Below are 57,671 nucleotides of genomic sequence, written 5' to 3'. Positions count from 1 at the left end.
ATGCTACAATGGCCGGTACAAAGGGCTGCAATACCGTGAGGTGGAGCGAATCCCAAAAAGCCGGTCCCAGTTCGGATTGAGGTCTGCAACTCGACCTCATGAAGTCGGAGTCGCTAGTAATCGCAGATCAGCAACGCTGCGGTGAATACGTTCCCGGGTCTTGTACACACCGCCCGTCAAGTCATGAAAGTCGGTAACACCTGAAGCCGGTGGCCTAACCCTTGTGGAGGGAGCCGTCGAAGGTGGGATCGGTAATTAGGACTAAGTCGTAACAAGGTAGCCGTACCGGAAGGTGCGGCTGGATCACCTCCTTTCTAAGGAGCATCTGACGCCCTGTAATGGGGTTGTTCAGGCGCCGGATCAGACCGAATGTGTCTGCCGGTTAGCTCATGGGTGGAACGTTTGACGAGGTGCTCATGCCGGTGGTTCGGGTCTAGTACGCAGCTTGCTGCAGGAACGGTTCGTGTCATGGGGGTGGGTACGTGCACGCTGTTGGGTCCTGAGGGGCCGGGCGCTGATCGTGGGGTTTTCGGATCCTGGTGGTTGGTGGCTGTTCCTCGAGGGCCTTTTCTGGTGTCACGGTTGTGGCATGCGGGAGAGGTACCGCCCGTACTTTGAGAACTACACAGTGGACGCGAGCATCTTCCATGCAACCTTCGGGTTGTGTGGTGTAGATGATCTTAAAGATCATTAGTCAATTTTTTGACGATTCAACTCATGTGATTTCAAGTCTTTAAGAGCAAACGGTGGATGCCTTGGCATCTGGAGCCGAAGAAGGACGTAGCAATCTGCGATAAGCCTCGGGGAACTGATAAGCGAGTTTTGATCCGAGGGTGTCCGAATGGGGAAACCCCGCCAGGGCGCGTGCGTACCTGGTGACTCCCGCCTGAATATATAGGGCGGGTAGAGGGAACGTGGGGAAGTGAAACATCTCAGTACCCACAGGAAGAGAAAGCAACAGCGATTCCGTGAGTAGTGGCGAGCGAAACCGGAAGAGGCTAAACCTAGCGTGTGTGATAGCCGGCAGGCGTTGCATGTTGGGGGTTGTGGGACTTTTCTGATTGTTCTGCCGAGCAGTCGACGTGACAAGAGGGTATAGACGAACGGTTTTGAATGGCCGGTCATAGAGGGTGCGAACCCCGTAGTCGAAATGCCTGTTCTTGGCGTGAAGAGTATCCCAAGTAGCACGGGGCCCGAGAAATCCCGTGTGAATCTGTCAGGACCACCTGATAAGCCTAAATACTCCCAGATGACCGATAGCGGACAAGTACCGTGAGGGAAAGGTGAAAAGTACCCCGGGAGGGGAGTGAAATAGTACCTGAAACCGTTTGCTTACAAACCGTTGGAGCACCCCTGGTAGGTGTGACAGCGTGCCTTTTGAAGAATGAGCCTGCGAGTTAGCGATACGTGGCGAGGTTAACCCGTGTGGGGTAGCCGTAGCGAAAGCGAGTCTGAATAGGGCGATTCAGTCGCGTGTCCTAGACCCGAAGCGAAGTGATCTATCCATGGCCAGGTTGAAGCGACGGTAAGACGTCGTGGAGGACCGAACCCACTTAGGTTGAAAACTGAGGGGATGAGCTGTGGATAGGGGTGAAAGGCCAATCAAACTTCGTGATAGCTGGTTCTCTCCGAAATGCATTTAGGTGCAGCGTTGCGTGTTTCTTGCCGGAGGTAGAGCTACTGGATGGCCGATGGGCCCTACAAGGTTACTGACGTCAGCCAAACTCCGAATGCCGGTAAGTGAGAGCGCAGCAGTGAGACTGTGGGGGATAAGCTTCATAGTCGAGAGGGAAACAACCCAGACCACCATCTAAGGTCCCTAAGCGCGTGCTAAGTGGGAAAGGATGTGGAGTTGCTTAGACAACCAGGAGGTTGGCTTAGAAGCAGCCACCCTTGAAAGAGTGCGTAATAGCTCACTGGTCAAGTGATTCCGCGCCGACAATGTAACGGGGCTCAAGCACGCCACCGAAGTTGTGGCATTGACATTTTTGGTAGGCCTTCGTGGTCCAGCCGTGTTGATGGGTAGGAGAGCGTCGTGTCGCGAGTGAAGCGGCGGGGTGACCCAGCCGTGGACGCGACACGAGTGAGAATGCAGGCATGAGTAGCGAAAGACGTGTGAGAAACACGTCCTCCGAAAGACCAAGGGTTCCAGGGTCAAGCTAATCTTCCCTGGGTAAGTCGGGACCTAAGGCGAGGCCGACAGGCGTAGTCGATGGACAACGGGTTGATATTCCCGTACCGGCGAAGAACCGCCCAAGCTAATCCAGTGGTGCTAAGAGTCCTAGCACGGAATTTTCCGGATCCCTTCGGGGTGATGGTTGTCTGTGTGAACGCTCGACCCCATGCTGGTGCGGCTAGCGTATTAACAGGTGTGACGCAGGAAGGTAGCCCAAGCCAGGCGATGGTTGTCCTGGTGCAAGTGCGTAGGCCGAGTGATAGGCAAATCCGTCACTCATTGAGGCTGAGACACGATGCGGATAAAAAGTGGGTGATCCTATGCTGCCGAGAAAAGCATCGACGCGAGGTTCTAGCTGCCCGTACCCCAAACCGACTCAGGTGGTCAGGTAGAGAATACCAAGGAGATCGAGAGAATCGTGGTTAAGGAACTCGGCAAAATGCCCCCGTAACTTCGGGAGAAGGGGGGCCATCCACTTATTAGGACTTGCTCCGAAAGGGTGTGGTGGCCGCAGAGACTAGTGGGTAGCGACTGTTTACTAAAAACACAGGTCCGTGCCAAGTCGCAAGACGATGTATACGGACTGACGCCTGCCCGGTGCTGGAAGGTTAAGAGGACCGGTTAGCCGCAAGGCGAAGCTGAGAATTTAAGCCCCAGTAAACGGCGGTGGTAACTATAACCATCCTAAGGTAGCGAAATTCCTTGTCGGGTAAGTTCCGACCTGCACGAATGGCGTAACGACTTCCCAACTGTCTCAACCGCGAACTCGGCGAAATTGCATTACGAGTAAAGATGCTCGTTACGCGCAGCAGGACGGAAAGACCCCGTGACCTTTACTACAGCTTGGTATTGGTGTTCGGTGTGGCTTGTGTAGGATAGGTGGGAGACTGTGAAGCGGACACGCCAGTGTTCGTGGAGTCATTGTTGAAATACCACTCTGGTCACTCTGGATATCTAACTTAGGACCGTGATCCGGTTCAGGGACAGTGCCTGGTGGGTAGTTTAACTGGGGCGGTTGCCTCCCAAAATGTAACGGAGGCGCCCAAAGGTTCCCTCAACCTGGTTGGCAATCAGGTGGCGAGTGTAAGTGCACAAGGGAGCTTGACTGTGAGACTGACAGGTCGAGCAGGGACGAAAGTCGGGACTAGTGATCCGGCAGTGGCTTGTGGAAGCGCTGTCGCTCAACGGATAAAAGGTACCTCGGGGATAACAGGCTGATCTTGCCCAAGAGTCCATATCGACGGCATGGTTTGGCACCTCGATGTCGGCTCGTCGCATCCTGGGGCTGGAGTAGGTCCCAAGGGTTGGGCTGTTCGCCCATTAAAGCGGTACGCGAGCTGGGTTTAGAACGTCGTGAGACAGTTCGGTCCCTATCCGCTGCGCGCGTAGGAAGTTTGAGAGGATCTGACCCTAGTACGAGAGGACCGGGTTGGACGAACCTCTGGTGTGTCAGTTGTTCCGCCAGGAGCACCGCTGATTAGCTACGTTCGGGATGGATAACCGCTGAAAGCATCTAAGCGGGAAGCCGGCCTCAAGATGAGACTTCCATACCATTTATGGTGAGAGGCTCCCAGCCAGACTACTGGGTTGATAGGCCGGATGTGGAAGCGTAGTAATACGTGAAGCTGACCGGTACTAATAAGCCGATGACTTGATAACACACCGTTTTTGGTGCTTGCGTCCACTGAGTGGTTCTCGATGTACGGTCGGGAACACAACAATGACATTCGTTGTTGGTTTTTGAAACATCAATAGTGTTTCGGCGGCCATAGCGAGAGGGAAACGCCCGGTTACATTCCGAACCCGGAAGCTAAGCCTCTCAGCGCCGATGGTACTGCAGGGGGGACCCTGTGGGAGAGTAGGACACCGCCGGACTTCCTTTACACGAAATGGCCACCCAACGCTGGGTGGCCATTTCGCATATACAGACACATTCGTCGATCGGCGTCGGCCGATCTCTGTTCGCAGGGATCGGCCGACGCCTTTTGCATTTATCGGGACAGGCAACGCAGCGGGTAGTGTCGACACACGTGAGCGGCTTCTCTGGACACGTGCCGGGGAGTCGCGAGTACCGGCGGCTCCTCATCGGTCTGTTCTTCGGGGGAGTCGCGACGTTCGCGCAGCTGTATGCGACGCAAGCCCTGCTACCGCAGATCGCGTCGGCGACGGGTACGCAGCCGGCGCAGGCGGCGTTGACCGTGTCAGCATCCACGCTCGGACTGGCGGTGGCTGTGCTGCCGTGGTCGGTCGTCGCGGACCGGATCGGGCGCGTCGCGGCGATGGCGATCGGGGTCGTGACCGCGACCGTGCTGGGCGCGCTGTCGCCGCTCGCGCAGGACCTCGGAGTGCTCCTGGCGCTTCGGATCGTGGAGGGCGTCGCGCTCGGCGCGGTCCCCGCGGTGGCGCTGGCCTACCTCAGCGAGGAGGTGGATCCCCGCCATGTCGCCGCTGCCGCCGGCTCATACATCGCCGGGACCACCGTCGGTGGGTTGACCGGCCGCGTGGTGTCGGGGTTCTTCGGCGATCTGGCGGGGTGGCGGTGGGGGGTGGCATCCGTCATCGGTGTGTGCGTCGTGGCATCCGCGATCTTCTTGGCACTCGTCCCGCGGGCTCGAGGGTTCGTGCCGGGCCGAACGCGGGCGATCGCCGGGCCCACGGTGGTGGCCCGGCTCCTGGTGAACCTTCGCTCGGGGCGCCAGCTGGCGCTGTACGCGCAGGGGTTCCTGCTCATGGGGGCGTTCGTCGCGGTCTACAACTACCTCGGCTTCCACCTGGCGGCGCCGCCGTTCCTGCTCGCGCCGGGCGTCGTCACGCTCCTGTTCCTCGCCTACCTCGCCGGGACGATCTCGTCGCCGCGAGCAGGGGCTCTGGCCGTGCGACGCGGGCGATTTCTCGTGCTCGCGGCATCCATCGGGGTGATGGCGGCAGGGGCGGCGCTGATGGCGGTGCCGGTGATCCTCGTCGTCATCGCGGGACTCGTTGTGTTCACCGCCGGCTTCTTCGCCGCGCACGCAGTGGCGTCGGGCTGGACCCCAGTCGCGGCGGTGCCGGAGGCCCGGGCGCAGGCCTCGTCGCTGTACTACCTGGGCTACTACGGCGGCTCGAGCCTGTTCGGGTGGCTCCTCGGCGTGGTCTTCGTCCAGAGCGGCTGGTCGTGGTTCGTGGGCGTCGTCATCGCGATGTGCGCGGTGTCCGCGGGGCTGGCGCTCCTCGCGCTGCGGCCCCGACGCGCGGCCTGAGCGGAGCTCCCGACGCGCCGGGTCAATCCCTCACCACGATGTCGTCGATCACGACTAGCGTCGGTACGACGACATGAGGAGGTCGCGAGTGGACGACGCCGACGAGCTGCTGACGGCACGGACGCCGGAGGACGGGATCGACGAGGGCGCGGCAGAGGACGCCGCCGAGAATCTCGTCGAGATCAGTTACGACGAGCAGCGGTATCCGGCACGTCCGCGACGTCTGCGTCCGCGTGATCAGTTCCGCGGCGGCACGCTTCGGCGATTCCTCACCGACCCGCGGAACGCCAACGGCGGCAACCCCTCCTACGTCGAATGGCTCGTGCGTCAATCGATGCTGAAGGACGCCGACGTGCTGAGCCGTCAGCTGTCCGGCCAGCCGTCGATGTGGCGGAACCCCTACGCGCGCCCGGATGCGCGCCGCGCGATCGAGTCCACCGACGTCTGGTTCACGGCGTACCCCATCTCCCTCATGGCGCGTCCGGGGGAGTCCTTCCTCGATGCGCTGGGCGACGAGGCGTTGTGGGAAGCCTTCGAGTGGGTCGGGATCAATGGCATCCATACCGGTCCCGTGAAGCGCGCCGGCGGGATCAGCGGCTGGCAGGAGACGCCCAGCGTCGACGGGCACTTCGACCGCATCAGCACGCAGATCGATCCCGAGTTCGGTGACGAGAACGCGTTCCGTCGGATGGCCGACGTGGCCGACGCCCACGGCGGCAGCGTCATCGACGACATCGTGCCCGGCCACACGGGCAAGGGCGCCGACTTCCGCCTCGCGGAGATGGCGTACAAGGACTATCCCGGGATCTACCACATGGTCGAGATCCCCCGCGAGGACTGGGGGATGCTGCCGGAGGTTCCGGCCGGGCGCGACTCGGTCAATCTCGACGCCGAGACCGAGCGCGAGCTCAGCGCCCGCGGCTACATCATCGGCGAGCTGCAGCGTGTGATCTTCTACACCCCCGGGGTGAAGGAGACGAACTGGAGCGCGACGGCTCCGGTCGTGGGTACCGACGGACTCGAGCGGCGCTGGGTCTACCTGCATTACTTCAAGGAGGGGCAGCCCTCGATCAACTGGCTCGACCCGACCTTCGCCGGAATGCGGCTGGTCATCGGCGACGCGTTGCACTCCCTCGGCGACCTCGGGACGAGCGCGCTGCGCCCTGGATGCCAACGGCTTCCTCGGCGTCGAGAAGAGTGCGGAGGGGCTTCCGGCGTGGTCGGAGGGCCACCCGCTCTCGCACGCGGCGAACCACATCATCGCGGGGATGGTGCGCAAGGTCGGGGGCTTCACGTTCCAGGAGCTCAACCTCACGATGGAGGACATCCGCGACACCGGCGCGGTGGGAGCCGACCTGTCGTACGACTTCGTGACGCGCCCCGGATACCATCACGCGCTGGCGACGGCGAACACCGAGTTCCTGCGGCTGGCGCTCACGACCGCGCTCGAGACCGGTGTGGAGCCGGTGCAGCTCGTGCACGGGATGCAGAACCACGACGAGCTGACCTACGAACTCGTGCACTGGGCCACGACGCACCGGGACACGCTCTACCCGTTCCGCCACGGCGAGTCGACCGGCGCCGAGATCGCGGAGACCGTCCGCGCCGAGCTCACGCAGGCCCTCACGGTGGACGCGGACTACAACCTCGTGTTCACGCAGAACGGCATCGCGTGCACGACGACGTCGCTCATCGCGGCCACGCAGGGCAAGGCGACGCTGGGCGACATCACCGAGGCCGACGTCCCCGCGATCCGCGACGCGCATCTGCTGCTGGCCAAGTACAACTCCTGGCAGCCGGGCGTCTTCGCCCTCTCCGGATGGGACCTCACCGGCTCCCTCACGCTTCCGGCAGATGAGGTGCGTCATCTCATCTCGTCCGGCGACACGCGGTGGATCGAGCGCGGTGCCCACGATCTCCTCGACGTGGCCCCCGACGCCGCCACGTCGGCATCCGGGATGCCGCGTGCTCGATCGCTCTACGGATCGCTCGCGCAGCAGCAGGCCGACCCCGATTCGTTCCTGTCGGGGCTGCGGGAGATCCTGCGGATCCGCAGCGAGAACGAGATCGCCGTGGCCTCCCAGGTCGACATCCCCCAGGTCGGGCACCCCAGCATGCTGGTGATGGTCCACCGGCTGGACGGGGGCGACCGCCGCCGAGACGATGCTCCGCTGCAGATCACCGTCCTGAACTTCTCGGGCGAGAGCATCGAGGGCACCGTGCGTTCCGAGTGGCTCGTTCCGCAGAGCACCGCGGTGGATGCCGCTACTGGCGACGTCGTGGGCCGGGTCGACGAGCTTCAGAGCTTCGCGCTCGAGCTCGGCCCGTACGCGGGGCTCTTCCTGCGGATGCAGGCACCGGAGGCCGCCGAGGACTGACCGGCGGCGGTGTCGGAGGCCGCGCGTACGGTCCTGCGTATGAGTGACTCCTCGCGGTGTCTGGTGCCCGGCTGCGGTGGCGCGGCGGCTGCGGGTGCGCCGGTCGAGCTGTGCGATCCGCATCTCGGGGCCGCCGCCGAATGGGTCGGGCGCCGCGACGGGGTCACCGACGTGCTGCCGACACCGTGCCTGCTGTGCGGCTCGCGGCTCGGTGTGCGCTGGCCGAGCGGGTGGCTGTGCGCGGTGTGCGAGTGGCGGCACGGTGAGCCCGTGGATGCCGAGCTGCCCCCGCCGCGCGTCGACGTCGTGTACTACCTGCGATTCCGCGACCGCGTGAAGATCGGGACGAGTGCGCAGCCGCGGCAGAGGCTCCGAGCGATCCGTCACGACGAGCTGCTGGCGTTCGAGCGCGGGGACCGGACGGTCGAGCGCCGACGGCACACGCAGTTCGCGGCCGATCGTCTCGGCGGGTCGGAGTGGTTCGACCGCAGCGAGGCGCTCGACGCGCACATCGCCGCGCTCGCTCACGGCGTCGACGACCCGTGGGACCTGTTCGCGCGCTGGACGAGTGAGGCGTTCGCGCGGCAGGGATGACGGATGCCGACGGCACAGGCGACTCCAAGGCATTCGCCCTAGCGTGAGAGCCCCGACCACCAGGAGGGCGTTCTTGGGCTTCCTCGATCGACTGTTCGGCTCGGGCGGCGACGACCGTCGTGTGCCCCCGCCGCCATCCGCCCACGTTCCGGCGAGCGGATCCCGAGACGCCGAGGGGCGGTACGCCCCACCCCCGCCCCCGGCCGCGGGTGGGACGGCATCCGATCCCTCGTCCGACGACGCCCGGGCGCTCGAGCGGTACCGCTACCTGTTGCGGACCGCGCCGACGGAGACCGTCGAGCAGGTGCACGCCGAGGCCTTCGCGCGGCTCACCCCGAGCCAGCGACAGCAGGTCCTGCGGGAGCTGTCGTCGGGGCTGCCGGCGGCCGAGAGACCGTCCGGAGACGATCCGGCGTCGCTCGCGCGCGCGGCCACCCGCGCCGAGTACAGCCGCCCGGGATTCATGGAACGCACGTTCGGCGGACGATCCTTCGGCGGCGGCATGGGCGGTCCGAGCTTCGGGTCGATGCTCGGCGCGTCGATGCTCGGCACGATCGGCGGGTACGTCGTCGGGTCCGCGCTCGTCGGCTCGCTCTTCGACCCCGGCTACGCCGCCGGGTACGAGGACGGCCTCACAGCGGACGGCGGGGACGCGGCATCCTTCGACGATCCGGGTGTCGCCGACGCCGGCCGGCGGGTTCGACGACTTCGGCGGGGATTTCGGGGGCGACTTCGGCGGCGACTTCGGATTCTGACCCGTCGCGCGGCCGCCCTGGACGCGCCCGACCCGGGTGTCTGGCGCGGAAAACCGGCCCGCGCGGCGGTCTCGCGCTAGGGTCGAGGCCATGTCCGGCCCGTCGCCGAGCGAGCGGCTCGGTCTTCACCGCAGCCTGCTGACCAGCCAACTGCTGCAGGCTTCGGCGACCGTGCTCGCCGCGGCGGTGACGCTGGTGCTCGGGCAGATCCGGGATGTGACGCTGTTCCTGACGGGCGCGGGGATCATCTTCGCCTGCGCCGCGCTCGTCGTGCTGACCGCCCGCGAAGCCCTGCCGTCCTGGCTCGTGATCGCCGCGCCGGCAATCGACATCGTCGCGATCGGCGTGATGCGCGAGAGCGCGCCCGTGGCCGGCATCGGCCTCTTGTGGGCCTTCCCGGCGATGTGGCTCGGTTCGGTCTCCGGAATCGCCGGGGTCGTCGGGGTCACCGCGGCCGCCTCGGCGATCATCACCTACCAGGCATTCGACGAGGCCCAGCGGATCGCCGCATCCACGTTCGTGCTGCCGTTCACGCTCGCCGCCCTCGCGACGATGTCGCATTTCGCGGCACGCCGTACGCGCGCCCAGAGATCCTTGTTGGAGGACCAGTCCGCGGAATTGCGGCGCTCGCTCGAACGCACCCGGCGCCAGGGCGACCTGGTCACGGAGGTCCTGGATGCCGTGGACTTCGGCGTCATCCGGATCACCGCGGAGGGGGAGTACGCGGTCAGCAACGAGGCGCACGCCCGTCTCCAGGCGAGCGCCGATCCGCTCGCGCCGTCGTCGGCGGCGTTCAGCGCCGACGGCATCACGCCCCTCGAGCCGGACAAGACGCCCCTCGCGCGTGCGCGGTCCGGCGAGGTCTTCGAGGGGGAGCTGGTCTGGTACGGGGTACCGGGGGAGGACCGGCGCGCGCTCAACGTGACGGCTCGAAGACTGCCCTCGCACGACGGCGTCGACAGCGGCAGCGTCGTCGTCTCGCGCGACGTCACGGCGGAGGAGTTGGCGCTCCGGGCGCGGGAGGACCTCGTCGCGAGCGTCTCCCACGAGCTCCGCACCCCGCTCACCTCGATCATCGGTTACCTCGAACTGGCCCTGGACGATGACGACCTCGCGCCGGCCACGCGCGAGCAGCTCGAGATCGCGGAACGCAACGCCACGCGATTGCGCGAGCTCGTGGCCGACATCCTGGCCATGTCCGCGGCCTCCCGCCACGGTGTCGGCTTCGCGCTGAATCCTGCCGTGGCGGACGTCGCGGAGATCGTCGAGAGCGCGGTGACCTCGGCCGCTCCGCGCGCGGCGGCGCATGGCATCCGGATCGACGCGACGGACGTCCGCGCCTGCCCGGCCGTGGTCGACGCGCATCGGCTGCGTCAGGTCGTTGACAATCTGCTGTCCAACGCTGTGAAGTACAACCACCGTGACGGCGTCGTCACGGTGTCCGTCGGACGAGAGGACGACACCGTCGTGATCAGCGTCGCCGACGATGGCCAGGGCATCTCCGCCAACGAGCAGGGGCGCATCTTCGAGCGCTTCTTCCGCGCCGACGAGGTCCGCAACTCCAGCGTCCACGGCAGCGGCCTGGGACTCGCCATCAGCCGCGACATCGTTCGCGCCCACGGCGGCGACATCACGGTGCGCAGCGAGCCCGGGGCGGGTTCGGTCTTCACCGTGCGACTGCCCCAGAAGGGAGGCGCGGCACCATGGTCTTCGACCCGCTGAGCCTGCAGACGGCCGCCGCCCTCGTGATCCTGGTGTCGGCGGTCATGTACCTGCTCGACACCCTCATGCTCCGCGACGCGCTACCGGGGCGGTTATGGGCGGCGGCGTTCCTCTCCGGGCTCTTCTCCGCGGTCAGCTACCTCGTATGGTTCGCTGTCCCGGGCTCGTTCATCGCGATCGTCCTGGGCAACGGGTCCTTCGTTGCCGCGACCGCCTTCATCTGGCTCGGGAGCGTGGCGTTCAACGGACGTCGGCTGCGCGTCCCCGTCATCGTGACCGCGGTGGCGCTTCTCGTCGTCATGGTGGCAGCGCTCATCGACGGGGCGCAGGGCGACTGGGCGGGGGCGGTTCCGCTCTTCGCGGGCAACGCCCTGTTCGCCGTCCTCGGTGCGATCGAGACGCGCCGCGGGGCCATCGGTCGACGGTGGAGCGCTGCGGGTCTCACCGTCGTGTTGACCATCGAGGCCGTGTGGTTCACCCTGCGCGTCATCGTCTTCCTCGCGGAGGGGCCGGACAGCGAGGTCTTCCGCACCTACTTCGGAACCGAGATGTCGGCGCTCCTCACGATGACGCTCGTGGTGGCCGCGGTGGTGGTCACCGCGGTCCTGCGTTCGAGCGAATCGACGCTACGCGGCAATCCCGAGACGCGGCACCTCATCGTCGATCGCAACGGCGTGCTGCTGAGGGAGTCGTTCGGCACGGTGCTCACGATCCTCGTGTCTCGCGCGCGCGCCGCCGGAGAGGACCTCTGCGTCATCGGCATCCGCGTCGATGATCTGCGACGGGTGGCGACGGCCTTCGGGCCGGAGGAAGCCGAGGAGATGGCGCAGGCGTTCCGTTCTTCCGTCCGCCGGCACGCCCCCACCATGGCTCTCGTCGGCGAGACGGATGCCACGGGGCTGTCCGTCGCCTTCTCCACCGCGCTCGCCACCGACCACCGCCGGCTGGTGCGCATCATGCACGAACGCATCGTGACGGACCTGTCCGCGCTGGGCACGTCCGTCGTCCCGGTGGTGGGGATCGGAGTGGCCCTGGCCTCCGTGGACGGTTCGGACGGCCCGACCCTGGTGGACCGCGCAGACGCGAAGGCGGGCCTCGCCGCGTCGACGGGCGAACAGCCCTTCGGCCTCACGACCGAATGACGTCAGTCGATGAGGGGTGAGTCGGAGGACCCCGCGGCGAGCGCCTGCACGCGCGCCCGCAACTCGCGGGGGCGGAACGGCTTCGTCAAGTAGTCGTCGGCACCGGCCTCGCGGGCGAGGCGCTCCTCGGTGGCATCCACTCGGGCGCTCACCATCAGGATGCGGGTGTCGCTGAACTCGCGGATGCGGCGGGCCGTTTCGAAACCGTCCAGCCCCGGCATGCTCACGTCGAGCGTCGTCACCAGGGGGTTGCTGCGTCGGACGGTCTCGATCCCGGAGAGGCCGTCGACCGCCGTGTGGACGACGAAGCCCACCGGCTCGAGGACCGCGGTGATCAGGGAGCGGATATCGACGTCGTCCTCGATGACGACCACGACGTTCGGATTCGGCATGATGACACTCCGCCAACCTGTCGGGAGGCGCGAATGTCGCCCGGGGAAAGCGTAGTCCACCCCGCGCGATCCGGGTCCGCGGACGGGGTGGCTGTGGCATCCTCGAGGGGTGACCCTCCTCGCGCTGACCGGCGGAATCGCGTCGGGCAAGTCCACGATCTCGCGGATGCTCGCCGAACACGGGGCGGTGGTGGTCGATGCCGACGCGATCGTGCACGACGTGCAGTCGCCCGGCTCGCCGGTGCTCGCGGCGATCGTCGACGAATTCGGGTCGGACGTCGTGCGGCCGGACGGCACGCTCGACCGGCCGGCGCTCGGGGCGCGGGTGTTCGGTCATCCCGAGCGGCTCGCCGCGCTCAACGCCCTCGTCCACCCGGCGGTGCGCGAGGAATCGCAGCGGCGGTTCCGGGACGCGCTGGCCGGTGACCCGCAGGCCGTCGTCGTGTACGACGTGCCGCTGCTCGCCGAGGCGCGCGGAACGGGGGAGTGGGACCTGGTCGTCGTGGCGCACGCCCCTGCGGAGCAGCGCGTGCAGCGACTCGTCGCGCAGCGGGGGCTGTCGGAAGCCGACGCGCGCGCCCGCATCGCCTCGCAGGCCAGTGACGACGAACGACTCGCGCTCGCCGACGTCGTGATCGACACGACCGGCGATCTGGACGACACCCGTCGGCAGGTCGACGAACTGTGGGGGCGGATCGCCGGGCGCTGACGTCCCGGCCGCGCTCGCGCACGCCTGCGCTCGCGCACGGCGAACGCCCGACGACCCCGATGTCGGAGGCCCCGCCTACGCTGGAATCATGCAGGCCACGCGTTCCGTCCGCCCCTTCGAGGTCGTCAGCGAATACTCCCCGTCCGGCGATCAGCCGCAGGCGATCGCCGATCTGGCCGCGCGCATCAACGCCGGTGAAACCGACGTCGTGCTGCTCGGCGCCACCGGTACCGGCAAGTCCGCGACGACGGCGTGGCTCGTGGAGGCCGTGCAGCGGCCCACCCTGGTGCTCGCGCACAACAAGACCCTCGCGGCGCAGCTGGCGAACGAGTTCCGCGAGCTGATGCCGAACAACGCGGTCGAGTACTTCGTCTCGTACTACGACTACTACCAGCCCGAGGCGTACGTCCCGCAGACGGACACCTTCATCGAGAAGGACTCGTCGATCAACGCGGAGGTCGAGCGGCTGCGGCACTCCACGACCAACTCGCTGCTGTCGCGTCGCGACGTCGTCGTGGTGTCGACGGTGTCGTGCATCTACGGCCTCGGTGCGCCCGAGGAGTACCTGCGCGCCATGGTCGCGCTGCAGGTCGGGGAGCGGTACGACCGCGACGCCCTCATCCGCAAGTTCATCGCGATGCAGTACAACCGCAACGACGTCGACTTCTCGCGCGGCAACTTCCGCGTCCGCGGCGACACGATCGAGATCATCCCGGTGTACGAGGAGTACGCGATCCGCATCGAGATGTTCGGCGACGAGATCGAAGCGCTGTACATGCTGCATCCCCTGACGGGCGATGTCGTCCAGAAGATGGACTCCGTGCCGATCTTCCCCGCCTCGCACTACGTCGCCGGGACCGATACGGTGCAGCGCGCGATCGGCACGATCGAGCACGAGCTGGGCGAGCGGCTGAAGGAACTGGAGTCGCAGAACAAGCTGCTCGAGGCGCAGCGGCTCCGGATGCGCACGACGTTCGACCTCGAGATGCTGCAGCAGCTCGGATTCTGCTCGGGCATCGAGAACTACTCGCGCCACCTCGACGGGCGCAACGCCGGCGACCCACCCCACACCTTGCTCGACTTCTTCCCCGACGACTTCCTCCTCGTCATCGACGAGTCGCACGTGACGGTGCCGCAGATCGGCGCGATGTACGAGGGCGACGCCTCGCGCAAGCGCACGCTCGTCGAGCACGGCTTCCGGCTCCCGAGCGCGATGGACAACCGCCCGCTGCGCTGGGACGAGTTCAAGAACCGCATCGGTCAGACGGTGTACCTGTCGGCGACCCCCGGGCGCTACGAGATGGGCATCGCCGACGGTGTGGTCGAGCAGATCATCCGCCCGACCGGCCTGGTCGACCCCGAGATCGTGGTGAAGCCCTCGAAGGGACAGATCGACGACCTGCTCGAGCAGATCCGTCTGCGCGTCGAGCGCGACGAGCGCGTGCTGGTCACCACCCTCACCAAGAAGATGGCGGAGGAGCTCACCGACTTCCTCGGTGAGCACGGGGTCCGCGTGCGGTACCTCCACTCCGACGTCGATACTCTCCGCCGCGTCGAGCTGCTCACCGAGCTGCGCGCGGGGGTGTACGACGTCCTCGTCGGCATCAACCTCCTGCGCGAAGGTCTCGACCTTCCCGAGGTGTCGCTCGTCGCGATCCTGGATGCCGACAAGGAGGGGTTCCTGCGCAGCGGAACGTCTCTCATCCAGACGATCGGTCGTGCCGCCCGCAACGTGTCGGGCGAGGTGCACATGTACGCCGACAAGATGACCGACTCGATGCAGAACGCCATCGAAGAGACCGAGCGGCGCCGGGAGAAGCAGATCGCCTACAACAAGGCGAACGGCATCGACCCGCAGCCGCTCCGCAAGAAGATCGCGGACATCACCGAGGTGCTCGCGCGCGAGGCCTCCGACACCCGGAGCCTGCTCTCCCGCAACGACAAGGCAGGCAAGGGCAAGTCGCCCACGCCGCAGCTGCGACGGACCGGGATCGCGGCCGAAGGCGCCGATCAGCTGGAGTCCACGATCGCCGACCTCACGCAGCAGATGCTGGCGGCGGCGAGCGAGTTGAAGTTCGAGCTCGCGGGCCGCCTGCGCGACGAGGTTCAGGACCTCAAGAAGGAACTCCGGGCGATGGAGCGCGCCGGCCACGCCTGAGCGGGGGAGTCCGATGGACCAGAGAGTCTCGCTGATCACGCTCGGAGTGGCGGACCTGGAGCGGTCGCTGCGGTTCTACGAGCGTCTCGGTTGGCGTCGGCACGCCGATTCGGTCGACGGCGAGGTCGCGTTCTTCGACGTCGGCGGCATGGTCGTCGCGCTGTGGGGCCGCGAGAAGCTCGCCGCCGACTCGGCGGTCTCCGACGGTGGCGGGTGGGGTGGTGTCACGCTCGCGCACAACGTCCGCACGCCGCGCGAGGTCGACAGCATCCTCGCCGACGCGGTGGCGGCCGGCGCGACGCTGGGGCGCTCGGGCGCACCGACCCCGTGGGGCGGCTACTCGGGGGTGTTCGTGGATCCGGACGGCCATCCGTGGGAGGTCGCGGTCAACCCCGGTTGGCCTCTGGATGCCGACGGGCGGCCGCAGCTTGCCTGACGGGCGGCCCTGATGCCGTTCGGGGGCCTCGGCCGCGTGCAGGCCTCGGGTGCTCCAGCCTCGGGCCTCGTCTCAGGGGCAGTGCAGCAGCGGCTTCGGTCCGGAACGGTCGACGCTGTGCTCCGACATAGGGTGCCCGCACAGCGGGCACGGTCGCACGGTGCGCACCGGCTCGGGCGTCGTCTCGTAGGGGCCGACCGACGCCGGCCCGGCGAGGCGGATGAGTCGCGTGTTGATGTACTGGTACCACCCGCCGGCGGCCCGGACGCGTGTGCGCAGCGGGGGTCGGTCGGCATCCTTTTGTGCCATGATTATTAGTGTACTAACTAATAGAGGAGGCGGGCGCGTGGACGATCCGTTGCGGTTGGAGAACCAGGTCTGCTTCGCCCTGGTCACGGCGGCCCGCAACATCGTGTCGATCTACCGACCCTTGCTCGAGCCGCTCGGTCTGACCCACCCGCAGTACCTCGTGATGCTCGCTCTGTGGGAAAACGCGCCGCGGTCGCTCGGCGGGCTCGCGGCCGAGCTGGCCATGGAGCCGGCGACGCTCTCGCCGCTGGTCAAACGTCTCGAGGCCCAGGGGCGCGTGCAGCGCACGCGGCGCGCGGACGACGAGCGGGTCCTCGACATCGACCTCACCGCCGAGGGGCGCGCGCTGCGCGAACGCGCCCTCGAGGTGCCCGCGCAGATCATGGCGCGCGTCGGTGTCGACGAGACCGCGCTCGTCGCGCTGCGCGACGGACTGGCGCCGTTCGCGGGGCGCTTCGATCCCGCCGAGTGAGGCTGCGACCGCGCGGCGCGGGGCCGCGCACTCTCGCACATCCGTGCGCCGGGGGCGAACCCGGGGCCGATGTCGGAGGGGCAACCTAGACTTGACGGGTGCCCATCGTTCCTGTCTCGTCTCCCGGAAACACCAGCGGAAAGCTCAGTGTTCGCGGTGCCCGCGTCCACAATCTGAAGAACGTCGACCTCGACATTCCGCGCGACTCGCTCGTGGTGTTCACAGGCCTCTCGGGGTCGGGAAAGTCGAGCCTCGCGTTCGACACGATCTTCGCCGAAGGGCAGCGTCGGTACGTCGAATCGCTGAGCGCGTACGCCCGCCAGTTCCTCGGCCAGGTCGACCGTCCCGACGTCGATTTCATCGAGGGACTGAGCCCCGCGGTGTCGATCGACCAGAAGTCGACGAACCGCAACCCGCGGTCGACGGTCGGCACGATCACCGAGATCCACGACTACATGCGTCTGCTGTGGGCACGCATCGGCGTGCCGCACTGCCCCGACTGCGGAGCCCGGATCCAGCGCCAGACGGTGCAGCAGATCGCCGACCAGCTCATGGAGCTCCCCGATCGCACGCGGTACCAGATCGTGGCGCCGGTCGTGACGCAGAAGAAGGGCGAATTCGTCGACCTCTTCAAGGAGCTCAGCGCCAAGGGTTACGCGCGCGCCGTGGTCGACGGTGAGCTCGTGCAGCTCGCCGAGCCGCCGACACTGAAGAAGAGCTACAAGCACGACATCGCGGTCGTCGTCGACCGACTCGTGGCATCCGGAGACATCCTGAGCCGCGTCACCGACTCCGTCGAGACCGCGCTCGGACTCGCCGGCGGCATCATGCAGGTGAACTTCGTCGATGAGGAGGGGGATGCCGCCTGGCAGTCGTTCTCCGAGAAGCTCGCATGCCCCAACGGCCACCCGCTCCAGCTCACCGAGATCGAGCCGCGCACGTTCTCGTTCAACGCGCCTTTCGGTGCCTGCCCCGTGTGCTCGGGCCTCGGCACCCGCATGTCCGTCGACGTCGACCTGATGCTCGGCGACGAGGAGCTGTCGATCCGCGACGGCGCGATCCTGCCGTGGACCACGCAGGGCAAGGGCCTGTTCCAGTACTACGAGCGCCTGCTCGAAGGACTCGCGCGCGACCTCGACTTCTCGCTCGACACCCCGTGGCGCGAGCTGTCGACCGACGTGCAGAACGCCGTCCTGCGCGGCGAGAACTACAAGGTCACCGTCAAGTGGAAGAACCGCTACGGGCGTGAGATGCGGTACTCCTCGGGCTTCGAGGGCGTCGTGCCCTACATCGAGCGGCAGTACCTGCAGGCCGAGTCCGACGCGCAGCGGCAGCGCTGGTCGGAGTACCTGCGTGAAGTTCCCTGTGCGGTCTGCGACGGCGACCGGCTCAAGCCCGAGGTGCTCGCGGTGCTGGTCGACGGCACCTCGATCGCCGCGGCATCCCGCATGAGCCTGTCCGACGCGCGGGAGTTCTTCTCGAAGCTCACGCTCACCGAGCGAGAGGCGACGATCGCCGCCGCGGTGCTCCGCGAGATCCGTGCGCGCCTCGACTTCCTGCTGCAGGTCGGACTCAACTACCTCAGCCTCGGCCGCGCCGCCGGCACGCTCTCGGGCGGCGAGGCGCAGCGCATCCGCCTGGCGACGCAGATCGGGTCCGGGCTGACCGGTGTGCTCTACGTTCTCGACGAGCCGTCGATCGGCCTGCACCAGCGCGACAACCGCCGCCTGATCCAGACGCTCGAGACGCTCCGCGACCTCGGCAACACGCTCATCGTTGTCGAGCACGACGAAGAGACCATCCACGCGGCCGACTGGGTCGTCGACATCGGCCCGCGCGCCGGCGTCGACGGCGGCAACGTCGTGCACTCGGGACCGCTCGCCGAACTCCTCGACGACGACCGCTCGCTGACGGGTGCGTACCTGTCGGGGCGCCGGTCGATCGAGGCGCCGAAGAAGCGCCGCAAGATCGACAAGAAGCGCCAGATCACCGTCGTCGGTGCCCGCGAGAACAACCTGCAGAACGTGACCGTGGACTTCCCGCTCGGCGTGCTGACCTCCGTGACCGGGGTGAGCGGTTCGGGCAAGTCGACGCTGGTCAACGGCATCCTGTACGAAGTCCTCGCCTCGAAGCTCAACGGTGCGCGCCGCGTGCCCGGCAAGCACACGCGCGTCACGGGCCTCGACAACCTCGACAAGGTCGTGCACGTCGACCAGGCGCCGATCGGCCGCACCCCGCGCTCGAACCCGGCGACCTACACCGGTGTGTTCGACCGCATCCGCACGCTGTTCAGCGAGACGCCCGAGGCGAAGGTGCGCGGCTACCAGGCCGGGCGCTTCAGCTTCAACGTCAAGGGCGGTCGCTGCGAGGCGTGCTCGGGCGACGGCACGCTCAAGATCGAGATGAACTTCCTGCCCGACGTGTACGTCGACTGCGAGGTGTGCCACGGCAAGCGGTACAACCGCGACACGCTGTCCGTGCACTACAAGGGCAAGAACATCGCCGAGGTGCTCGAGATGCCGATCTCGGAGGCCGCGGAGTTCTTCGAGCCGATCCAGGCGATCCACCGGTACCTCAAAACCCTCGTCGACGTGGGCCTCGGGTACGTGCGTCTGGGGCAGTCCGCGACAACGCTCTCGGGCGGCGAGGCGCAGCGCGTCAAGCTCGCGACCGAGCTCCAGCGTCGCAGCAACGGCCGCTCGATCTACGTGCTCGACGAGCCGACGACGGGTCTGCACTTCGAGGACGTCTCGCTGCTGCTCAAGGTGCTGAACGGCCTGGTCGACAAGGGCAACACCGTGATCGTCATCGAGCACAACCTCGACGTGATCAAGAGCTCGGACTGGGTCATCGACCTCGGCCCCGAGGGCGGTGCCGGCGGCGGGACGATCGTCGCGACCGGGACGCCCGAGCAGGTGGCGACGGTCCCCGAAAGCCACACCGGCGCGTTCCTGGCCGAACTCCTCGAGACGGGTCGCACCGGCACGCAGCGCAACACCGCCGAGCGCGAGCCGGAACTGGCCCGCGCGGGGGCCTGAGCCGTGGCATCCCGGGAACGGGTGTCGCAGCTGCCCTACCGTCCGAAAGCGGGGGAGATCCCCACCAACCCGGGGGTCTACCGCTTCCGGGATGCTGAGGGGCGCGTGCTCTACGTCGGCAAGGCGAAGAACCTCAGGGCGCGGCTGTCGAACTACTTCGCGCCGCTGTACTCGCTGCACGAGCGCACGCGGCGCATGGTCACGACCGCGGCGTCGGTGGAGTGGACCGTCGTACCGAGCGACGTCGACTCGCTGCAGCTCGAGTACATGTGGATCAAGGAGTTCGATCCGCCCTTCAACGTCCGGTACCGCGACGACAAGTCGTACCCGTTCATGGCGATCACCCTCGCCGATGAGGCACCGCGGGTGATCGTCACGCGCAACCCCAAGATCCGCGGAGCCAAGTACTTCGGGCCGTACCCGAAGGTGTGGGCCGTCCACGACACGATCGACCTGATGATCAAGGTCTTCCCGATCCGCACGTGCAGCGACTCGTCGTACAAGAAGGCGATGCAGTCGGGCCGGCCGTGCTTTCCGGGGCAGATCGGGCGCTGCGGCGGACCGTGCTCGATGAAGGTGACGATCGAGGAGCACCGCGCGATCGTCGACGACTTCGTGGCCTTCATGTCCGGTGGCGACCAGAGGTTCACCAAGGCGCTCACGGCTCGCATGATGGAGGCTTCGGCCGCCATGGACTACGAGGCCGCGGCCCGCTACCGCGACAAGCTGCAGGCCATCGACGCGGTGCTCGGCAAGAGCGCGCTCGTCCTGCCTGCCGACACGGATGCCGATCTCTTCGGTATCGCCGAGGACGAGCTCGCGGCGACCGTGCAGCACTTCGTCGTCCGCGGCGGCCGCGTCCGCGGTGTGCGCGCGACCACGATCGAGAAGGAGATCGACATCTCCGGCGCCGACCTCGTCGACCAGGTGCTGCAGCGCACGTACGGCGACGCCACGGCCGCCGACATCCCGCGGCAGGTGCTCGTGCCCGAGCTGCCGGACGACGCGGAACAGCTCGAGGCGTGGCTCCGCGATCGGCGCGGCCGCCCGGTGTCGTTGCAGGTCGCGCAGCGCGGACCCAAGGCCGACCTGCTCAAGACTGCGACGCTCAACGCGCAGCAGGCGCTCATGCTCCACAAGACGCGCCGAACCAGCGACTACGTCGCCCGCTCGCAGGCGCTCACCGACCTCCAGGAGGCCCTGGGGTTGGCGGAGGCGCCCCTGCGCATCGAGTGCTACGACGTCTCGCACCTCGCGGGCACCAACGTCGTGGCATCCATGGTCGTGTTCGAGGACGGTCTGCCGCGCAAGGACCAGTACCGCTCGTTCGGCGTCGCCGAGACGACGGACGACACCGACTCGCTGTACCAGGTGCTCACTCGGCGGCTGGCGTACGTCGACCGCCCCGAGGACGACGAGCGCGAGACTCTCGGCGGAGCGATCGTCGCGGATGCCGAGAGCCCCGAGGCGACCGCCGACGGCGAGGTCGTCACGACGCGCAAACGCCCGCGGTTCGCCTACCGGCCCCAGCTGCTCGTGGTCGACGGCGGGCAGCCGCAGGTCGCGGCCGCTGCGCGCGCCCTCGCGGACGCGGGCCACGAGGAGATCGCGCTGTGCGGCATCGCCAAGCGGCTCGAGGAGGTGTGGCTGCCGGGGGAGGACTATCCCGTGATCCTTCCGCGCACGTCCGAGGCGCTCTACCTGCTGCAGCGCCTGCGCGACGAGGCGCACCGTTTCGCGATCACGCACCAGCGCAAGCGCCGCAAGCGCGACATCTCCAGCGTGCTCACCGAGGTGCCCGGGCTGGGCGACGCCCGCATCAAGGCGCTGTTGCGGCACTTCGGTTCCGTCACCGCGTTGAAGAACGCCTCGCCCGAGGAGATCATGGAGCTGCCGGGGATCGGACCGACCCTCGCCGAGGCCATTCACGCGCGGCTGTCTCGGTAGGCTGGGAACCCGACGAAAGGGCGCATCATGCAGGCGGGACCGGACACGCCCGGCGAGATCCTCATCGTCACGGGAATGTCGGGCGCGGGTCGTTCCACGGTCGCCAACGCCCTGGAGGACCTCGACTGGTACGTCGTCGACAACCTCCCGCCGCGGATGCTGCGTCCGCTGCTCGATCTGACCGAGCGCGCCGCGGGCGCGGTGCCCCGCGTGGCCGTCGTCGTCGACGTCCGCGGGCGTTCGCTCTTCGGCGACCTCCCCGAGGCGATGCGCGCGCTGCAGGCCGACGGTCAGGTGCGCGTGGTGTTCCTGGATGCCTCGGACGCGGTGCTCGTGCGCCGGTTCGAGGCCGTGCGGCGACCGCATCCGCTGCAGGGCGACGGCACGATCCTCGACGGCATCCGGCGGGAGCGGGAACGTCTGACGCCCATCCGGGAGACGGCCGACGTCGTCATAGACACGTCGGCGTACAACGTGCACCAGCTGTCCCTCCGCACCGTCGAACTGTTCGGCGAGGAGGGCGCGGCACGGCACACGGTGACGCTCATGAGCTTCGGGTTCAAGTACGGTCTGCCCACCGACGTCGACCTCGTCGCCGACATGCGGTTCCTGCCGAACCCGTTCTGGAACGAGGAGCTCCGCCCCCTCACCGGCGAGGATCCGGCGGTGCGCGAGTACGTCCTCGCCCAGGAGGGCGCGCGGGAGTTCCTCGACGCCTACTCCGCGGTCCTGCGCCCCGTGCTGGCGGGCTACGAGCGCGAGAACAAGCGGCATTCGGTCGTCGCGATCGGCTGCACCGGCGGCAAGCACCGGTCCGTCGTGATGGTCCGCGAGCTCGCGGCCCGCATCGGCGAGCTGCCCGGCGTCGCGGTGAGAGTGACTCACCGTGACCTCGGCCGCGAGTAGGCTGTACCCTCGTCCCCGCCGCCTCTGCAGCCTCACCCGTGCTGCTGGCGAGCGTTGCCCCATCGTCCTGAACCGAGGAGAACCGTGCCGCTGACCGCCGACGTGAAGGCCGAGCTGATCACCGTACGCGACCCGCGTCCGACGGCGCGTGTCGCCGAGCTCACGGCGATCCTCCGCTTCTCCGGCGGCCTGCACTCGATCGCCAACCGTGTGGCCGTCGAGGCCGAGCTCGACTCCGACATCCTGGCCCGCCGCGTGGCCCGCGACCTGATGGAGCTCTACGGCGTGCGCCCCGAGCTGCACCACGTGCAGGGCTCCGGCAGCCGCACGGGCGGCCAGTTCGCCGTCCGGGTCATCGAGGCGGGCGAGACGCTCGCGCGCCAGACCGGTCTGCTCGACCAGCGCCGCCGCCCCGTGCGCGGCCTCCCCAACAAGCTCACGACCGGATCGCGCCCCGACCTCAGCGCCGTCTGGCGCGGCGCGTTCCTCGCCAGCGGTTCGCTCAGCGACCCGGGCCGTTCCGCGGCCCTCGAGATCGCGTGCCCGTCGTCCGAGGCGGCCATGGCGCTCGTGGGCGCGGGCCACCGCATCGGCATCCCGGCCAAGGCGCGCGAGGTGCGCGGTGTTCCCCGTGTCGTCGTGCGCGACGGCGAGGCGATCCGTAGCGCCCTGTTCGAGATGGGCGCCCGCCGCACGGCGGGGGAGTGGGACCAGATGCGTCAGCGCCGCGAGGTGCGCGCCGGCGTGAACCGCCTCGTCAACTTCGACGACGCCAACCTCCGCCGGTCCGCCCAGGCGGCGGTCGCGGCGTGCGCCCGCGTGGAGCGCGCGCTCGAGATCCTCGGCGACGAGGTGCCGGCGCACCTGCAGCAGGCCGGCGAGCTGCGCCTGGCGCACCGCGACGCGAGCCTCGACGAGCTCGGGCACCACGCCGACCCGCCCCTCACCAAGGACGCGGTGGCCGGTCGCATCCGTCGCCTGCTCGCGATGGCCGACAAGAAGGCCGAGGCCGGGGGCATCCCCGGCACCGAGGCCGCGGTGCCCGTCGGCGCCGACGACTGACTCACGCGCTGCACACGAACGGATGCCGGAGACCTGGCATCCGTTCTCCGTTTCTGCGCCACGGCCGCTGGCGACGCGCCGGGGCGGATACTCCGCGTCATTCGGGGAAGCAACCCCGTCGTCGCTGCGTTGCTCCTCACTAGGATGAAGACGTCACCCTCGCTGCGCCGAGGCTTCGGTGCAGCGCCGATTCGGAAGTAGAGAACATGGCGAAGTACACGCTGCCCGAACTGCCCTACGACTACGCCGCGCTGGAGCCGCACATCAGCGCGACCATCATGGAGCTGCACCACAGCAAGCACCACCAGACGTACGTCAACGGCGCGAACACCACGCTCGACCTCCTCGCCGAGGCGCGCGAGAAGGGCGATTTCGCGAACATCAACCGCCTCCAGAAGGACCTCGCGTTCAACCTGGGCGGTCACACCAACCACTCGATCTTCTGGACGAACCTCTCGCCCAACGGCGGCGACAAGCCGACCGGCGACCTCGAGGCCGCCATCGACGACCAGTTCGGTTCGTTCGACGCGTTCCGCGGCCAGTTCACCGCGGCCGCTCTGGGCGTCCAGGGCTCCGGCTGGGCGGGTCTGTTCTGGGACTCGATCGGTGAGAACCTCGTCATCCAGCAGTTCTTCGACCAGCAGGGCCAGATCGTGGCCGGCACGGTTCCGCTGCTGCTCCTCGACGTGTGGGAGCACGCGTACTACCTCGACTACAAGAACGTCCGTGCCGACTACGTGAAGGCGTTCTGGAACATCGCCAACTGGGCCGATGCGCAGGAGCGCTTCGCGGCCGCCCGTGAGAAGACCGCGGGTCTGCTGGTACTGTCGTAAACGGCGTGGGCGTCCCGACGGGACACCCCGTCGGGACGCCGTTGTCCGCCAGCGAACACCGCAATCACGCGCATCTCGCGCACAACTGATTCAGGAGATATTCCGTGACCGTCAAGATCGGAATCAACGGCTTCGGCCGAATCGGACGCAACTACCTCCGCGCGGCTCTCGCGCAGGGTGCTGACCTGGAAATCGTGGCGGTGAACGACCTCACCGACAACAAGACCCTGGCCCACCTCCTCAAGTACGACTCCGTCGGAGGCGTACTGGCCGAAGAGGTCTCGTACACCGAAGACTCCATCACCGTCGGCGGCAAGACCATCAAGGTCTTCGAAGAGCGCGACCCCGCCAACCTCCCCTGGGGCGAGCTCGGCGTCGACATCGTCATCGAGTCGACCGGCCGTTTCACCAAGGCCGAGGATGCCAAGAAGCACGTCGCCGGCGGCGCGAAGAAGGTCCTCATCTCGGCGCCCGCCACGGGTGACGACGCGACCATCGTCATGGGCGTGAACGAAGAGACCTACAACCCCGAGACCGACGTCATCATCTCGAACGCGTCGTGCACCACGAACTGCCTCGCCCCGCTGGCGAAGGTGTTCAACGACGCCTTCGGCATCGAGCGCGGCTTCATGATGACCGCTCACGCCTACACGGCCGACCAGAACCTGCAGGACGGTCCGCACAGCGACCTCCGTCGTGCGCGTGGTGCCGCGATCAACATCGTGCCCGCCTCGACCGGTGCCGCCAAGGCCATCGGCCTGGTTCTGCCCGAGCTGAACGGCAAGCTCAGCGGCTCGTCGTACCGCGTGCCGGTCCCCACCGGCTCGATCGTCGACCTCACGATCGTCACGCCCACCGAGGGCCTCACGGTCGACCAGGTCAACGAGGTCTACAAGAAGGCTGCGGCCGAGGGCCGTCTCGCGGGCTACCTCGCCTACACCGAGGACCCGATCGTCTCGAGCGACATCCAGGGCAACCCGCACTCCTCGATCTTCGACGCCGAGCTGACCAACGTGTCCGGCAACCTCGTCAAGGTCTCGTCCTGGTACGACAACGAGTGGGGTTACTCCAACCGCCTCGTCGACCTGACCGAGTACGTCGCCGAGCGTCTCTGACCCTCCATGGCTCTGCGCACCCTCGAATCGCTGGGGTCGCTGGCCGGCACGCGCGTCATCGTCCGTTGTGACCTGAACGTCCCCCTCAAGGACGGCGTCATCACGGACGATGGCCGCGTGCGCGCGTCGCTGCCGACCCTCAACGCCCTGATCAACGCCGGCGCTCGCGTCGTCGTCTGCTCGCACCTGGGGCGCCCCGACGGGTCGCCCGACCCGAAGTACTCGCTCGAGCCGGTCGCGCAGCGCCTGTCCGAGCTCCTCGGCCAGCCGGTCGCGTTCGCGCGCGACACGGTCGGCGAGTCCGCGCGCGAGGCCGTCGCCTCGCTCGAGGACGGGGACGTCGCCGTCATCGAGAACCTCCGCTTCAATCCGGGGGAGACCTCGAAGGATGAGGCCGAGCGCCAGGCGTTCGCGCGTGAGCTCGCCGATCTCGGCGATGCGCTCGTGTCGGACGGCTTCGGCGTCGTGCACCGCAAGCAGGCCAGCGTCTACGACCTCGCGCAGATCGTGCCGTCCGCGGCGGGTCTGCTCATCCAGAAGGAGCTCGAGGTCCTCGACCGCCTGACGGAGAACCCCGAGCGCCCGTACACGGTCGTGCTCGGCGGCTCGAAGGTCAGCGACAAGCTCGGCGTCATCGAGCACCTGCTGCCGCGCGTCGACAAGCTGCTCGTGGGCGGCGGGATGATGTTCACGTTCCTCGCGGCCGAGGGCAACAAGGTCGGTTCGAGCCTGCTCGAGCAGGACCAGATCGACACGGTGAAGGGCTACCTCGCCACGGCGAAGGAGCGCGGCGTCGAGATCGTCCTCCCCGTGGATGCCGTCGTCGCGGCGTCCTTCTCGGCCGACGCCGAGCACGTGGTGGCGGATGCCGTGGCACTCGAGGACACCCCGTTCGGTGCCTCGGGGCTGGGCCTCGACATCGGTCCCCGCACGGCGGACCTGTTCGCCGAGGCGATCCGCGACTCCCGCACGGTGTTCTGGAACGGCCCGATGGGCGTGTTCGAGATGGCCGCGTTCGCCGCGGGCACCAAGACCGTCGCGAAGGCGCTGACCGAGGTCGACGGCCTGAGCGTCGTCGGCGGGGGCGACTCGGCCGCGGCCGTGCGTCAGCTCGGCTTCGCCGATGACCAGTTCGGTCACATCTCCACCGGTGGCGGTGCCAGCCTGGAGTTCCTCGAAGGCAAGAAGCTCCCCGGACTGGAGGTCCTCGGATGGGTGTGACCAGAACCCCCCTCATCGCCGGCAACTGGAAGATGAACCTCGACCACCTGCAGGCGGTCGCGTTCGTCCAGAAGCTGCACTGGACGCTGAAGGAAGCCAAGCACGAGAACGGCAGCGTCGAGGTGGCGGTCTTCCCGCCGTTCACCGACCTGCGCACCGTGCAGACGCTCCTCGACGCCGACAAGATCGCGTTCGCGCTCGGCGGGCAGGACCTGTCCGCGCACGACTCGGGTGCGTACACCGGCGAGATCTCGGGGCAGTTCCTCGCGAAGCTCGATGCGAAGTACGTCATCATCGGGCACTCCGAGCGTCGGCAGTTCCACCACGAGACCGACGAGATCATCGCGGCCAAGACCCAGGCGGCGCTCCGCCACGGTCTGGTGCCCGTGATCTGCGTGGGCGAGACCTCGGAAGACCTCGAGAAGTTCGGCGCCAGCGCCGTGCCCGTGGGTCAGCTCGAGGTCGCGCTCGAGGGCGTGGCATCCGATGCCGACATCGTCGTGGCGTACGAGCCGGTCTGGGCCATCGGCTCGGGCCAAGCGGCGACGCCCGACCAGGCGCAGGAGGTCGCGGCGAAGCTCCGCGCCGTCGTGGCCGACAAGCTCGGTGCCGACGCCGCCGCGCGCACGCGCATCCTCTACGGCGGGTCGGTGAAGTCGGGCAACATCGCCGGCTTCATGCGCGAGCCCGACGTGGACGGTGCCCTGGTGGGTGGCGCGAGCCTCGTCGTCGACGAGTTCGCGGCCATCATCCGCTACCAGAAGCACGTCGGAGTCTGACCTCCCCGGATGCCCGCGGCCCCGTGCCGCGGGCATCCGTGTGTCCGCTCCGGCTCCCCGTATACTTGACGCTTGTGCGGTCGGTTCCGACCGCCGCGAAAGGCTTTCGACAGTGCAGATTCTCGAGTTCGTCCTGCAGGTTCTCCTGGGCGTGACCAGCCTCCTGCTGACCCTGCTCATCCTGCTCCACAAAGGACGCGGTGGCGGTCTGTCCGACATGTTCGGCGGCGGCATGAGCTCGGCACTGGGCTCGTCGGGCCTGGCCGAACGCAACCTCAACCGATTCACGATCGTGCTGGCGCTGGTGTGGTTCATCACCATCGTCGGTCTCGGTCTCCTCACCAAGTTCGCGGAGCTCTGACATGGCCACTGGCGGCAACGCCATCCGCGGCACGCGCGTCGGCGCGGGCCCGATGGGCGAACAGGATCACGGTTTCCACGCCGATCGCGTCGCGGTCTCGTACTGGGACGCGCTCGGCAACGAGACCGTCCGGTATTTCGCGGCGGGCATCCCCGACGACGAGATCCCCGAGACGATCGACTCCCCGCACTCCGGCCTTCCCGCCGGACGCGACAAGAACAACCCGCCGGCCCTCGCGAAGACCGAGCCGTACAAGACGCACCTCGCCTACGTGAAGGAGCGTCGCACCGACGAGGAAGCGGCGTCGCTCCTCGACGACGCGCTCCAGCAGCTGCGCGAACGCCGGGGTCAGTAAGCCCTGATACGAGAAGAGACCGGATGCCATGGCATCCGGTCTCTTCTCGTATGTGCGTGCTCAGTACTCGCGGTCGATGAGCTGCGGCGGAACCTGGTCGGCCGCGGCCACGTCGACGAAGAACGCCGTGCGCCGACGGCCCTTCGCGCCGGCGGCCGGGACGCTCTGGTAGCTCGCGCCCGCGAGGGCGAGGCCCAGGGCGGCGGCCTTGTCGGCCCCCGCGATGACCATCCACACGCGCTTCGACGAGTTGATGACCGGGCGGGTGAGCGAGATACGCTCCGGCGGCGGCTTGGGGGAGTCGCGCACCGGCACCGTGGCCCGGTCGGTCACCGAGATCTCGGGCCGGTCGGGGAACAGCGAGGCGATGTGCGCGTCGGGGCCGACGCCCAGGAAGCAGATGTCGAACGCCGGCCACGGGCCCGTCTCGCTGCGGTCGGAGGGCGCGAACTGCGCCAGCTCGTCCGCGTACGCGATCGCCGCGGCATCCAGGTCGAGACCGTCGTCCGTGGACGCGGCGGCGTGGATGTTCTCGGCCGGGATGTCCAGACCGTCGAGGAACGCGACGCGTGCCTGCTTCTCGTTGCGGTCGTCCGAGTCGCGCGCAACGAAGCGCTCGTCGCCGAACCAGAAGTGCACCAGCGACCAGTCGATCTCGGCGATGCGCGGGTCACGGGCGGCCGAGCGCAGGACCGCGCCACCCATCGTTCCGCCGGTCAGGCACACGTGCATGCGCTTGCCCTCGGCGACGCGCTTCACGATGCGGTTGACGAACCGCGTCGCGACGTAGTCGGCGAGGGTGTCGGCATCCTTCTTGATGATGACCTGTTTGATCGAGCCGTTCTCGGTCATCGGGCGCTCTGGTCGTCGAGGGTGTGCAGCAGCTCGGTGCACTGCGTCAGGACGCGCCCGTACAGCACGTCCGGGTCGAGCCGCCGCAGTTCCTCGGCGAGGCATTCGCGCAGGGTGCGCCGCGGGAAGTCGAGCTCGTGCGTCGGCTGTCCCGGCTGCGTGAGGACCGCGACGCCCGGCGTCGGACGCTCCAGCAGCGTGTCGCCGCTCGCGCGGCTGAGGCGCACCGACTTGATGCCGCCGGCCCACTCCTCCTCGGGGAGGTAGGTGTAGGTCACGGGAGCTTCGAGCTTGAGGCCGAGCCAGGCCGCGAGCAGCGCCGTCGACGGGGAGTCGCTCGAACCCGAGACCTCGATCGAGGTGACCGGCTCGTAGGGCGGCTGGTCGAGCACGGCCGCGAGCTGCTCGCGCCAGCGCGTGACGCGGGTCCACGCGAAGTCGGTGTCGCCCGGGGCGTAGTGCTCGCCGAGGTGCGCGACCCACGAGGTGGGGTCGGGCTGCGACTTGGCGTCGGTGATGCGACGCTGCGCGATACGGCCGATCTCCGACAGCGAGGGGTCGGTGGGAGCCTCCGCGGGCCACCACGCCACGACGGGAGCGTCGGGGAGGAGGAGGCCCGTCACGAGGCTCTCGGCGTTCGAGGCGGCCGCGCCGTGGGCGCGGAGCACCACGACCTCGCTCGCGCCGGCGTCGCCGCCGACGCGGATCTCGGCGTCGAGGCGGGGCTCCTCGTCGTCATCGCCGAACAGGACGGCGATCACGCGCATCGGGTGCTCGCGCGACGCGTCGTTGGCGGCTTCGATGACCTCTTCCTCGGCGCCGTGGTGCGTCACGATGATGAGGGTGAGCACGCGCCCGAGGGCGACGGCGCCGCCCTCCTCGCGGACGCTGACGAGCTTCTTCGAGATCGCGCTGACGGTGGTGTCGGGCAGGTCGATGATCACGGACGCCTCCAGGTGCGGCCATCGCGGGCGAGGAGTTCGTCGGCGGATGCCGGCCCCCACGACCCGGGAGAGTACTGTTCGAGCGGTCCGCCCTGGGCGGCCCAGAACTCCTCGATCGGGTCGAGGATCTTCCAGCTGAGTTCGACCTCTTCGTGCCGCGGGAAGAGCGGCGGGTCGCCGAGCAGGACGTCGAGGATGAGTCGTTCGTACGCCTCGGGGCTCGCCTCGGTGAAGGCGTGGCCGTAACCGAAGTCCATCGTCACGTCGCGCACCTGCGTGCCGTCGCCGGGGACCTTGGAGCCGAAGCGGATCGTCACGCCCTCGTCGGGCTGCACGCGGATGACCAGGGCGTTCTGCCCCAGCTCCTGCGTCTGGCTGCGCGAGAACAGCTGCTGCGGGGCGCGCTTGAACACCACGGCCACCTCGGTGACGCGGCGTCCGAGACGCTTGCCGCTGCGGACGTAGAACGGCACGCCCGACCACCGGCGCGTGTTGATCTCGAGCTTCACCGCGGCGTAGGTCTCGGTGACCGACTCGGGGTTCATGCCGTCTTCCTCAAGGAAGCCGAGCACCTTCTCGCCGCCCTGCCACCCACCGGCGTACTGACCGCGCGCGGTCGCCTCGGCGAGGTTCTCGGGCAGGCGCACCGCCGCGAGGACCTTCTCCTTCTCGGCACGCAGGTCGGCGGCGTTGAAGCTGATCGGCTCTTCCATCGCGGTGAGCGCGAGCAGCTGGAGGAGGTGGTTCTGGATGACATCGCGTGCCGCGCCGATACCGTCGTAGTAGCCGGCGCGACCGCCGACACCGATGTCCTCGGCCATCGTGATCTGCACGTGGTCGACGTAGTTGCGGTTCCAGATCGGCTCGTACAGCTCGTTCGCGAAGCGCAGCGCGAGGATGTTCTGCACCGTCTCCTTGCCGAGGTAGTGGTCGATGCGGAAGATCGAGTCGGCCGGGAACGCGCTCTCGACGACCTCGTTCAGCTCGCGCGCCGAGGCGAGGTCGTGACCGAACGGCTTCTCGATGACGACGCGCCGCCAGCCGGTGGTGTCGTCGGCGGTCTCGCCGACGAGCCCCGAGGCCTTGAGCTGGGTCGTGACCAGCGGGAAGGCCTTCGGCGGGATCGACAGGTAGTACGCGTGGTTGCCCATGGTTCCGCGCTCGACGTCGAGCTTGTCGACCGTCTCCCGCAGGCGCGCGAACGCCTCGGGATCGTCGAACTCGCCCTGGACGAAGCGGATGCCTTCCAACAGCTCCTGCCACGTCTCCTCGCGGAACTCGGTGCGCGCGTACTGCTTGACCGACTCGTGGACGACCTTGGCGAAGTCCTGGTCCTCCCAGTCACGACGGGCGAAGCCCACGAGCGCGAAGCCGGGCGGGAGCAGGCCGCGGTTGGCGAGGTCGTACACCGCAGGCATGAGCTTCTTGCGCGACAGGTCACCCGTCACGCCGAAGATCACCAGGGCACTGGGCCCGGCGATGCGATTGAGTCGGCGATCCTCGGGATCGCGAAGGGGATTGTGACCGGGTGTGATCTCTACGACCATGCTTTTACTGCGCCGCCTCGAAGAGTGAGAGCACCTCGACCTGCGGGTCGGTGAGCGTGAGAGTGACGACGGGGCGGCCGTGGCCGTCCGCCAGCACGCTCGCGTCGCCCGCGGCCTGTGCGTGGATAAGTTCCCCGAACGTGAACGGTCGCCCGGGTATTTCCAGGTCGACGTCGGTGCGTTCGGTGATCTGCAGGAAGACGCCGTTCGCGGGTCCTCCCTTGTGGTACTGACCGGTCGAGTGGAGGAACCGGGGTCCCCACCCGAAGGTCGTGGGTCGACCGGCATCCGCCGCCACGAGCTCGCGGAGTCCCGCGAGCTGGGGGAGCTCGACGCGGTTCACGTAGGCCTGGATGCTGACGTAGCCGTCCGCGGGGACGGCCGCCCACAGGGCGTCCAGCACGCTCGCGAGCGTTCCACCGGCGGCCAGCGCCGGGTCGGAGACGCGGACCTCGACGCCGTCGAGCACGAGAGCGGGTTCCGTCGGCTCGGGACGCGCGTCGAGGAGACCGCGCGCGGCGACCTTCGCCGACTCCACGTCGGGCTGGTCGAACGGGTCGATCCCGAGCAGGCGACCCGCGATCGCGGTCGCGTACTCCCACACGACGAACTGCGCGCCGAGCGATCCACTCACGAGGATCTCGCCCTCGTGACGGTCGAACAGGTGGAACGCGTCCGCGTGGTCGACGAACCGCACGACCTGCAGGTCGGCGGGCTTGGACTCGAGTTCGGGGGAGACCGGGAGCAGGACGACGGGCAGGATGCCGGTGCCCTCCTTGCCGGTGGACTCGGCAATCAGCTGCTCGATCCAGTCCGGCAGACCGGGGAGGTGGCTGCCGTCGGTGACCAGGCCGAGTTTGTCGCGGCGGAGGTCGCCGCCGCCGGCGATGGCCGCCGCCAGGACGAGGGCCGGGTTCTCGGGCGAGTCGATCGCGACCTCGAGCAGCGTGGCATCCGCTTCGTCGAGGAGGTCGTCGATGTCGACGCCGGCGAGACCGGCGGGGACGAGTCCGAACGCCGTCAGCGCCGAGTACCGGCCGCCCACGGTGGGGTCGGCGGGGAACACGCGATAACCGTCGGCGCGAGCCGACTGCTCGAGCGGAGAGCCCGGGTCGGTCACCACGACGATGCGCTCGGCGGGGTCGATGCCCAGGTCGCGGAAAGCGGCCTCGAAGGCGCGCTTCGCGGAATCGGTCTCGATCGTGGAACCCGACTTGCTCGAGACCACGAGCACGGTCTCGCGCAGGCCGCCGGACTCGGCGTCGCCGTCGATCGCGGCGAGAACCTGCCCGGGGGCGGTGGAGTCGAGGATCACGAGCGGAACGCCCGCGGACCGGGCGATGACCTCGGGGGCGAGCGACGAGCCGCCCATCCCCGCGAGGACGACCCGGGTCACGCCCTGCGCGACGAGGGCGTCGCGCAGGGCCGTGATCTCCGGCACGAGCGGGCGCGAGACGGAGACCGCCTGCACCCACCCGAGTCGTCGGGATGCCTCGTCCTCGGCCGCGGGACCCCACAGCGTGGGGTCACCCGCCGTCAGAGCGGACGCGACCAGCGAGCCGACCAGACCGGGCAGCTCGGAGTCGACGACCGCCTTGGCGTGGCCGGTGGCCTTGACGGCGAAGGTCACTTCGCGGCCTGGGCGCTTCCGGCCTCGAGCGCGGTGGCGACCGTCTCCTGCAGTTCGTGCCAGGAGGCGATGAACTTCTCCACGCCCTCGTCCTCGAGCACCTGCGTCACGTCGGCGAAGTCGACGCCGGCCGCGGCGAGCTGGTCGAAGACCTCGTGCGCCTCGGCGTACGCGCCGGTGATGGTGTCGCCGGTGATGACGCCGTGGTCGAAGGTGGCCTCGAGCGTCTTCTCGGGCATCGTGTTCACGGTGCCGGGGGCGACGAGCTCGGTGACGTACAGCGTGTCGGGGAGCGCCGGGTCCTTGACTCCCGTCGACGCCCAGAGCGGGCGCTGCACGGTCGCGCCGGCGGCGAGCAGCTCCTTCGCGCGGTCCTCGGCGAACTTCTGCTCGAAGAGCTCGTACGCGAGGCGCGCGTTGGCGAGGCCCGCCTTGCCCTTCAGTGCGGCGGCTTCGTCGGTGCCGATCGCGGCGAGGCGCTTGTCGACCTCGGTGTCCACGCGGGAGACGAAGAACGACGCGACCGACTGCAGGGTCGAGATGTCGTGTCCGGCCTCGCGGGCCTTCTCGACGCCGGCGAGGTACGCGTCGATGACCTCGGCGTAGCGCTCGAGGCTGAAGATCAGCGTGACGTTCACGGAGATGCCCGCACCGATGACCTCGGTGATGGCGGGGAGGCCCGCCTTCGTCGCGGGGATCTTGATGAGGACGTTCGGGCGGTCGACGCGCGCCGAGAGGTCCTTCGCCTGGGCGATGGTCGCCTCGGTGTCGTGCGCGAGGTCGGGGGAGACCTCGATCGACACGCGGCCGTCGACCCCGCCGGTGGCCTCGAACACGGGCAGGAAGATGTCGCACGCGTCGCGCACGTCGTCGGTGGTGATCGAGAAGATCGCCTCGTCGACGCCCGCGCCGTGGCCGGCGAGCTCGCGGACCTGGCCCTCGTAGGCCTCGCCCTTGGAGAGCGCACCGGCGAAGATCGTCGGGTTCGTGGTGACGCCGGAGACGTTGCGCTTCTCGATGAGTTCGGCGAGGTTGCCGGACTGGATGCGCTGACGGGACAGGTCGTCGAGCCAGATGCTGACGCCTGCGGCGGAAAGCTGTTCGGTGGGAGTGCTCATTGTCTGTTCTCTCCTGGGATTACTTCGCGGCGGCGATCGACTCGTGGGCGGCCGACACGACCGCCTCGGCGGTGATGCCGAACTTCTGGAAGAGGGTCTTGTAGTCGGCGGAGGCGCCGAAGTGGTCGATGGCGACCGAGCGGCCGGCGTCGCCGACGATGCCCGCCCACGTGAGCGCGGAACCCGCCTCGACGGAGACGCGCGCCTTCACCGAGGACGGCAGCACGGACTCGCGGTACGCCTCGTCCTGCTCGGCGAACCACTCGAGCGACGGAGCCGAGACCACGCGGGCGTTGATGCCGTCGGCGGCGAGGGTCTCGCGGGCCTGGACGGCCAGCTGCACCTCGGAGCCCGTGGCGATGAGGATCACGTCGGGCTCGCCGTTCGGGGCCTCCGCGAGGACGTACGCGCCCTTGACCGCGTTAGCGGCCGACGCGAAGACGTCTCCGGATGCCTCGCCCTCGCCGCGCGCGAACACGGGGATGTTCTGCCGCGTGAGCGCGAGACCGGCGGGGCCGGCGGTGCGACGGAGAATCTCGAGCCATACGACCGAGGTCTCGTTGGCATCCGCGGGACGCACGAGGGCGAAGTTCGGGATGGCGCGGAGGCTGGCGAGCTGCTCGATCGGCTGGTGCGTCGGGCCGTCCTCGCCGAGGGCGACGGAGTCGTGCGTCCAGACGAAGACCGTCGGGATGTTCATCAGCGCGGCCAGACGCACCGGCGGGCGCATGTAGTCGCTGAAGATGAGGAACGTGCCGCCGAACGGACGCGTCGGTCCGTGCAGCACGATGCCGTTGAGGATCGCGCCCATGGCGTGCTCGCGGATGCCGAAGTGCAGCACGCGGCCGTACGGGTCGCCGGACCACTCGTGCGTCGACCACGAGGTGGGGATGAAGGACTTGGCATCCTTGATCGTGGTCAGGTTCGACTCGGCGAGGTCGGCGGAACCGCCCCACAGCTCGGGGAGTTCGGCGGCCAGCGCGTTGATGACCGTGCCCGACGCGGCACGCGTCGAGACGTCCTTGCCGGCCTCGAACGCGGGGAGCGCGTCGGCGATGTCCGCGGGGAGCTCGCGGGCCTGCAGGCGGTCCCACAGCTGCTTGCGCTCGGGGTGGGCGGCGGCCCACGCGTCGAACTTCTCCTGCCAGGCGGACTTCGCGGCGGCACCGCGCTCGACGAGCTGGCGCGTGTGGGCCAGGACGTCGTCGGCGACGACGAAGTGCTGCTCGGGGTCGAAGCCGAGCACCTCCTTCGTGGCCTTGAGCTCGTCGGCGCCGAGCGCCGAACCGTGGATCTTGCCGGAGTTCTGCTTGCCGGGGGAGGGCCAGCCGATGATCGTCTTGAGGATGATGAGCGACGGCTTGCTCGTCTCGCCCTTCGCGGCCTCGATCGCGGCGTTGAGCTCGGCGACGTCCTCGACGTACTGACCGGTCTTCTTCCAGTCGACGGTCTGCACGTGCCAGCCGTAGGACTCGTAGCGCTTCTGCACGTCCTCGGTGAAGGCGACGTTCGTGTCGTCCTCGATCGAGATCTGGTTGGAGTCGTAGATCGCGATGAGGTTGCCGAGCTCCTGGTGGCCGGCGAGCGAAGAGGCCTCGCTGGTCACGCCCTCCTGGAGGTCGCCGTCACCCGCGATGACGTAGACGTAGTGGTCGAAGGGGCTCTCGCCGGCCGGGGTCTCCGGGTCGAACAGGCCGCGCTCGTAGCGGGCGGCGTAGGCGAAGCCGACCGACGAGGCCAGACCCTGGCCGAGCGGGCCGGTCGTGATCTCGACGCCGTCGGTGTGGCCGTACTCGGGGTGACCCGGGGTGAGCGAGCCCCACGTGCGCAGCGCCTCGAGGTCCTTCAGCTCGAGGCCGAAACCGCCGAGGTAGAGCTGCACGTACTGCGTGAGCGAGGAGTGGCCCACGGAGAGGATGAAGCGGTCGCGTCCGGGCCAGTGTGTGTCGGCCGGGTCGTGGCGCAGGACGCGCTGGTAGAGCAGGTAGGCCGCGGGGGCGAGGGACATCGCGGTACCGGGGTGCCCGTTCCCCACCTTCTCGACGGCATCCGCCGCCAGAACGCGTGCGGTGTCCACCGCGCGCCGATCGATCTCGTCCCATTCGAAGTCCGACAACACGGTGCCTTTCTCGTCACTTTGCGCCCGGGGTCACGATCCGACGCCGCTCTCGACGCCGTAGGGGCGGGAGTGGGGTGGGGTGGTCGGCGCGGGGCGCGCGTTCATCGCCAGCATAGCGAGAACGTACGAAGGCCCGGGACTGTTCCCGAGGGGGTCGACAGGCGGCCGGGTGTGTGTACGGGATGCCATAGAATCGTGGGGATACGCTCGCTCTACCCCGGGGGACGATGGACATCTCGACGACGTCGCACGTCACTGCGACGACCGATCGCCGCTCCGTCGGACGCACCGTTCGCGCTTATGTCGCTCTGACCAAGCCGCGCGTGCTGGAGCTGCTGCTGGTCACGACCGTTCCGGTCATGATCCTGGCGGCACGCGGACTGCCCGACATCTGGCTCATCTTCGCCACCGTCATCGGGGGATCGTTGAGCGCCGGTTCCGCCGCCGCGTTCAACATGTACCTGGATCGCGACATCGACGCGCACATGCAGCGCACCGAGAACCGTCCGCTGGTGACCGGCGAGGTGTCGCCGCGCGGCGCCCTGACGTTCGCATGGACGCTCGCCGTCGTCTCAACCGTGTGGCTGTGGGCGTTCACCAACGCGCTGGCGGCCGGCCTGTCCGCGGCGGCCATCTTCTTCTACGTCGTGATCTACACGATGATCCTCAAGCGCCGCACCGAGCAGAACATCGTCTGGGGCGGGATCGCCGGCTGCTTCCCGGTGCTGATCGGCTGGTCGGCCGTGACCGGCTCGCTCTCCTGGGCGCCGTTCATCCTGTTCGCGCTGGTGTTCCTCTGGACGCCCCCGCACTACTGGCCGCTGTCGATGAAGTACGCCGACCAGTACGAAGAGGTCGACGTCCCGATGCTCGGGGCCACCCGCAGCGGCTCGCAGGTCGGTCTCCAGGTGATCCTGTACGCGTGGGCCACGGTGGCGTGCTCCCTGCTGCTCATCCCGGTGGCATCCATGGGGCTCGTCTACAGCGTCTCGGCGCTCGTGTTCGGCGGCTGGTTCGTCTACGAGTCGCACCGCCTCTACTCGCGGGCCGTGCAGGGCGTGCAGCCCCGCCCGATGCGCGTGTTCCACGCGTCGATCACGTACCTCACGCTGCTGTTCGTCGCGATCGCGATCGACCCGCTGCTGCCGTTCTGAGTTTCCGGACTCCACGCGAAACGCCCGCTCCCGAGAGGGGAGCGGGCGTTTCTCGTCGTTCGGGGCGATCAGGAACGCGCGGGGTTCCCGTCGGCGTCCTTCTCGAAGGGAACTGCCTCGGCGGGAGCCGGAGCGTCCGACGGGGTCTCGACGTCCGCGTCCTCGAGGACGAGGGGCGCGGCGGGCGCGGTCGTGGCCGCTGCGGCCACGGTGGGGGCGGCGGCGAACGGCGCCTCGGGTGCACTCTCGTCGTCGTTCGTCCAGTCGATGGTCTCCACCGAGACGTCGGGGCGCGGACGGGTCGACACGACCGCCGCGACGGCGAGGGTCGTGAGGATGCCGAGCGCACCGGCGCCGAGGAGCACGGCGCCGACGATCGCCCACGACTGGGCGACGTAGACGGTGACGACCGTCGCGTTGGGGTCGTTGAGCACGGCCTGCATCGCGTCGATCTGCTGGAAGACGATGACGAGTCCGCCGATCACGGAGGCCACGGAGAGCACCAGGAGCACCCAGAACGGGATGCTGGTCACCAGGCGGGGACGGGTCTGCATGAGAGGAACTCCTTCGATTCCCGGGCACGGTCGGCACGGGTCGCAACAGAGTCTCGCACTCGCCGGTGCGTGGACTCTGGGCGCTCGATGAAATCCCTATGAACGCGCTAAGGTCAGCGCTGCGCGGCCGCGACGGCGTCGCGCCGGTCCGCGGAACCCGTGGCGACCGGGGCCTTCAGCCGCAGGACGACGACCGTCATGGTCGCCGCGGCGAGGGCCGCCAGCACCATGTGCACGCCGACCGCGAGTTCGGGCAGGCCGTTGCGCGCCTGGTAGAGGCCGACGGCGATCTGCACCAGCTCGACCGCGAGCAGCGCCGTCGCCCAGCGGCGCACCGGGAGCCGCAGACGCCACGCGAGCGCGACGATGACGAGGGTCAGGGCGAACAGGGCGTAGCCGGGCCACGCGTGGACGTGCTCGAGCACCTCGGCGTCGAAGCCGTTGCGCTGCACGGCCGCCGCGTCTCCGGAGTGCGGGCCCGCGCCCGTCGTCAGGACGCCGAACACGACGGTGAGGGCCAGGACACCGGTCGTGGCGTGGACGAGGCCGGCGAACCACGCGGGGACGACGCGCTCGCGCGCGCCGGCGGGGAGGTACATGAGGACGAGGAACGCCGCGCACACGGTGACCAGGACCACCGAGGCGATGTAGTGGAACCCGACGATGAAGGGGTTCAGGCCCGTCAGCACCGTGATGCCGCCGACAACCGCCTGCGCGACGATTCCGCCGAGCACGATCAGGGCCAGCACGAACATGCCGCGGCGGTCTTTCCGCATCCGCCACATGAGCACGACGACCGCGAGCGCGAGGAGGCCGACGAGCCCCGTGAGAGTCCGGTTGCCGAACTCGATGATGCCGTGGATCCCCATCTCGGGGGTGTTGACCAGGGAGTCCGGCGTGCAGCGCGGCCAGGTCGGGCAGCCGAGTCCCGAACCGGTGAGCCGGACCGCTCCGCCGGTCCCGATGATGAGCACCTCGGCCACGAACGACAGCCATGCGAACACGCGCACGCGCCGGTCGGGGTGCGTCGGCAGCCAGTCGACGAGGCGTCCGAGGACGCGGGGGGACGAAGCGGTGGACATGCGCGCAGCCTCCTGGCGGCGGGGCGCTCAGGTCGCGGCGGCGGGTCTGCGCCGTGCCGGGAGCGGGTCTTGCCTGTAGAATCGAAGGGTCTTCGGGTGCAGCGCTCGCGCGTCCCGCACCCCTGACAGTCTAGGCGCGCAGCCAGCGCCTTCGAGCGGGCCCACCAGCGACGTTCCTGTGACTCCGACCGGAGTCGATGCCGGAATGTCGGGGCGGATGACACCGTTGTGGCCCGAGAAGGAGAGTGACCACCATGTCCGACGTGCTCATCGACCGTCCCGAACTCGAGGGACTGGGGGTGTACGAATTCGGCTGGCACGACACGGATGCCGCCGGGGCCGTCGCCCAGCGAGGCATCAATGAAGAGGTCGTGCGCGGCATCTCCGCGCTGAAGTCCGAGCCCGAATGGATGCTCAAGACCCGTCTCAAGGGTTATCAGCTCTTCGGTCGCAAGCCCATGCCCACGTGGGGCGCGGACCTGTCGGAGATCGACTTCGACAACATCAAGTACTTCGTGCGCTCGACCGAGAAGCAGGCGCAGTCGTGGGAGGAGCTCCCCGAGGAGATCCGCAACACCTACGAGAAGCTCGGCATCCCCGAGGCCGAGCGCCAGCGTCTCGTCGCCGGCGTCGCCGCCCAGTACGAGTCCGAGGTCGTCTACCACCAGATCCGCGAGGACCTGGAGGAGCAGGGCGTCATCTTCATGGACACCGACACGGCGCTCAAGGAGCACCCGGAGTTCTTCGAGGAGTACTTCGGCACCGTCATCCCCGCGGGTGACAACAAGTTCGCGGCACTGAACACCGCTGTGTGGTCCGGCGGATCGTTCGTGTACGTCCCGAAGGGCGTGCACGTCGAGATCCCGCTCCAGGCGTACTTCCGCATCAACACCGAGAACATGGGCCAGTTCGAGCGGACGCTGATCATCGCGGACGAGGACAGCTACGTCCACTACATCGAGGGCTGCACCGCCCCGATCTACAAGAGCGACTCGCTGCACTCGGCCGTCGTCGAGATCATCGTGAAGAAGAACGCCCGCGTGCGGTACACGACGATCCAGAACTGGTCGAACAACGTCTACAACCTCGTCACCAAGCGCGCCGTCGCCCACGAGGGCGCGACGATGGAATGGGTCGACGGCAACATCGGGTCCAAGGTGACGATGAAGTACCCGTCCATCTACCTCATGGGCGAGCACGCCAAGGGCGAGACCCTGTCGGTCGCCTTCGCGGGTCCCGGTCAGCACCAGGACGCCGGCGCCAAGATGATCCACATGGCGCCGTACACGCAGTCGTCGATCGTGTCGAAGTCCATCGCCCGCGGCGGCGGTCGCGCCGGTTACCGCGGCGAGGTCCGAGTGGATGCCAACGCCCACCACTCCGCCAACACGGTGCGCTGCGACGCTCTGCTGGTCGACACGATCTCGCGTTCCGACACGTATCCCGCGATCGACATCCGCGTCGACGACGTGCAGCTCGGTCACGAGGCCACCGTCTCGAAGGTCAGCGAGGAGCAGCTGTTCTACCTGCAGTCCCGCGGCCTGCCCGAGGACGAGGCCATGGCCATGATCGTGCGCGGCTTCATCGAGCCGATCGCCCGCGAGCTGCCGATGGAGTACGCCCTCGAACTGAACAAGCTCATCGAGATGGGCATGGAAGGATCCGTAGGCTAAATGTCGACTGCGACCCAGACCCCCGCCGCTGCGGCGGAGGGTCATATCGACCCTGCCGCCCTGGTGGCATCCGTCGTCCCCGTCCAGACCCGGTCGGAGCGTCCGACGTCGTTCGACCCGAGCGACTTCGGCACCCCGACCGGCCGCGAGGTCAACTGGAAGCTGAGCCCGGTCGACCGGCTCGCGCCGCTGTTCGTCGACGAGGCGGGTCCCGAGGGCATCATGCGCGTCGAGGTCACCGCGCCCGACGCCGTGGAGCAGCTGCGCCTGGCCGTCGGCGACGCGCCGCGCGGTGAGCACTTCCGCCCCGAGGACCTGCCCGCGGCCCTGGCGTGGACGCACGAGCCCGAGGCTCCGCTGCTGCGCATCCCGGCGAACGTCGAGCTCGACGAGCCGATCGTCGTTCGGCTCACCGGCACGGGCGGCCTCGCGCACGCCCACGTCGTGATCGAGGCGCAGCCGAACTCCCGCGGCACCGTCGTCCTGCGGCACGAGGGCAGCGTGCAGCACGCGCAGAACGTCGAGATCCTCGTCCGCGACGGCGCCGAGCTGACGGTCGTGTCGGTGCAGCGCTGGGACGACGACACCGTGCACGCCTCCTCGCACCAGGCCCGCGTCGACCGCGACGCCAAGCTCACGCACGTCGTGGTGAGCTTCGGAGGCGGCGTCGTGCGCGTGAACCCGTCGGTCGAGCTCGCGGGTGCGGGCGCCGAGGGGCGCCTGTACGGCCTGTCGTTCGCCGACGCCGGTCAGCACCTCGAGTCGCAGGTGTACCTGCACCACAAGGGGCCGCACACCGTCGGCGACGTCCTCTACAAGGGTGCGCTGCAGGGCGTGAGCGCCCGCAGCGTCTGGATCGGCGACGTCCTCATCGGACCGGATGCCACCGGCACCGACTCGTACGAGGCCAACCGCAACCTCGTCCTCACCGACGGCGCGCGCGCCGACTCGATCCCGAATCTCGAGATCGAGACCGGCGACATCCAGGGTGCGGGGCACGCGAGCGCGACGGGTCGTTTCGACGACGAGCAGCTGTTCTACCTGCAGGCCCGCGGCATCGCCGAGGACGAGGCGCGACGCCTGGTCGTGCTCGGGTTCCTCAGCGAGATCGTCCAGCGCATCGGCATCCCCGAGCTCGAGGCCGAACTGACCGAGGCGATCGAGCGCGAGCTGGCCGAAGGAGCCGCGGCGTGAGCGCGTCCCGCGTGTGCGGGCTCAGCGAGCTCGTGCAGGACGAGGCCCGCCGCGTCGAGGTCGACGGCGTCGCGATCGCCGTCGTGCTCGACGGCAACGGCGACGTCCACGCGATCGGCGACGTCTGCACCCACGGCGACATCTCGCTCTCCGACGGCTTCGTCGAGGGCGAGACGCTGGAGTGCTGGGCGCACGGATCGGCGTTCTCGCTGAAGACCGGCCGCCCCCTGAACCTGCCGGCGTACGAGCCGGTCCCCGTGTACGAGGTCGTGATCGACGGAGACGACGTGCTCATCGATCCCGCCGTCACGAAATCTCTCTGAACTACCGAGTAAGGAACCCCATGTCTGTCCTCGAGATCCGCGACCTCCACGTGACGGTCGAGACGGATGCCGGCACGACCCCGATCCTCAACGGTGTGACGCTGACGCTGCGCACCGGCGAGACCCACGCGATCATGGGTCCCAACGGCTCCGGCAAGTCGACCCTGGCGTACACGATCGCCGGTCACCCCAAGTACACCGTGACGAGCGGCTCCATCACCCTCGACGGTGAGGACGTCCTCGAGATGAGCGTCGACGAGCGTGCGCGCGCCGGCCTCTTCCTCGCGATGCAGTACCCGGTCGAGATCCCGGGCGTCACCGTGACGAACTTCCTCCGCACCGCCAAGACGGCGATCGACGGCGAGGCGCCGGCGATCCGCACCTGGACCAAGGACGTCAAGGGCGCCATGGAGAACCTGCGGATGGATGCCAAGTTCGCCCAGCGCAACGTCAACGAGGGCTTCTCGGGCGGCGAGAAGAAGCGTCACGAGATCCTCCAGCTCGAGCTGCTCAAGCCGAAGATCGCCGTGCTCGACGAGACCGACTCGGGTCTCGACGTCGACGCGCTGAAGATCGTCTCGGAGGGCGTGAACCGCGCCAAGGAGAACACCGACCTCGGCGTGCTCCTCATCACGCACTACACCCGCATCCTGCGCTACATTCGCCCCGACTTCGTGCACGTCGTCGTGAAGGGCCGGATCGTGGAAGAGGGCGGCCCCGAACTCGCCGACCGACTCGAGGAAGAGGGTTACGACCGTTTCCTCGAGGCCGGTACCCCGGTCGACGCGTAAGATCGTTACATGACCGCAACACTCGCTCCCGAGAAATACGACGAGGTCACCGAGGCCCTCAAAGACGTCATGGACCCCGAACTGGGGATCAACGTCGTCGACCTGGGCCTGATCTACGACCTCGCGTGGGACGACGAGAACGACGCGCTCGTCATCCACATGACCCTGACGTCGGCCGGCTGCCCGCTGACCGACGTGCTCGAGGAGCAGACCGCCCAGGCCCTCGACAACGTCGTGGACCGTTTCCGCATCAACTGGGTCTGGATGCCGCCGTGGGGTCCCGAGCGGATCACCGACGACGGCCGCGACATGATGCGCGCCCTCGGCTTCGCGATCTGAAGAAGCTCTCTCCCGAACGCCCATCCCACGCGGGGTGGGCGTTCGTGTTTCCGTCTCTGACGCGCCGATTCCTCGGCATCCGGGGCTCTCATTAGGCTCGTCAGGGTGAGTGTTCCCCCGTTGAAGGCCCTGCCGCTCGAACTGCTCCGTCAGCGTTCGAGCACGAAGTGGAGATCGTACGGGGACGACGTGATCCCGATGTTCGTTGCGGAGACGGACTTCCCGCTCGCGCCCGCGATCACCGCGGCCCTCGCCCGCGCGGTCGAGATCGGGGACACCGGGTACACCCCGCCGCGTCCGGGCATCGACCTCGACTTCGCCGACTTCGCCGAGCGCCGATGGGGGTGGCGTCCCGATCCCGCGCGGATCCGGTGGACCGGCGACGTCATGATGGGCGTGGTCGAGGTACTGCGCGCGGTGACCTCGCCGGGCGACCGGGTCGTCGTCACGCCTCCCGTGTATCCGCCGTTCTACGACACCGTCGAGGAGGCGGGCGCCGTCGTGGAGCGGGTGCCGCTGCGCGACACGGGGGAGCGGTGGGAGCTCGACCTCGACGGGATCGCCGCGGCGCTGGCATCCGGAGCCAGGGCCGTCCTGCTCTGCAACCCGCACAACCCGACCGGAACCGTGCATACGCGGGAGTCGCTCGCCGAGCTGGCGCGGCTCGCGGCGCGGTACGGCGCGGCCGTCGTGAGCGACGAGATCCACGCACCGCTGACCTTCGCGCCGGCCGTGTTCACGCCGTTCCTGGATGCCGCTCCCGAGGCGGCCGAGGTCGGCTTCACGATCACGAGCGCCAGCAAGACCTACAACCTCGCGGGGCTGAAGTGCGCGGTGATCGTCACGGGTTCGGACGAGAACGCCGCGGTCGTGAGGGCGCTGCCGTGGGAGGTCGAGTGGCGCGCGGGACTGTTCGGCATCATCGCCAACCGCGCGGCGTTCGCGGCCGAGAGCGACGCGTGGCTGGAGCAACTCCTGGTCGCGCTCGACGACAACCGTCGGTTGCTCGCCGAGCTGCTCGCTGAACACCTCCCGCTCGCGCGGTACCGCGTGCCCGAGGCGGGGTTCCTCGCGTGGGTCGATGTCTCCGCGTACGGATGGGGAGATAACCCCGCGCCCTACGTCCGGCGCGAGGCCAAGGTCGCGCTGCACCACGGCCCGCTGTTCGGCGCCGAGGGCGTGGGCCACGTCCGCATCAACGTGGGCTGCGATCCCGACGTGCTGCGGGAGGCGATCCGGCGCATCGGTGCGCTCGTGGAGTAGTTCGGCGGCGTCCTTTCCGGACGTCTGGGCGTGGCATCCGGAGGATAGGTAAGGATATCCTTATCCCGTGAAGACAGCCACGCGTCCCGCCTACCGCCCGTACGTCGCCGTGGTGAAGGAGGCCCGTCGGCTGTCGCCGCACTTCGCGCGGATCACGTTCACGTCTCCGGACTTCGAGGTCTTCGGCACCGATCGCCGCGACCAGCGGGTGAAGCTCGTCCTGCCCGGCCCCGACGGCCGCCTGTGCGACATCGGCCAGGAGGACCCCGTCGCGATCGACAACGGCGAGTGGTACACGCGGTGGCGCGACCTGCCGGACGACGAGCGGATGCCGTTCCGCACCTACACCGTGCGCCGGATCGATCCCGAGGCGCTCGAGCTCGACATCGACTTCGTGCTGCATCACGACGCCGGCCCCGCGGGGGCGTGGGCCGAGGTCGCCGCGATCGGCGACCGGATCCTCGTGGTGGGACCCGACGCGCGGAGCGAGGAGTCGGCGCAGGGCATCGACTTCCACCCCGGCACCGCCCAGCGTCTGCTGCTCGCGGGTGACGAGACGGCCGCTCCGGCGATCTGCGCGATCCTCGAGGGACTCGGGTCCGGTTTCGTCGTGGATGCCTTCATCGAGGTGCCGACGGACGACGACGCGCTCCTCGTCCGCACGGACGCGCGGGTGCGGTGGCTCGCGCGCGATGACCGTCCGCACGGGGAGGCGCTCATCGAGGCCGTCGAGGCGTGGACCGCGGCATCCGGAGACGTCCTCGCGCGCGCCGCGGCTCCGCGTCCGCAGCAGCTGGACGACATCGACGTCGACGTCGACCTGCTGTGGGACAGCCCCGCCGACGCAGAGGGCGAGTTCTACGCCTGGATCGCCGGCGAGTCGCAGACCGTGAAGGTGTTGCGGCGCCTGCTCGTCCAGGGCTGCGGCGTGGACCGCAAGCGCGTGGCGTTCATGGGCTACTGGCGCATGGGCCAGGTCGAGCGCACGAGCTGAGCCTGTACCCCTGCGGGGCCGCGGGACCCGCAGGGGTACAGGCTCAGCGCCCCGGGCGCTCAGCCCTGCGCCGGCTCGCTCACCGTGTGGTGACGGCCGATCGGGATGACCATGGGGCGCCCCGTCAGCGGGTCGGGGACGACGCGGCTGTCGAGGCCGAACACCTCGCGTACCGTCTCCTCGGTGATGACGTCGCCGGGATCCCCCGCCGCGATCACGCGGCCGCCGGCCATGGCGACGAGGTGGTCGGCGTAGCGCGCGGCGAGGTTGAGGTCGTGCAGGACCATCGCGACGGTCGTGCCGCGCTGCCGGTTGAGGTCGGTCAGCAGGTCGAGCACGTCGATCTGGTGGCTGATGTCGAGGAACGTCGTGGGCTCGTCGAGGAGGAGCACGTCGGTCTCCTGCGCGAGGGCCATCGCGATCCACACGCGCTGCCGCTGCCCGCCGCTCAGCTCGTCGACATGGCGATCGGCGAGGTGCGCGGTGTCGGTGGCTTCGAGCGCGCGCGCGACGGCGGCGTCGTCGGTGCGCGTCCACCGGGACAGCGCTCCCTGGTGCGGATGCCGTCCCCGGCTGACGAGGTCGGACACGGCGATGCCGTCCGGTGCCACCGGCGACTGGGGAAGGAGCCCCAGCACGCGCGCGACCTGTTTGGTCGGCATCCGGTGCACGGCCTTGCCGTCCAGCAGCACCTGTCCGCTCGTCGGGGCGAGGAGGCGCGCCATCGCCTTGAGCAGCGTCGACTTGCCGCACGCGTTGGCGCCGACGATCGCGGTCACCCGCCCGGGGGGAAGGCGGAGGTCGAGCGTGTCGACGATCGTGCGGTCGCCGTAGCCGAGGGTGACGGCTTCGGCGTGCAGGGTGCGTTCCGTGGTCATCGTCGGGGTCCTTCTCGGTGAGGGCGAGCGCGGGGGCGAGTGCGGGGGCGCGGCGACGTCATAGCGTGGTGCCTCCGGATCGGCTGCTGCGGATGAGCAGGTAGATGAGGTACGGCGCGCCGAGCACACCGGTGATGACGCCCACCGGCAGCCGCGTGCCGAACGCGTACTGCGCGCAGAAGTCGGCGACGAGGACGAGGAGCGCGCCGACGAGCCCCGCGGGGAGGACGGGGGAGCCGACGGGACCGAGGATCCGCACGGCGATCGGCCCGGCCAGGAACGACACGAACGCGATGGGGCCGGCGGCGGCGGTGCCGAAGGCGAGGAGGCCCACGGCCGCAACGATGAGGAGCAGGCGGCTGCGCTCGACGGGCAGCCCGAGCGCGGCGGCGGTGTCGTCGCCCATCCGCAGGATCTCCAGGCGGCGGGCGAGCACGAGCAGTACGGGGCCGAGGACGATCACGGCTCCGACAACCGGGAGCGCGCGGTCCCACGTCGCGTCGTTGAGGTTGCCGGTGATCCAGCGCATCGCGGCGGGGAGGTCGTACTCCGCGGCGCGGGCGATCACGTACGACACGACGGCCTGGCACATCGCGGCGACGCCGATGCCCACGAGGATGAGCCGTGCCCCCGACCCGCCGTCGCGGTAGGCGAGCAGGTAGATCGCGAGAGCCGCGGCGAGCGCGGCGGCCATCGCGAGGAACGACACGGTGGTCTCGCCGAGCCCCAGCACGACGATGCCGATGACGGCGGCGGCGCTGGCTCCGGTGTTGATGCCGATGACGTCGGGGCTCGCGAGGGCGTTGCGCAGCATCGTCTGGAAGACGACGCCGCCCATGCCGAAGCACATGCCGGTGAACAGGGCGGTCACGGCGCGGGGGAGGCGCAGCTCGCCGACCGTGAACGACGCGCCCGGGACGCGCTGGCCGGTCAGGACGCCCCAGATCTCGGCGGGGGAGTAATTGGTCTGGCCGAGCATCAGCGACAGCGCGAACGCGGCGATCACGAGCAGGGCCAGGATGCCGGTCACCAACGCCCAGCGCCGACGGCGGCGGTGCCGACCGGCGGTGACGGATGCCAGGACGGGCAGGGTTCCGGTCCCCGTGACGGGCCCTCCGGCGGCCTGGGCGCGGGCGAGCGTGCGCTCGCTCTGAGGGGTGTCGCTCACAGTGCTCGCATCCTCTGTCGGCGCACGAGCGCGATGAAGAACGGGGCGCCGACGAGGGCCGTGACGATGCCGACCTCGATCTCCTCGGGGCGGGCCACGACGCGACCGATGACGTCGGCGAGCGTGAGGAGGACGGCTCCGCCGAGCGCGGAGACGGGGAGGAGCCAGCGGTGGTCCACCCCGACGACCAGGCGGATCATGTGCGGGACGATGAGTCCCACGAAGCCGATGGGGCCGGCGACGGCGGTGGCGGCGCCGCACAGGATGACGGCTCCCGCGGTGGACACGAGACGCGCGGTGCGCACGCGGGCGCCGAGACCGGTGGCGAGTTCGTCGCCGAGCGCGAGGGTGTTCAGCGCCGAGGCGCTGCCGAGGCAGATCACGAGGCCGACGAGGAGGAAAGGCAGCACCTGCAGGATCGTCTCGGGGGTCGCCCCGCCCACGCCGCCGATCTGCCAGAACCGGAACACGTTCATGACGGCGGTGTTCGGGAGCAGGATCGCACTCGTGAGCGAGCTGAAGGCGACCGCGGTGACCGCGCCGGCGAGGGCCAGGCGCAGCGGTGTCGCGCCGCCGCGTCCGAGCGAGCCGATCGCGTAGACCAGGACGGCCGCGGCGCCCGCGCCGAGCATGCCGACCCAGATGTAGGCGGTGGCGGAGGACAGGCCGAAGAACGCGATGCCCGTGACGATCGCGAGCCCGGCCCCGCCGTTGATCCCGAGGATCTGCGGGTCGGCGAGCGGGTTGCGCGTGGCGCCCTGCAGCACCGCGCCGGAGACGGCGAGCGCCGCGCCGACGAGGATCGCCAGCACGGTGCGCGGCACGCGCTTGGCCACGGCGGCCGCCGAGGCCGTGTCGGTGGAGCCGGTGAGTCCGCTCCACACGTCGGTGAGGGAGACGTCCCGCGCGCCGAACGTGACCGAGAGCACGGCCGCGACGACGAGGGCGACGACGAGGATCGTGACGCCGACGGCCCGCCGCCGCCCCCAGCGACGCGGGCGAGCGTCGCCGGGGGCGGTCGGAGCCGGAGCGAGAGCGGTCATCGCGCCGTGACGTCGGAGACGTGCATCAGGAGGCGGCCTTCGCGGCGGCGGCGCCGACGAGCCCGATGTACTCGTCGCCGAGCGGGGTGCCGATCGACAGCGGGCTGGGGTTGGCGACAGCAGCGAGCGAGGTGTTGTCGGGGAGCATCACGACGGCGCCGGATGCGACGGCGGGGATGCGCGACCACAGCGGGTCGGCCTGCAGCTGGGCGAGGGTGGCATCCGTGCCATACCCGACGAGCGTGTCGACGTCGGAGAAGTTCTCGATCTGCTCGGCGCTCTGCGTGAACCAGAAGGTGTCGCCCTGGGCGCTGGAGGTCTCGACCGCGGAGGAGGGCGTCATGCCGAGTTCGCTCAGGTACATCGCCCGCGGGTCTTTCAGCGAGTAGTAGCCGACGGTGCTGAGGTCGGTGGGGTCGATGTAGGTGAACATCTGCTTCTTGCCCGCCAGCGCCGGGTACTTGGCGGCCTCGTCGGTGACGTGCTTCTCGAGGTCGCTGACCAGCTGCTCGGCCTGGCTCTCGCGGCCGAGGGCCTTGGCATCCGTCAGGGTCATCTCCTGCCAGGTGGTGCCCCACGCGATCTCGGGGTAGGCCACGACGGGGGCGATCTTGCTGAGGGTGTCGTACTGCTCCTGCGTCATGCCGGAGTAGGCACCGAGGATCACATCGGGCTTCGCGTCGGCGATGGCCTCGTAGTCGAAGCCGTTGGTCTCGTCCATGAGGGTGGGGGTCGCGGCGCCCAGCTCGTCGAGCTTGTCCTTGACCCAGGGGAGGAGTCCGTCGCCGTCTTCGTCGCCCCACGTGACCTTGGGCATCGCGACCGGCACGATCCCGAGGGCGAGCGCGGCCTCCTGGTTGCCCCAGCTGACCGTCACGACGCGCTTCGGCTCGGCGGGGATCGTCGTCTCGCCGAAGGCGTGGTCGATGGTGACGGGGAAGGTTCCGTCCGCCGTCGTGGAGCCCTCCGAGGCGCCGGGGGCGGCGGCGGAGGTACCGGCGCAGCCGGTCAGGACGAGGGCCGTGGCGGCGGCGACAGCAGCCAGCGCGCGGAATCGGGACACGAAGAACCTCCAGGAAGTTAGGTAAGGATCGCCTTAGTTTAGATCAGGGCCCGCGGCGGACCGCAAACCCGGGAGCTCCCGCGGCGGCCGGAACCTCTCGACGGCGAGGTAATACCGGGCCGCCGTATACTGGGTGGCTGGCCACCTCGGCCGCTCCTCCCTTTCCTTTAGCGAACGGACGTCTGCTGTGCTCGCCGTGCACGATCTCGAGATCCGCGTCGGCGCGCGCGTGCTCATGTCGGAGGTGTCGTTCCGCGTCTCGGACGGCGACAAGATCGGACTCGTCGGCCGCAACGGTGCCGGCAAGACCACGCTCACCAAGGTGCTCGCCGGCGACCTGCTCCCCGCGAACGGCGGCGTCGATCGCAGCGGCGAGCTCGGCTACCTGCCGCAGGACCCGCGCTCGGGCGACCCCGAGATGCTCGCACGCACCCGCATCCTCGACGCCCGCGGCCTGGGCTCTCTCGCCCTGGGTATGCACGAGGCCTCGATGGCCATGGGCGACGACGACCCCGCGGTCGCCGCGAAGGCGATGAAGAAGTACGCCCGGCTCACGGAAGAATTCGAATCGGCCGGCGGGTACGCGGCCGAAGCCGAGGCGGCATCCATCGCCCACAACCTCTCGCTGCCGGACCGCATTCTCGACCAGCCGCTGAAGACCCTGTCGGGCGGTCAGCGTCGCCGCATCGAGCTCGCGCGCATCCTGTTCTCGGACGCGCAGACGATGATCCTCGACGAGCCGACCAACCACCTGGATGCCGACAGCGTGGTGTGGCTGCGCGAGTTCCTCAAGGGCTACAAGGGCGGGCTCATCGTGATCTCGCACGACGTCGAGCTCGTCGGGGAGACCGTGAACCGGGTCTTCTACCTGGATGCCAACCGCCAGGTCATCGACGTCTACAACATGAACTGGAAGAACTACCTGCGCCAGCGGGTGGCCGACGAGGAGCGCCGCAAGAAGGAGCGCGCCAACGTCGAGAAGAAGGCCACGGCGCTGCAGCTGCAGGCCGCTCGCTTCGGCGCCAAGGCGTCGAAGGCCGCCGCCGCGCACCAGATGGTGGCGCGCGCCGAGAAGATGCTCCAGGGACTCGACGACGTGCGTCAGGACGAGCGCGTCGCCAAGCTCCGGTTCCCCAAGCCCGCTCCGTGCGGCAAGACCCCGCTCATGGCGTCGGGGCTGTCGAAGTCGTACGGGTCGCTCGAGATCTTCACCGACGTCGACCTGGCGATCGACCGCGGCTCGCGCGTCGTCATCCTCGGCCTGAACGGTGCCGGCAAGACGACGCTGCTGCGCATCCTCGCGGGCGTCGACAAGCCCGACACCGGCCAGCTCGAGCCCGGGCACGGACTGAAGATCGGCTACTACGCGCAGGAGCACGAGAACCTCGACGTCAATCGGTCGGTGCTGGACAACATGATGTCCGCGGCCCCCGACATCACGGCGACCGAGGCGCGCAAGGTCCTCGGCTCGTTCCTGTTCGTCGGCGACGACGTGCTCAAGCCCGCCGGGGTGCTCTCGGGCGGCGAGAAGACGCGTCTGTCGCTCGCGACGCTCGTCGTGTCATCGGCGAACATGCTGCTGCTCGACGAGCCCACGAACAACCTCGACCCCGCCTCGCGCGAGGAGATCCTCGGCGCCCTGGCGCACTACGAGGGCGCGGTCGTGCTCGTGTCGCACGACGAGGGCGCCGTCGAGGCGCTCAACCCCGAGCGCGTGCTCATCCTCCCCGACGGGGTGGAAGACATCTGGGGCCGCGACTACGCGGACCTGGTGACGCTGGCATAGCGATCAGCGCTCGCGCTCCTCGCCCGTTCACCGCGCCCGCGCTCACCGCGCGTCGAGCAGCGCGTCCTCGTCGGCGGCGTCGTCGTCGCGGGGGCGCTTGCGGTCGCGGTGCGCGGCGACCGGGTCGAGCTTCGTGCGCGGTGTCGGGGCGGGCGGTTCCTCGCCGCGCTCGAGAGCGTCCTCGATCTCTTCCCGACGGATCCGGCGCTCGCTCCGGATGACGTAGACCAGGAACCCGAAGCCCATGATCGCGAACAGGATCCACTGGATCGCGTAGGAGAGGTAGGGGCCTGGGTCGTTGTCGGGCGGGTCGACCGCCGCGGGGGCGTCGGCGGGTGCGGGGTTCTCCGACGCGAGGAGACCGTACGCGCCCTGTTCGAGCGGCCCGGTCTGGTCGGCGACGAGTCCGAGGTTGATGGTGGGCACCTGACCCGGCTCGGTGGTCCGCTCCGACGACGGCGCCGCCTCACCCGGACGTAGTCGCACGACGATCTCGACCTGCCCGCTCGGGGGTGCCGGAATGGCATCCGGTTGGGCCTGACGCTCGCCGGGCGGGAGCCATCCGCGATCGACGAGGAAGACCCGGCCGTCGTCGAGGCGGAACGGCACGAGCACCTCGTACGCGGCGGATCCCGCGTGCGCGCGGTTGCGCACGAGCAGTTCCTTGTCGGCCTCGTACTGCCCCGTGAGCTGCACGGGACGCCATTCGTCGCCGGGAGCCAGGTCGGCACCGGGAGCGAGGAGTTCGCCGAGCGGCACCGGTGTCGCGTCGTAATTGTCGGCGACGAGCTGCAGCTGTGCGGACCGGTCGGCGTTGCGGGAGAACTGCCAGTGCGACAGGAAACCGCACGCGATCGCGAACAGGACGGCGATCCCGGCATACATCGCCCAGCGGGCCGCCGGGGGCATCGGGCGGGCGCTCACGCGGGATCTCCCGCGAGCGCGGCGACCTCGACGGGGAAATCGCGGGCGCGGAGGAACTCGCGCAGGTAGCCGACGTGCTCGTCGCACGCGACCCAGGTCTTGCGGCGATCCTCGGCGTGGATCCGCGGGTTGCGCCACCGGATAGCCCACACCGCGGCGGCCCGGCAACCTGCTCGGGAGCAGTCGACGGACTCGTCGATCACGACCGGTCGTCGCGCGGCTGCTCGAGGCGCGGGGTCTCGGCGATGCGGATGACGGTCGGGGCCTCGGCCGCGGGAGCGGCGGGCGTCGTGGGTGCGGCCTCGATCATGCGCTCGGGGTTCACCGCCTCGGGGACCTTCGCGTCCTGGCCCACGTTGGCGACGACCACCGCGAGGTAGGGCAGGAAGATCGCGCCGGCGGCGAACACGAACGTGTACCACCCGTACGGCGTCACCAGAGCCATCGCGGCGAAGCACGCGACGCGGATCCCCATCATCACCATGTACTTGGCGAAACGGGAACCGGCGTCGTCCCCCGGGGCCTGCGGGAGCGACGTCGCTGACTGGGCACGGGGCGATGTCTTCACGGTGAACTCAAGGGTACGCCCGTCCGGCCCGGGCAGGACGCGATTAGGCGCCGTATCGAGACGACTGGCTCGCCGCGATCCCCACGAAGACGATGAAGAAGATGATGAGGAGGATCGCGACGCCGATGCCCACCCAGCCGATGATCGTTCCCGCGAGCGCCATTCCGCGGCCGTTCTCTCCGGTGCGCTTGATCTGCGCGAGCGAGATGTGCCCCGTGATGACACCCGCGATCGGTCCGATGACCGGGACGACCCCGATGAGTCCCGCGATGGATGCCACGAGCGAGATGATCGCGAGCACGTTCGTCCGCACGGAGGAACCGTAGCCCGCACCGTACGGAGCGGCGCCGTAGGGCGAGGGTGCACCGTACGCGGGCGCGGCAGGCGCGCCGTACGCGGGGGCGGCGCCGTAGGCGGGCGCGCCGTACGCGGGTGCTGCCGGGGCCTCGGCCGCGCCGTACGCGGGAGCTGCCGGGGCGCCGTATGCCGGTGCCGGCGGAGCGTCGGGCGCGGGCGTCTCGTACGCGGGGGCCGCGGGGGCGTCGTGCGCGGGCGCCGCGGGGGCGTCGTACGCCGGGGCCGGCGGCGCGGGCGGCACCGGGGGAGCCGCGTACGTCTCGCTCGCCGCCGCGCCGGGAACCGTCTCGGGGGTCGTGGGCGTGTCGTTCCCCTTGTGCGGGGCGGGGTTCTGGTCGTCGCTCACGAGCGTCCCTTTCGTCGTCCGGAATCCCAGGCTTCCAGCGTCACGCGGGCCGTGTCAAACGTGCGCGACGGCGAGTGACGCGGAGGCGTCGGTAGGCTGGGCCGGTTCCGTCCCTCGCACCGCAGGAGTCTCACATGTCCCAGGACCGCGTCGTCGTCGTCACCGGAGGAAACCGCGGGATCGGGCGCGCCATCGCCGAGCGCTTCGTCGCCGAGGGGTGGCGGGTGGCGGTCACCGCGCGCTCGGGCGAGGGCCCCGAGGGAACACTGACCGTGCGTGCCGACGTTACCGACGCCGCTGCCGTGGACGCCGCGTTCACGCAGATCGAGTCCGAGCTCGGGCCCATCGCCGTGGTCGTGGCCAACGCCGGGATCACGAAGGACACGCTGCTGCTGCGCATGAGCGAGGACGACTTCGACAGCGTCGTGTCCACGAACCTCGGCGGCGCCTTCCGCGTCGTCAAGCGCGCCTCCAAGGGCATGCTCAAGGCGCGGTGGGGCCGGGTCATCCTCATCTCCAGCGTCGTCGGCCTGTACGGCTCGGCCGGGCAGATCAACTACGCCGCGTCGAAGAGCGCGCTCGTCGGCTTCGCCCGGTCGCTCACGCGCGAACTCGGCGGCCGCGGCATCACCGCGAACGTCGTGGCCCCCGGCTTCATCGAGACGGACATGACCGCCGAGCTCCCCGCCGACACGCAGGCCGAGTACAAGAAGAACATCCCCGCGGGGCGCTTCGCCTCGGCGGACGAGGTCGCCGGCGTCGTCACCTGGCTCGCGGGCGACGACGCCGCGTACATCTCGGGCGCCGTCATTCCGGTCGACGGCGGCCTGGGTATGGGGCACTGAGCGCAGAACCCTCCGTCGCGCCCCCGCCCCGCCGAGTTCTGCTCGGGATGGGGCACTGATCCCGGACGCGCCTACGCTCAGCGCACCGCCGCCGCCAGCTTCTCCGCGAACGCCTCGGGCTGCGAGAACTGCGGCCAGTGACCCGACCCCAGCGTGACGACCTCGGTGTCGCGGATGGCCCCGAACTCGTCGGCCCAGGGACCCCACTGCGCGAGAGCGTGCTGCACCGACTCCGCGTCCAGCTGACCCGACAGCACCGTGACCGGGATGTCCCATCGCCGCTCATCGGACAGGGGCAGCGGGTCGGTGGGCACCGTGCCGGGCACGTCGACCACCCGCTCGGCGACGCGGCGCCGGGTGTCGTCGTCGAGGTCGGCGATGTCGGGCTCGTCGAAGAAGTCCCACCCGGGGAACGGCACGACGCCGTCCTCGACGGGGAACTCGGAGATCATCGCGCCGGGCGGCGGCGGCATCGTGTCGACGAACACCACGCGCCCGACGCGGTCGGGGCGGGCGTCGGCGGCTCCCCACACGACGTTGCCGCCCCCGGAGTGCCCGACCAGCACCACGGGTTCCGCGGCGGCATCGATCCGTTCGACGACCGCGGCGACCCAGTCCTGGATCGTCGCGTTGGGATCGGCGGGCAGAGTCAGCGGGTGCACGGCGTGCCCCGCCTCAGTGAGCGCGGGAGTCACGGCATCCCACGAGGAAGCATCGAGCCACAGGCCCGGAACCAGAATCACGTCCATGGCGCGACCCTACGCGGGGGCTCCGACATCGCGGGAGGGGATCGCAGGAACGCGGGAGCGGATCGCAGGAACGCGGGAGGGGATCGCGGGAAGACGGGAGGGGATCGCAGGATCGCGGGAGGGGATCTGAAGAGGGGGAGCCGTCAGCGCGGCAGCAGGGCGATGACCTCGGCGAGATCCACGGGCCCGATCACGAGGTCGGCGCTGGCGCGGACGGCGGGCTTGGCGTTGAAGGCCAGGCCGAGGCCCGCAACCTCCATCATGCGCAGGTCGTTGGCGCCGTCGCCGATCGCGAACGTGAGGTGCGCCGGCACGCCGTGCTCGGACGCCCACTGACGGAGGGTGTCGGCCTTGGCCGTGGCATCCACGATCGGTCCGTCCACCTCGCCGGTGAGCACGCCGTCGGCGGCGACGAGGCGGTTCGCGCGCCACACGTCGACGCCCAGATCGGGGGCGACGGTGTCGAGCACTTCGTGGAACCCCCCGGAGACCACGCCGACGAGACCGCCGCGGGCGTGGACGGCCTCGATCAGCTCGCGCACGCCGGGGGTCGGCTCGATGCGGGCGATCGCGCGGGCGAAGGCCTCGACCGGGACCCCGGCGAGCTCCGCGACCCGCGAGCGCAGGCTCGCGGCGAAGTCCACCTCGCCGCGCATCGCCGCCTCGGTCGCCGCGGCCACTTCGGCTCCGCGTCCGGCTTCGTCGGCGAGCAGTTCGATCACCTCGTTGCGGATGAGGGTGGAATCGGCATCCAGGACGACGAGGAAACGGGCGGTCTCGGGCACGGCCTCGACCCTAGCGCGTCACGCGGCGACGCACGCGGCACCGGTCGGGGGCGCCGCGCGTAGGCTCAGAAGACCCGTGCCCGATTCCGGAAGGACTTCCCCCATGGCCGACGTCGAGAGCTTCACGCTCGATCACACCGCCGTTCTCGCTCCCTACATCCGCCTCATCGGCACCGAATCGGGTCCGCGCGGCGACGTCATCTCGAACTTCGACGTGCGTCTGGTGCAGCCGAACGAGGGCGAGATCCCCACGGCGGGCCTCCACACGATCGAGCACCTCCTCGCGAGCCTGCTGCGCGACCGCATCGGCGGCGTCATCGACATCTCGCCCTTCGGATGCCGCACCGGTTTCCACCTGATCATGTGGGGCGAGCCCGACCTCGGCGACGTCGTCACCGCCGTCACCGACTCGCTGCGCGCGATCGCCGAGGACGTCGAGTGGGAGGACGTCCCGGGCGTCGACGCGTTCAGCTGCGGCAACTACCGCGACCACAGCCTCCACACGGCCCGGGAGTGGTCGAAGCTGGTGCTCTCGCAGGGGATCAGCCGCGACGCCTTCGCGCGCGTCGGCGTCTGATGTTCGACGAACTCCGGGGCCGAGTGGTCCTCGTCACCGGGGGAGCGAACGGCATCGGCGAGGCGGTCGCCGCGGCCTTCGCCCGTGAGGGCGCGGTCGTCGTCCGCGCGGACACCGCGTACCCCGCGGGGGCGCTCGACCGCTCCGACGAGGGTGCGCGCGTGCACCTGGACGTGACGGATGAGGCCGCGGTGGAGCGCGTCGTGGCGGAGGTCGAGCGCGAGCTGGGTCCGATCGAGGTGCTGGTCCACGCGGCGGGCACCTCGACGATGGCGTTCGGCGTCGACACGACCGAGGCCCAGTGGGATCTCAACCTCGACGTCAACGCCAAGGGATCGTTCCTCGTCGCCAAGCACGTCGCGCGGGGCCTCCGGCGTGCTGGCCGTCCGGGCAGCCTCATCCTCATCGCATCGCAGGCGGGCAAGAACGGCTACCGCGGCATGACCGGGTACGTCGCGTCGAAGCACGCCGTGCTGGGCCTCACCAAGACGTTCGCGACCGAGCTCGCGCGCGAGCAGATCCGCGTCAACGCGATCTGCCCGGGCATCATCGAGACGCGCATGAAGCACCGCGAGCGGCGCGAGGGAGCCGAACTGCGCGGCCTCACGGTCGCCGACATCGAGGCCGAGGACCGGTCCCAGGTGCCGCTCGGCCGCACCGGAACCCCCGAGGACGTCGCGGGCGTGGCCCTCTTCCTCGCGAGCGACCTCTCGTCGTACATGACCGGTCAGGGCATCAACGTCACCGGCGGCATGACGATGCATTGACGGACCTGGGATGCCGAAAGGGGCGGTGACCGTCATGGTCGCCGCCCCTCGTGGCATCCGGGATCACGCGTCGACGCGCACGTCCTTCCCGACGACGGTGATGCCCGTCTCGGTGACGGTGAAGCCGCGTGCGAGGTCG

At 69.1% G+C, this 57,671-nt stretch carries 52 protein-coding genes, 3 rRNA genes and 1 pseudogene (2 of these 56 only partly in view); 35 read left to right on the top strand and 21 right to left on the bottom strand.

The features are described 5' to 3' along the window. The 9 genes and pseudogenes from RKD05_RS16475 to RKD05_RS16435 all read left to right on the top strand — a co-directional run. Positions 1-314, top strand: a 16S ribosomal RNA gene (locus RKD05_RS16475); it begins 1,208 nt to the left of the window's first position. Positions 315-723: 409 nt separating this feature from the next. Beyond that, positions 724-3,835: ribosomal RNA gene (locus RKD05_RS16470) — 23S ribosomal RNA — on the top strand. Positions 3,836-3,934: 99 nt separating this feature from the next. After that, positions 3,935-4,051, top strand: a 5S ribosomal RNA gene (gene rrf, locus RKD05_RS16465). The 16S, 23S and 5S rRNA genes sit together here, the layout of an rRNA operon. A gap of 155 nt (positions 4,052-4,206) precedes the next feature. Then, on the top strand, positions 4,207-5,415 hold the full coding sequence (locus tag RKD05_RS16460) for an MFS transporter (RefSeq protein WP_424711446.1): 1,209 nt from the start codon (positions 4,207-4,209) through the stop codon (positions 5,413-5,415). Positions 5,416-5,488: 73 nt separating this feature from the next. After that, positions 5,489-7,793: pseudogene (gene treS, locus RKD05_RS16455) on the top strand (maltose alpha-D-glucosyltransferase). Between the two features lie 39 nt (positions 7,794-7,832). Then, a complete protein-coding gene (locus tag RKD05_RS16450) occupies positions 7,833-8,387 on the top strand; it encodes a GIY-YIG nuclease family protein (protein ID WP_424711444.1) in 555 nt (184 codons plus the stop codon). A gap of 73 nt (positions 8,388-8,460) precedes the next feature. Beyond that, complete coding sequence (locus RKD05_RS16445; RefSeq protein ID WP_424711443.1) at positions 8,461-9,222, top strand: hypothetical protein; 762 nt, start codon at positions 8,461-8,463, stop codon at positions 9,220-9,222. A gap of 10 nt (positions 9,223-9,232) precedes the next feature. Then, positions 9,233-10,864, top strand: a complete 1,632-nt coding sequence (locus tag RKD05_RS16440; protein WP_424711441.1) for a sensor histidine kinase — start codon at positions 9,233-9,235, stop codon at positions 10,862-10,864. Beyond that, positions 10,846-12,006 carry a hypothetical protein gene (locus tag RKD05_RS16435; RefSeq protein WP_424711440.1) on the top strand — a complete coding sequence of 387 codons (1,161 nt, stop codon included), beginning with the start codon at positions 10,846-10,848 and terminating at the stop codon, positions 12,004-12,006. Before RKD05_RS16440 ends, RKD05_RS16435 begins: the two co-directional genes overlap by 19 nt. Before the next feature lie 2 nt (positions 12,007-12,008). Here the strand turns inward: RKD05_RS16435 and RKD05_RS16430 are convergent, their stop codons facing one another. Then, positions 12,009-12,398 carry a response regulator transcription factor gene (locus RKD05_RS16430; RefSeq protein ID WP_424711438.1) on the bottom strand — a complete coding sequence of 130 codons (390 nt, stop codon included), beginning with the start codon at positions 12,396-12,398 and terminating at the stop codon, positions 12,009-12,011. 109 nt (positions 12,399-12,507) lie between these two features. Between RKD05_RS16430 and coaE the strand changes: the two genes are divergently transcribed. The 3 genes from coaE (at position 12,508) to RKD05_RS16415 (ending at position 15,701) form a co-directional block, all read left to right on the top strand. Further along, positions 12,508-13,107 (top strand): dephospho-CoA kinase, encoded by a 600-nt coding sequence (coaE, locus tag RKD05_RS16425; RefSeq protein ID WP_424711436.1) that lies wholly within the window; start codon positions 12,508-12,510, stop codon positions 13,105-13,107. Positions 13,108-13,195: 88 nt separating this feature from the next. After that, positions 13,196-15,265: an excinuclease ABC subunit UvrB gene (gene uvrB, locus RKD05_RS16420; RefSeq protein ID WP_424711434.1), complete on the top strand. Its 2,070-nt coding sequence runs from the start codon at positions 13,196-13,198 to the stop codon at positions 15,263-15,265. Positions 15,266-15,278: 13 nt separating this feature from the next. Further along, positions 15,279-15,701 (top strand): VOC family protein, encoded by a 423-nt coding sequence (locus RKD05_RS16415; protein WP_424711432.1) that lies wholly within the window; start codon positions 15,279-15,281, stop codon positions 15,699-15,701. A 72-nt stretch (positions 15,702-15,773) separates the two neighbouring features. On the opposite strand, the gene RKD05_RS16410 is transcribed toward RKD05_RS16415, so the two are convergent. Further along, entirely contained in the window at positions 15,774-16,010 is a 237-nt protein-coding gene (locus tag RKD05_RS16410) for a hypothetical protein (protein ID WP_082822910.1), read from the bottom strand. Between RKD05_RS16410 and RKD05_RS16405 the strand changes: the two genes are divergently transcribed. The 11 genes from RKD05_RS16405 to RKD05_RS16355 all read left to right on the top strand — a co-directional run bounded on the left by RKD05_RS16405 (position 16,009) and on the right by RKD05_RS16355 (position 28,099). Next, positions 16,009-16,482: a MarR family winged helix-turn-helix transcriptional regulator gene (locus RKD05_RS16405; RefSeq protein WP_424711431.1), complete on the top strand. Its 474-nt coding sequence runs from the start codon at positions 16,009-16,011 to the stop codon at positions 16,480-16,482. The genes RKD05_RS16410 and RKD05_RS16405 overlap by 2 nt on opposite strands. A 98-nt stretch (positions 16,483-16,580) precedes the next feature. Continuing rightward, a complete protein-coding gene (uvrA, locus tag RKD05_RS16400; protein ID WP_424711429.1) occupies positions 16,581-19,520 on the top strand; it encodes an excinuclease ABC subunit UvrA in 2,940 nt (979 codons plus the stop codon). Positions 19,521-19,523: 3 nt separating this feature from the next. Then, positions 19,524-21,467 (top strand): excinuclease ABC subunit UvrC, encoded by a 1,944-nt coding sequence (uvrC, locus tag RKD05_RS16395; protein WP_022880300.1) that lies wholly within the window; start codon positions 19,524-19,526, stop codon positions 21,465-21,467. A 27-nt stretch (positions 21,468-21,494) separates the two neighbouring features. Next, the gene (gene rapZ / locus RKD05_RS16390; protein ID WP_022880299.1) at positions 21,495-22,373 is read left to right on the top strand and encodes an RNase adapter RapZ; all 879 of its coding nucleotides are present in this window, start codon (positions 21,495-21,497) and stop codon (positions 22,371-22,373) included. Between the two features lie 84 nt (positions 22,374-22,457). After that, positions 22,458-23,435: a DNA-binding protein WhiA gene (gene whiA / locus RKD05_RS16385; RefSeq protein ID WP_424711428.1), complete on the top strand. Its 978-nt coding sequence runs from the start codon at positions 22,458-22,460 to the stop codon at positions 23,433-23,435. Between the two features lie 206 nt (positions 23,436-23,641). After that, positions 23,642-24,268 carry a superoxide dismutase gene (locus RKD05_RS16380; protein WP_063257881.1) on the top strand — a complete coding sequence of 209 codons (627 nt, stop codon included), beginning with the start codon at positions 23,642-23,644 and terminating at the stop codon, positions 24,266-24,268. Between the two features lie 104 nt (positions 24,269-24,372). Continuing rightward, complete coding sequence (gene gap, locus RKD05_RS16375) at positions 24,373-25,383, top strand: type I glyceraldehyde-3-phosphate dehydrogenase (RefSeq protein ID WP_063257882.1); 1,011 nt, start codon at positions 24,373-24,375, stop codon at positions 25,381-25,383. Between the two features lie 6 nt (positions 25,384-25,389). Further along, positions 25,390-26,604 (top strand): phosphoglycerate kinase, encoded by a 1,215-nt coding sequence (locus RKD05_RS16370; protein WP_424711427.1) that lies wholly within the window; start codon positions 25,390-25,392, stop codon positions 26,602-26,604. Then, positions 26,595-27,383, top strand: coding sequence for a triose-phosphate isomerase (gene tpiA / locus RKD05_RS16365; RefSeq protein WP_424711426.1), 789 nt, complete (start codon positions 26,595-26,597; stop codon positions 27,381-27,383). Before RKD05_RS16370 ends, tpiA begins: the two co-directional genes overlap by 10 nt. Before the next feature lie 112 nt (positions 27,384-27,495). Further along, positions 27,496-27,744 (top strand): preprotein translocase subunit SecG, encoded by a 249-nt coding sequence (gene secG, locus RKD05_RS16360; RefSeq protein WP_063257885.1) that lies wholly within the window; start codon positions 27,496-27,498, stop codon positions 27,742-27,744. A 1-nt stretch (position 27,745) separates the two neighbouring features. After that, positions 27,746-28,099, top strand: coding sequence for an RNA polymerase-binding protein RbpA (locus RKD05_RS16355; RefSeq protein WP_063257886.1), 354 nt, complete (start codon positions 27,746-27,748; stop codon positions 28,097-28,099). 60 nt (positions 28,100-28,159) lie between these two features. Here the strand turns inward: RKD05_RS16355 and pgl are convergent, their stop codons facing one another. From pgl to tkt, 6 genes are read right to left on the bottom strand one after another with little or no spacing between them, the layout of a single operon-like run. Beyond that, positions 28,160-28,951 (bottom strand): 6-phosphogluconolactonase, encoded by a 792-nt coding sequence (pgl, locus tag RKD05_RS16350; RefSeq protein WP_424711424.1) that lies wholly within the window; start codon positions 28,949-28,951, stop codon positions 28,160-28,162. Then, a complete protein-coding gene (locus RKD05_RS16345; RefSeq protein ID WP_424711422.1) occupies positions 28,948-29,895 on the bottom strand; it encodes a glucose-6-phosphate dehydrogenase assembly protein OpcA in 948 nt (315 codons plus the stop codon). The genes pgl and RKD05_RS16345 overlap by 4 nt, the downstream gene beginning before the upstream one ends. Further along, the gene (zwf, locus tag RKD05_RS16340; RefSeq protein ID WP_063257889.1) at positions 29,892-31,442 is read right to left on the bottom strand and encodes a glucose-6-phosphate dehydrogenase; all 1,551 of its coding nucleotides are present in this window, start codon (positions 31,440-31,442) and stop codon (positions 29,892-29,894) included. The genes RKD05_RS16345 and zwf overlap by 4 nt, the downstream gene beginning before the upstream one ends. A gap of 4 nt (positions 31,443-31,446) precedes the next feature. Then, the gene (locus RKD05_RS16335) at positions 31,447-33,072 is read right to left on the bottom strand and encodes a glucose-6-phosphate isomerase (protein WP_424711420.1); all 1,626 of its coding nucleotides are present in this window, start codon (positions 33,070-33,072) and stop codon (positions 31,447-31,449) included. Continuing rightward, entirely contained in the window at positions 33,069-34,190 is a 1,122-nt protein-coding gene (gene tal / locus RKD05_RS16330; RefSeq protein ID WP_424711418.1) for a transaldolase, read from the bottom strand. Before tal ends, RKD05_RS16335 begins: the two co-directional genes overlap by 4 nt. A 19-nt stretch (positions 34,191-34,209) precedes the next feature. Then, on the bottom strand, positions 34,210-36,306 hold the full coding sequence (gene tkt, locus RKD05_RS16325) for a transketolase (RefSeq protein WP_424711877.1): 2,097 nt from the start codon (positions 36,304-36,306) through the stop codon (positions 34,210-34,212). A 230-nt stretch (positions 36,307-36,536) separates the two neighbouring features. Here tkt and RKD05_RS16320 point away from each other — a divergent pair, with 230 nt between their 5' ends. Continuing rightward, a complete protein-coding gene (locus tag RKD05_RS16320) occupies positions 36,537-37,463 on the top strand; it encodes a heme o synthase (protein WP_063257892.1) in 927 nt (308 codons plus the stop codon). A gap of 68 nt (positions 37,464-37,531) precedes the next feature. Here the strand turns inward: RKD05_RS16320 and RKD05_RS16315 are convergent, their stop codons facing one another. Both RKD05_RS16315 and RKD05_RS16310 read right to left on the bottom strand, forming a co-directional pair. Then, positions 37,532-38,017 carry a dinucleotide-utilizing enzyme gene (locus RKD05_RS16315; RefSeq protein ID WP_424711416.1) on the bottom strand — a complete coding sequence of 162 codons (486 nt, stop codon included), beginning with the start codon at positions 38,015-38,017 and terminating at the stop codon, positions 37,532-37,534. A gap of 113 nt (positions 38,018-38,130) precedes the next feature. Then, the gene (locus RKD05_RS16310; protein ID WP_424711415.1) at positions 38,131-39,099 is read right to left on the bottom strand and encodes a COX15/CtaA family protein; all 969 of its coding nucleotides are present in this window, start codon (positions 39,097-39,099) and stop codon (positions 38,131-38,133) included. 254 nt (positions 39,100-39,353) lie between these two features. Between RKD05_RS16310 and sufB the strand changes: the two genes are divergently transcribed. The 7 genes from sufB to RKD05_RS16275 all read left to right on the top strand — a co-directional run bounded on the left by sufB (position 39,354) and on the right by RKD05_RS16275 (position 45,676). Further along, complete coding sequence (gene sufB / locus RKD05_RS16305; RefSeq protein ID WP_063257893.1) at positions 39,354-40,772, top strand: Fe-S cluster assembly protein SufB; 1,419 nt, start codon at positions 39,354-39,356, stop codon at positions 40,770-40,772. Beyond that, positions 40,773-41,966, top strand: coding sequence for a Fe-S cluster assembly protein SufD (sufD, locus tag RKD05_RS16300; protein ID WP_424711414.1), 1,194 nt, complete (start codon positions 40,773-40,775; stop codon positions 41,964-41,966). It abuts the gene before it with no gap. Continuing rightward, a complete protein-coding gene (locus RKD05_RS16295; protein ID WP_063257895.1) occupies positions 41,963-42,289 on the top strand; it encodes a non-heme iron oxygenase ferredoxin subunit in 327 nt (108 codons plus the stop codon). The genes sufD and RKD05_RS16295 overlap by 4 nt, the downstream gene beginning before the upstream one ends. A 20-nt stretch (positions 42,290-42,309) precedes the next feature. Beyond that, positions 42,310-43,080 (top strand): Fe-S cluster assembly ATPase SufC, encoded by a 771-nt coding sequence (gene sufC, locus RKD05_RS16290; protein WP_022880454.1) that lies wholly within the window; start codon positions 42,310-42,312, stop codon positions 43,078-43,080. Between the two features lie 9 nt (positions 43,081-43,089). Next, positions 43,090-43,419 (top strand): metal-sulfur cluster assembly factor, encoded by a 330-nt coding sequence (locus RKD05_RS16285; protein WP_013586729.1) that lies wholly within the window; start codon positions 43,090-43,092, stop codon positions 43,417-43,419. Between the two features lie 105 nt (positions 43,420-43,524). Further along, positions 43,525-44,682 (top strand): MalY/PatB family protein, encoded by a 1,158-nt coding sequence (locus tag RKD05_RS16280; RefSeq protein WP_424711413.1) that lies wholly within the window; start codon positions 43,525-43,527, stop codon positions 44,680-44,682. Positions 44,683-44,749: 67 nt separating this feature from the next. Next, on the top strand, positions 44,750-45,676 hold the full coding sequence (locus RKD05_RS16275) for a siderophore-interacting protein (RefSeq protein WP_424711411.1): 927 nt from the start codon (positions 44,750-44,752) through the stop codon (positions 45,674-45,676). A gap of 59 nt (positions 45,677-45,735) precedes the next feature. Here RKD05_RS16275 and RKD05_RS16270 read toward each other — a convergent pair whose 3' ends face one another. From RKD05_RS16270 to RKD05_RS16255, 4 genes are all read right to left on the bottom strand, one after another. Further along, positions 45,736-46,554, bottom strand: coding sequence for an ABC transporter ATP-binding protein (locus RKD05_RS16270; protein WP_022879371.1), 819 nt, complete (start codon positions 46,552-46,554; stop codon positions 45,736-45,738). A 58-nt stretch (positions 46,555-46,612) separates the two neighbouring features. Next, positions 46,613-47,644, bottom strand: a complete 1,032-nt coding sequence (locus tag RKD05_RS16265; protein ID WP_424711876.1) for a FecCD family ABC transporter permease — start codon at positions 47,642-47,644, stop codon at positions 46,613-46,615. A gap of 74 nt (positions 47,645-47,718) precedes the next feature. Continuing rightward, a complete protein-coding gene (locus RKD05_RS16260) occupies positions 47,719-48,765 on the bottom strand; it encodes a FecCD family ABC transporter permease (RefSeq protein ID WP_424711410.1) in 1,047 nt (348 codons plus the stop codon). Positions 48,766-48,790: 25 nt separating this feature from the next. Further along, positions 48,791-49,828: an iron-siderophore ABC transporter substrate-binding protein gene (locus RKD05_RS16255; RefSeq protein ID WP_022879368.1), complete on the bottom strand. Its 1,038-nt coding sequence runs from the start codon at positions 49,826-49,828 to the stop codon at positions 48,791-48,793. A gap of 187 nt (positions 49,829-50,015) precedes the next feature. Between RKD05_RS16255 and RKD05_RS16250 the strand changes: the two genes are divergently transcribed. Then, positions 50,016-51,614: an ABC-F family ATP-binding cassette domain-containing protein gene (locus RKD05_RS16250; RefSeq protein WP_424711408.1), complete on the top strand. Its 1,599-nt coding sequence runs from the start codon at positions 50,016-50,018 to the stop codon at positions 51,612-51,614. Between the two features lie 42 nt (positions 51,615-51,656). Here RKD05_RS16250 and RKD05_RS16245 read toward each other — a convergent pair whose 3' ends face one another. From RKD05_RS16245 to RKD05_RS16230, 4 genes are read right to left on the bottom strand one after another with little or no spacing between them, the layout of a single operon-like run. After that, complete coding sequence (locus RKD05_RS16245; protein ID WP_424711406.1) at positions 51,657-52,538, bottom strand: SURF1 family protein; 882 nt, start codon at positions 52,536-52,538, stop codon at positions 51,657-51,659. Further along, on the bottom strand, positions 52,535-52,741 hold the full coding sequence (locus tag RKD05_RS16240) for a hypothetical protein (RefSeq protein WP_424711404.1): 207 nt from the start codon (positions 52,739-52,741) through the stop codon (positions 52,535-52,537). Before RKD05_RS16240 ends, RKD05_RS16245 begins: the two co-directional genes overlap by 4 nt. Then, positions 52,738-53,106: a DUF3099 domain-containing protein gene (locus RKD05_RS16235; RefSeq protein WP_424711402.1), complete on the bottom strand. Its 369-nt coding sequence runs from the start codon at positions 53,104-53,106 to the stop codon at positions 52,738-52,740. The genes RKD05_RS16240 and RKD05_RS16235 overlap by 4 nt, the downstream gene beginning before the upstream one ends. Before the next feature lie 43 nt (positions 53,107-53,149). After that, positions 53,150-53,809, bottom strand: a complete 660-nt coding sequence (locus tag RKD05_RS16230) for a DUF4190 domain-containing protein (protein WP_424711401.1) — start codon at positions 53,807-53,809, stop codon at positions 53,150-53,152. A gap of 134 nt (positions 53,810-53,943) precedes the next feature. Between RKD05_RS16230 and fabG the strand changes: the two genes are divergently transcribed. Continuing rightward, positions 53,944-54,654, top strand: coding sequence for a 3-oxoacyl-ACP reductase FabG (gene fabG, locus RKD05_RS16225; RefSeq protein ID WP_063257906.1), 711 nt, complete (start codon positions 53,944-53,946; stop codon positions 54,652-54,654). Positions 54,655-54,731: 77 nt separating this feature from the next. Here the strand turns inward: fabG and RKD05_RS16220 are convergent, their stop codons facing one another. Both RKD05_RS16220 and serB read right to left on the bottom strand, forming a co-directional pair. Beyond that, entirely contained in the window at positions 54,732-55,403 is a 672-nt protein-coding gene (locus tag RKD05_RS16220) for an alpha/beta fold hydrolase (RefSeq protein WP_424711400.1), read from the bottom strand. Between the two features lie 143 nt (positions 55,404-55,546). Then, complete coding sequence (gene serB / locus RKD05_RS16215) at positions 55,547-56,188, bottom strand: phosphoserine phosphatase SerB (protein WP_424711398.1); 642 nt, start codon at positions 56,186-56,188, stop codon at positions 55,547-55,549. A 103-nt stretch (positions 56,189-56,291) separates the two neighbouring features. Here serB and RKD05_RS16210 point away from each other — a divergent pair, with 103 nt between their 5' ends. Both RKD05_RS16210 and RKD05_RS16205 read left to right on the top strand, forming a co-directional pair. Next, positions 56,292-56,765: an S-ribosylhomocysteine lyase gene (locus RKD05_RS16210; RefSeq protein ID WP_134127235.1), complete on the top strand. Its 474-nt coding sequence runs from the start codon at positions 56,292-56,294 to the stop codon at positions 56,763-56,765. Then, entirely contained in the window at positions 56,765-57,532 is a 768-nt protein-coding gene (locus RKD05_RS16205) for an SDR family NAD(P)-dependent oxidoreductase (RefSeq protein WP_424711396.1), read from the top strand. Before RKD05_RS16210 ends, RKD05_RS16205 begins: the two co-directional genes overlap by 1 nt. Before the next feature lie 63 nt (positions 57,533-57,595). Here the strand turns inward: RKD05_RS16205 and glgC are convergent, their stop codons facing one another. Beyond that, positions 57,596-57,671 carry the 3' portion of a glucose-1-phosphate adenylyltransferase gene (gene glgC, locus RKD05_RS16200; RefSeq protein ID WP_424711394.1) on the bottom strand. It continues 1,169 nt past the right edge of the window, so 76 of the gene's 1,245 nt are visible here — the last part of the coding sequence; its start codon lies beyond the right edge, outside the window; its stop codon occupies positions 57,596-57,598.

Source organism: Microbacterium sp. SLBN-111, assembly GCF_049739645.1.
Taxonomy (GTDB): domain Bacteria; phylum Actinomycetota; class Actinomycetes; order Actinomycetales; family Microbacteriaceae; genus Microbacterium.
The sequence above is the reverse complement of the archived record's forward strand: the minus strand, read 5'-3'. Positions and strand labels throughout refer to the sequence as shown.

Bases quoted from the DNA above. Each gene is read 5' to 3' on its own strand.
- RKD05_RS16450 (WP_424711444.1), top strand. From the start codon at position 7,833: ATGAGTGACTCCTCGCGGTGTCTGGTGCCCGGCTGCGGTGGCGCGGCG.
- RKD05_RS16440 (WP_424711441.1), top strand. From the start codon at position 9,233: ATGTCCGGCCCGTCGCCGAGCGAGCGGCTCGGTCTTCACCGCAGCCTG.
- RKD05_RS16435 (WP_424711440.1), top strand. From the start codon at position 10,846: ATGGTCTTCGACCCGCTGAGCCTGCAGACGGCCGCCGCCCTCGTGATC.
- RKD05_RS16430 (WP_424711438.1), bottom strand. From the start codon at position 12,398: ATGCCGAATCCGAACGTCGTGGTCGTCATCGAGGACGACGTCGATATC.
- uvrB (WP_424711434.1), top strand. From the start codon at position 13,196: ATGCAGGCCACGCGTTCCGTCCGCCCCTTCGAGGTCGTCAGCGAATAC.
- RKD05_RS16415 (WP_424711432.1), top strand. From the start codon at position 15,279: ATGGACCAGAGAGTCTCGCTGATCACGCTCGGAGTGGCGGACCTGGAG.
- RKD05_RS16405 (WP_424711431.1), top strand. From the start codon at position 16,009: ATGATTATTAGTGTACTAACTAATAGAGGAGGCGGGCGCGTGGACGAT.
- RKD05_RS16410 (WP_082822910.1), bottom strand. From the start codon at position 16,010: ATGGCACAAAAGGATGCCGACCGACCCCCGCTGCGCACACGCGTCCGG.
- rapZ (WP_022880299.1), top strand. From the start codon at position 21,495: ATGCAGGCGGGACCGGACACGCCCGGCGAGATCCTCATCGTCACGGGA.
- RKD05_RS16380 (WP_063257881.1), top strand. From the start codon at position 23,642: ATGGCGAAGTACACGCTGCCCGAACTGCCCTACGACTACGCCGCGCTG.
- RKD05_RS16370 (WP_424711427.1), top strand. From the start codon at position 25,390: ATGGCTCTGCGCACCCTCGAATCGCTGGGGTCGCTGGCCGGCACGCGC.
- tpiA (WP_424711426.1), top strand. From the start codon at position 26,595: ATGGGTGTGACCAGAACCCCCCTCATCGCCGGCAACTGGAAGATGAAC.
- RKD05_RS16355 (WP_063257886.1), top strand. From the start codon at position 27,746: ATGGCCACTGGCGGCAACGCCATCCGCGGCACGCGCGTCGGCGCGGGC.
- pgl (WP_424711424.1), bottom strand. From the start codon at position 28,951: ATGACCGAGAACGGCTCGATCAAACAGGTCATCATCAAGAAGGATGCC.
- zwf (WP_063257889.1), bottom strand. From the start codon at position 31,442: ATGGTCGTAGAGATCACACCCGGTCACAATCCCCTTCGCGATCCCGAG.
- tal (WP_424711418.1), bottom strand. From the start codon at position 34,190: ATGAGCACTCCCACCGAACAGCTTTCCGCCGCAGGCGTCAGCATCTGG.
- RKD05_RS16320 (WP_063257892.1), top strand. From the start codon at position 36,537: ATGGACATCTCGACGACGTCGCACGTCACTGCGACGACCGATCGCCGC.
- RKD05_RS16315 (WP_424711416.1), bottom strand. From the start codon at position 38,017: ATGCAGACCCGTCCCCGCCTGGTGACCAGCATCCCGTTCTGGGTGCTC.
- RKD05_RS16310 (WP_424711415.1), bottom strand. From the start codon at position 39,099: ATGTCCACCGCTTCGTCCCCCCGCGTCCTCGGACGCCTCGTCGACTGG.
- sufB (WP_063257893.1), top strand. From the start codon at position 39,354: ATGTCCGACGTGCTCATCGACCGTCCCGAACTCGAGGGACTGGGGGTG.
- sufD (WP_424711414.1), top strand. From the start codon at position 40,773: ATGTCGACTGCGACCCAGACCCCCGCCGCTGCGGCGGAGGGTCATATC.
- sufC (WP_022880454.1), top strand. From the start codon at position 42,310: ATGTCTGTCCTCGAGATCCGCGACCTCCACGTGACGGTCGAGACGGAT.
- RKD05_RS16285 (WP_013586729.1), top strand. From the start codon at position 43,090: ATGACCGCAACACTCGCTCCCGAGAAATACGACGAGGTCACCGAGGCC.
- RKD05_RS16270 (WP_022879371.1), bottom strand. From the start codon at position 46,554: ATGACCACGGAACGCACCCTGCACGCCGAAGCCGTCACCCTCGGCTAC.
- RKD05_RS16260 (WP_424711410.1), bottom strand. From the start codon at position 48,765: ATGACCGCTCTCGCTCCGGCTCCGACCGCCCCCGGCGACGCTCGCCCG.
- fabG (WP_063257906.1), top strand. From the start codon at position 53,944: ATGTCCCAGGACCGCGTCGTCGTCGTCACCGGAGGAAACCGCGGGATC.
- RKD05_RS16220 (WP_424711400.1), bottom strand. From the start codon at position 55,403: ATGGACGTGATTCTGGTTCCGGGCCTGTGGCTCGATGCTTCCTCGTGG.
- RKD05_RS16210 (WP_134127235.1), top strand. From the start codon at position 56,292: ATGGCCGACGTCGAGAGCTTCACGCTCGATCACACCGCCGTTCTCGCT.
- RKD05_RS16205 (WP_424711396.1), top strand. From the start codon at position 56,765: ATGTTCGACGAACTCCGGGGCCGAGTGGTCCTCGTCACCGGGGGAGCG.